33 protein-coding genes and 2 pseudogenes are annotated in these 45194 nt (G+C 42.6%); 15 read left to right on the forward strand and 20 right to left on the reverse strand.

Annotated elements, in window-relative coordinates; all coding sequences use genetic code 11:
• Positions 1–282: 282 nt before the first annotated feature.
• Positions 283–1428 (forward strand): SpoIID/LytB domain-containing protein, encoded by a 1146-nt coding sequence (locus V7K48_RS05430; protein ID WP_335070320.1) that lies wholly within the window; start codon positions 283–285, stop codon positions 1426–1428.
• Between the two features lie 158 nt (positions 1429–1586).
• Here V7K48_RS05430 and V7K48_RS05435 read toward each other — a convergent pair whose 3' ends face one another.
• Complete coding sequence (locus tag V7K48_RS05435) at positions 1587–4217, reverse strand: DNA polymerase III subunit alpha (RefSeq protein WP_335070322.1); 2631 nt, start codon at positions 4215–4217, stop codon at positions 1587–1589.
• A gap of 193 nt (positions 4218–4410) precedes the next feature.
• Here V7K48_RS05435 and V7K48_RS05440 point away from each other — a divergent pair, with 193 nt between their 5' ends.
• Positions 4411–5703, forward strand: a complete 1293-nt coding sequence (locus V7K48_RS05440) for a dicarboxylate/amino acid:cation symporter (RefSeq protein WP_335070324.1) — start codon at positions 4411–4413, stop codon at positions 5701–5703.
• Between the two features lie 20 nt (positions 5704–5723).
• Here the strand turns inward: V7K48_RS05440 and V7K48_RS05445 are convergent, their stop codons facing one another.
• From V7K48_RS05445 to rpsF, 5 genes are all read right to left on the reverse strand, one after another.
• Entirely contained in the window at positions 5724–5903 is a 180-nt protein-coding gene (locus tag V7K48_RS05445; RefSeq protein WP_335070326.1) for a hypothetical protein, read from the reverse strand.
• 328 nt (positions 5904–6231) lie between these two features.
• On the reverse strand, positions 6232–6354 hold the full coding sequence (locus V7K48_RS05450) for a hypothetical protein (protein ID WP_335070373.1): 123 nt from the start codon (positions 6352–6354) through the stop codon (positions 6232–6234).
• Positions 6330–6536 carry a hypothetical protein gene (locus tag V7K48_RS05455; RefSeq protein ID WP_335070328.1) on the reverse strand — a complete coding sequence of 69 codons (207 nt, stop codon included), beginning with the start codon at positions 6534–6536 and terminating at the stop codon, positions 6330–6332. The genes V7K48_RS05450 and V7K48_RS05455 overlap by 25 nt, the downstream gene beginning before the upstream one ends.
• Positions 6537–6884: 348 nt before the next feature.
• Positions 6885–7445, reverse strand: a complete 561-nt coding sequence (locus V7K48_RS05460) for an Npun_F5560 family protein (RefSeq protein WP_334968329.1) — start codon at positions 7443–7445, stop codon at positions 6885–6887.
• Between the two features lie 291 nt (positions 7446–7736).
• On the reverse strand, positions 7737–8087 hold the full coding sequence (gene rpsF / locus V7K48_RS05465; protein WP_335070330.1) for a 30S ribosomal protein S6: 351 nt from the start codon (positions 8085–8087) through the stop codon (positions 7737–7739).
• 408 nt (positions 8088–8495) lie between these two features.
• Here rpsF and V7K48_RS05470 point away from each other — a divergent pair, with 408 nt between their 5' ends.
• Positions 8496–9269 (forward strand): fumarylacetoacetate hydrolase family protein, encoded by a 774-nt coding sequence (locus V7K48_RS05470; RefSeq protein ID WP_334968333.1) that lies wholly within the window; start codon positions 8496–8498, stop codon positions 9267–9269.
• Between the two features lie 3 nt (positions 9270–9272).
• Here V7K48_RS05470 and V7K48_RS05475 read toward each other — a convergent pair whose 3' ends face one another.
• Complete coding sequence (locus V7K48_RS05475) at positions 9273–9749, reverse strand: Tic20 family protein (protein WP_334968335.1); 477 nt, start codon at positions 9747–9749, stop codon at positions 9273–9275.
• 82 nt (positions 9750–9831) lie between these two features.
• Positions 9832–10029 carry a hypothetical protein gene (locus tag V7K48_RS05480; RefSeq protein WP_179065660.1) on the reverse strand — a complete coding sequence of 66 codons (198 nt, stop codon included), beginning with the start codon at positions 10027–10029 and terminating at the stop codon, positions 9832–9834.
• 614 nt (positions 10030–10643) lie between these two features.
• Between V7K48_RS05480 and V7K48_RS05485 the strand changes: the two genes are divergently transcribed.
• The gene (locus tag V7K48_RS05485; RefSeq protein ID WP_335070332.1) at positions 10644–13784 is read left to right on the forward strand and encodes a hypothetical protein; all 3141 of its coding nucleotides are present in this window, start codon (positions 10644–10646) and stop codon (positions 13782–13784) included.
• A gap of 575 nt (positions 13785–14359) precedes the next feature.
• A complete protein-coding gene (locus V7K48_RS05490; protein ID WP_335070334.1) occupies positions 14360–15028 on the forward strand; it encodes a DUF1345 domain-containing protein in 669 nt (222 codons plus the stop codon).
• 102 nt (positions 15029–15130) lie between these two features.
• On the opposite strand, the gene V7K48_RS05495 is transcribed toward V7K48_RS05490, so the two are convergent.
• From V7K48_RS05495 to V7K48_RS05505, 3 genes are all read right to left on the reverse strand, one after another.
• The gene (locus tag V7K48_RS05495) at positions 15131–17554 is read right to left on the reverse strand and encodes an ATP-dependent helicase (protein ID WP_335070336.1); all 2424 of its coding nucleotides are present in this window, start codon (positions 17552–17554) and stop codon (positions 15131–15133) included.
• Between the two features lie 209 nt (positions 17555–17763).
• Positions 17764–18516 carry an aquaporin Z gene (gene aqpZ, locus V7K48_RS05500; protein ID WP_334968347.1) on the reverse strand — a complete coding sequence of 251 codons (753 nt, stop codon included), beginning with the start codon at positions 18514–18516 and terminating at the stop codon, positions 17764–17766.
• 913 nt (positions 18517–19429) lie between these two features.
• On the reverse strand, positions 19430–20518 hold the full coding sequence (locus V7K48_RS05505; RefSeq protein WP_335070338.1) for a RuBisCO accumulation factor 1: 1089 nt from the start codon (positions 20516–20518) through the stop codon (positions 19430–19432).
• A 426-nt stretch (positions 20519–20944) separates the two neighbouring features.
• Between V7K48_RS05505 and V7K48_RS05510 the strand changes: the two genes are divergently transcribed.
• From V7K48_RS05510 to V7K48_RS05520, 3 genes are all read left to right on the forward strand, one after another.
• Positions 20945–21901: a response regulator gene (locus V7K48_RS05510; RefSeq protein WP_335070340.1), complete on the forward strand. Its 957-nt coding sequence runs from the start codon at positions 20945–20947 to the stop codon at positions 21899–21901.
• Between the two features lie 297 nt (positions 21902–22198).
• Positions 22199–22891 (forward strand): bifunctional demethylmenaquinone methyltransferase/2-methoxy-6-polyprenyl-1,4-benzoquinol methylase UbiE, encoded by a 693-nt coding sequence (gene ubiE / locus V7K48_RS05515; RefSeq protein WP_335070342.1) that lies wholly within the window; start codon positions 22199–22201, stop codon positions 22889–22891.
• Positions 22892–23124: 233 nt separating this feature from the next.
• Positions 23125–24360: a DUF445 domain-containing protein gene (locus tag V7K48_RS05520; protein ID WP_335070344.1), complete on the forward strand. Its 1236-nt coding sequence runs from the start codon at positions 23125–23127 to the stop codon at positions 24358–24360.
• Between the two features lie 252 nt (positions 24361–24612).
• Here the strand turns inward: V7K48_RS05520 and V7K48_RS05525 are convergent.
• The 3 genes and pseudogenes from V7K48_RS05525 to V7K48_RS05535 all read right to left on the reverse strand — a co-directional run bounded on the left by V7K48_RS05525 (position 24613) and on the right by V7K48_RS05535 (position 26002).
• Positions 24613–25405, reverse strand: a pseudogene (locus V7K48_RS05525) (Rpn family recombination-promoting nuclease/putative transposase).
• Between the two features lie 97 nt (positions 25406–25502).
• Positions 25503–25700: pseudogene (locus V7K48_RS05530) on the reverse strand (Uma2 family endonuclease); the annotation flags it as partial.
• Positions 25697–26002 carry a cytochrome P450 gene (locus V7K48_RS05535; RefSeq protein ID WP_442949409.1) on the reverse strand — a complete coding sequence of 102 codons (306 nt, stop codon included), beginning with the start codon at positions 26000–26002 and terminating at the stop codon, positions 25697–25699. The gene V7K48_RS05535 and the pseudogene V7K48_RS05530, both read right to left, overlap by 4 nt.
• A gap of 6 nt (positions 26003–26008) precedes the next feature.
• Here V7K48_RS05535 and V7K48_RS05540 point away from each other — a divergent pair, with 6 nt between their 5' ends.
• Positions 26009–26329, forward strand: a complete 321-nt coding sequence (locus V7K48_RS05540) for a hypothetical protein (protein WP_335070350.1) — start codon at positions 26009–26011, stop codon at positions 26327–26329.
• A gap of 225 nt (positions 26330–26554) precedes the next feature.
• Here the strand turns inward: V7K48_RS05540 and psbA are convergent, their stop codons facing one another.
• From psbA to V7K48_RS05555, 3 genes are all read right to left on the reverse strand, one after another.
• Positions 26555–27637: a photosystem II q(b) protein gene (psbA, locus tag V7K48_RS05545; RefSeq protein ID WP_335070351.1), complete on the reverse strand. Its 1083-nt coding sequence runs from the start codon at positions 27635–27637 to the stop codon at positions 26555–26557.
• Positions 27638–27988: 351 nt separating this feature from the next.
• Positions 27989–29488 (reverse strand): MBOAT family O-acyltransferase, encoded by a 1500-nt coding sequence (locus V7K48_RS05550; RefSeq protein WP_335070353.1) that lies wholly within the window; start codon positions 29486–29488, stop codon positions 27989–27991.
• Between the two features lie 21 nt (positions 29489–29509).
• Complete coding sequence (locus tag V7K48_RS05555) at positions 29510–32590, reverse strand: DUF1574 family protein (RefSeq protein WP_335070355.1); 3081 nt, start codon at positions 32588–32590, stop codon at positions 29510–29512.
• Positions 32591–33053: 463 nt separating this feature from the next.
• On the opposite strand from V7K48_RS05555, the gene V7K48_RS05560 reads away from it, so the two are divergent.
• From V7K48_RS05560 to V7K48_RS05575, 4 genes are all read left to right on the forward strand, one after another.
• Positions 33054–33308, forward strand: coding sequence for a hypothetical protein (locus V7K48_RS05560; protein ID WP_335070357.1), 255 nt, complete (start codon positions 33054–33056; stop codon positions 33306–33308).
• 84 nt (positions 33309–33392) lie between these two features.
• Entirely contained in the window at positions 33393–36470 is a 3078-nt protein-coding gene (gene ppc / locus V7K48_RS05565) for a phosphoenolpyruvate carboxylase (RefSeq protein WP_335070359.1), read from the forward strand.
• A 64-nt stretch (positions 36471–36534) separates the two neighbouring features.
• Entirely contained in the window at positions 36535–36789 is a 255-nt protein-coding gene (locus V7K48_RS05570; RefSeq protein ID WP_335070361.1) for a hypothetical protein, read from the forward strand.
• A 578-nt stretch (positions 36790–37367) separates the two neighbouring features.
• Positions 37368–37673 (forward strand): small RNA NsiR4-regulated ssr1528 family protein, encoded by a 306-nt coding sequence (locus V7K48_RS05575; RefSeq protein WP_100898458.1) that lies wholly within the window; start codon positions 37368–37370, stop codon positions 37671–37673.
• Positions 37674–37768: 95 nt separating this feature from the next.
• Here V7K48_RS05575 and V7K48_RS05580 read toward each other — a convergent pair whose 3' ends face one another.
• A complete protein-coding gene (locus V7K48_RS05580; protein WP_335070363.1) occupies positions 37769–38833 on the reverse strand; it encodes a CHAT domain-containing protein in 1065 nt (354 codons plus the stop codon).
• Between the two features lie 409 nt (positions 38834–39242).
• On the opposite strand from V7K48_RS05580, the gene V7K48_RS05585 reads away from it, so the two are divergent.
• Both V7K48_RS05585 and dxs read left to right on the forward strand, forming a co-directional pair.
• A complete protein-coding gene (locus V7K48_RS05585) occupies positions 39243–39689 on the forward strand; it encodes a hypothetical protein (RefSeq protein ID WP_335070365.1) in 447 nt (148 codons plus the stop codon).
• An 824-nt stretch (positions 39690–40513) separates the two neighbouring features.
• Entirely contained in the window at positions 40514–42421 is a 1908-nt protein-coding gene (dxs, locus tag V7K48_RS05590; protein WP_335070367.1) for a 1-deoxy-D-xylulose-5-phosphate synthase, read from the forward strand.
• 500 nt (positions 42422–42921) lie between these two features.
• Here the strand turns inward: dxs and V7K48_RS05595 are convergent, their stop codons facing one another.
• A complete protein-coding gene (locus V7K48_RS05595) occupies positions 42922–44013 on the reverse strand; it encodes a nucleoside hydrolase (protein WP_335070369.1) in 1092 nt (363 codons plus the stop codon).
• Between the two features lie 620 nt (positions 44014–44633).
• The gene (locus tag V7K48_RS05600) at positions 44634–44957 is read right to left on the reverse strand and encodes a hypothetical protein (RefSeq protein ID WP_335070371.1); all 324 of its coding nucleotides are present in this window, start codon (positions 44955–44957) and stop codon (positions 44634–44636) included.
• Positions 44958–45194: the final 237 nt, after the last annotated feature.

Raw genomic sequence — 45194 nt, forward strand, 5'->3', positions numbered from 1 at the left:
ATAATCATATTGGTGCTATTTGGTATTTTATTCATCATTATAATTCTTGTTATAGCGCCTAATTTTATTATCACTACATATTTACCACTACCCAATCTTATTTTATGAGTCACCTTGAAAGGGCTAGTGGCAAGATTAACTGATTTCTACCTTATAGCTAAAGCAAAATGCATAATTAGTAGGAGGTGGCAACCTCCTGCGTTGGAGAAGTGTCTCATCTTAAAGTAGTAGACGCCATAATCTAGAGCGTTAATTAGATACTAGTGTGATTAGATGATCAGCATGAAATTCCAACTTTACTTAGGCTCTTTATTTTCCCAGATTAAAGTACGTCATTCGTGGGTAAGTATCCTTTTGTGGATAGCTTTGGTTGCCCCAGCCCAAGCGTCTGTAATCCTGCGTGTGGCAATTGAGAGGGGGGTTAATCAGATAAAAGTAGGCAGTTCCACCACTGGGGTCGTCAAGGATAGTACTGGTAGGACTCTCGGACAGTTACCAGCGATGAGTGCATATTATGCCCAAGCCGTTCCTGGTGGAGTTGCTTTAGATAAATGGCAGTCTGGTTTATTTTGGATTGAGCCAACTGGTAAAGGATTCGTTTATATTGGCGATCGCTGGTATCGGGGCAGAACTCTGGTTGTTCCCACAGAAAAAGGCTTAACCGCTGTTAACTGGGTCGATGACCAAGAATATCTCTACAGCGTTCTCGGTGGCGAAATGGATGCTAGCTGGCCCCAAGAAGCTTTAAAAGCTCAAGCGATCGCAGCCCGCACCTATGCCCTCTACGAACGAGAAAAACAACGGAATAATCCCATTTATGATTTAGGCAATACCCCGGATCATTGGCAAATTTACAAAGGCGTCATCAGTGAATCTCCTGCTACTTACGCCGCAGTGGATTCCACACTAGGGCAGGTACTAACTTACAAAAACCAGATTATTCTCTCAGTTTTCCACGCTTGTTCTGGAGGACACACCGAAAACGTGGAAGATGTTTGGGGAAGCAACGAGCCTTACCTACGTGCTGTTGAAGACTACGATCAAAATATCCGCGAGTGTAATTGGGTGAAAACCTTCTCACCTACTGAAATTAGCGCTAAATTTCCTGAGGTGGGCAATGTTTTGGATATGATTCCAGAGACATACTCGCCTTTCCGCAGTGTTAAAGTCTTGAAAATTGTCGGCAACAAAGGTACAAAGGTGCTACAGGGCGAGGAAGTGCGGACAGCCCTGAAGCTAAAAAGTACCCGCTTTAGCGTTACTAAAGGAGCCAATGGTAGTTTTGTACTGCAAGGGCTTGGCTTCGGTCATGCTTTAGGCATGAGTCAGTGGGGGGCGTACAATCTGGCTCGGCAAGGAGTGAACCACCTGCAAATTTTGGGACATTATTATCAAGGTGTAGCTCTAACACCAATTCAGGCGAAGTAGTCCAATCCTGTACTTAGATGGTAGAGTCGAGGGCTGGTATTATCCAGCGCCCCTCTCTTATTACCTGCGGTACTCACAAAGTAACTACTTGTCCAAAGCGACGATAGTTTTATTCAATTTAGGGCTAAGAGTGTCAATGAGCTAAGAATCCTATGGCTTCAACAGGGCAAACCCTCTACCTGCATCAAATCCAATTCCCGTTCAAATATTTCATCAATTGGCAACATTTGACCATCAACAGTCATAAATTTATGATCTTTTGTTGCCCGAATCAATGAACCATCTTCCAAACAATACTCAAACACCTCTTGTTGTCCGCGATCGTGCCATTGTGCCACAGGTTGCGTGTAAATATTTCCATTATTATCAACGCTGTATACACTACATTCAATACGTTTGTCTACAATTTCTCCAATCGGCAGCAATCCGTATTCTGCTGTCAATATTTCCGTGTCATAGCTTAAACAATATTCAGCAAATTTCAACATTTGCTCAAATAATTCATCTGCAATTTTTTTCTGAACGCCATTTTTCGCAGCGCCATCCACAAATTTTTCTCGCTGCTTTTGCATCTCAGAAACTTTCTTTTTACCCATCGCCCGACGCAGCAAGTCAGCTTGTCCTAAAGAATATCCAGCCATCTCTTGAGCAATTTTCATAATTTGCTCTTGATAGACCATAATCCCATAGGTTTCGTCTAATATTGTTTCTAAAATGGTGTGTTGATAATCTATCTTTTCTCGACCATGTTTACGGTTAATAAATTTCGGAATCAGTCCCGCATCTAATGGCCCCGGTCGATAAAGTGCCAAAATTGAAGAAATATCTTCTATATTAGAAGGCTTCAAATCTCGTACTATCTGACGCATCCCAGAAGATTCTAATTGGAATATTCCTTCTAACTCACCTGCTTCTAATAGTTCATAAGTTTTTTGTACATCTTTAGGTAAACTGCTATGTTCACCTTTAGCTAATATCTTCTGGGCTTTTCTTTCCTGGCGCGGAATTTCATCAGGATCAACCCGATATCCTCTAGTTTCTTGAATCAAATCAACGGTCTTTTGAATCAGCGTCAGGTTCCGTAAACCCAGAAAATCCATTTTCAACAAACCCATTGATTCCAGGTCTTCCATGAAATACTGAGTAATTACAGAACCGTCATTATTCTTCTGTAGTGGGACAATTTCATCAAGTGGATCGGCAGAAATTACCACACCTGCTGCATGAACACCAAATGTCTTGTTAGTTCCTTCAATTCGCATCGCCATATCAAGCCAATGGCGAACATGGGGTTCTTTATCATATTTCTCTTTAAACTCTGGTTCTGGGGTTTGATTAGAAATCATTACCTTGAGTTTCGTTGGTTTCCCCCGCACCACAGGAATTAATTTCGCCATTTTGTCAGATTCCCCGTAAGGAATATTCAATACTCTGGCGACATCTTTCAAAACTGCTTTAGAAGTTAGGCGGTTAAAAGTAATAATTTGAGCAACTCTATCTGCACCATATTTATCAGTTACATATTCAATAACTTTATCCCGTTGTTCAATACAGAAATCTGTATCAATATCAGGCATGGATTTCCGTTCTGGGTTCAAAAAACGTTCAAATAGTAATCCATGATGCACAGGGTCGATATTAGTAATTCGCATCGCATAGGCCACTAATGAACCAGCCGCTGAACCCCGACCGGGGCCCACAGGAATGTTATTATCTCTAGCAAATTTGATATAGTCCCATACAACTAAAAAGTATTTGGAAAAACCCATTTGCTGAATCATTTTCAGCTCGTATTCCAATCTTTCTTTATAGACAGAATCGACTTCCTGGCGGGATTTGCGATTTAATCGTTCTAAAAGTCCGCTCCATGCAACATCTTCGGCGTAAGTGTCAGCAGTATGACCAGACGGAATGGGGGGAGTAGGAATCTGAGGCTCACCCATAATATGGTAAGGCTCAACTTTATCGGCCACTTCTTCAGTGGTGGCTACAGCTTCTGCAATCACATCATCTGGCAAATGGTCACGAAATAGCTGCTGCATTTCCTCACCAGATTTGAGATACTCTGTACCGCTATAACGCATCCGCTTATCTTCAGCAATTAGCTTGCCAGTCTGAATACATAGCAAAGCATCGTGGGCTTCAACGTCAAAACAAGAAATAAAATGAGAATCATTGGTAGCAATAATTTTAATGCCTAGTTCCCGGGCAATTTTAATTATTTCGACATTAACAATTCGGTCTTCTTGGGAGCCGTGGTCTTGAATTTCTAGATAATAATCTTCACCAAATACATCTTTATACCACTGAGCAACTTTTCGGGCTGCATCTGGTCTACCGCTAAGAATTGCTTGGGGGATTTCTCCTCCCAAGCAAGCACTGGTTACAATCAAGCCTTCATGATATTCTTTTAGTAAATCTTTATTAATACAAGGACGAGAAAAAATTCCTTTGCCTTGAACACCTTTGAGATGAGAAATTGTGGTTATTTTGACTAAATTTTTGTAACCTTTGGTATTTTTAGCTAAAACAACTTGATGATATTTCGGACGGCGTTCTTGTTTCTCAATATCACCATTAATTACATACATTTCATTGCCGATAATCGGCTTAATATTTTGACTACGGCAGATTTTGATCAATTCAACCGCGCCATACATGACGCCATGATCAGTAAGGGCGATCGCTTTCATCCCCAGTGCGATCGCTTGATCCACCAACTCTGGTAGCTGACTTGCTCCATCGAGTAGACTGTAGTCACTGTGAATATGTAAAGGGACAAAGGACATAAGCATCTCCAACCACAAGCCAAGATATCTCTAGGGGCCTACCTTGTGGTATACCCTTTCGAGCTAGATTTTGCAAAGCAACGGAATCTTAGATTAACAGTTTTTAACTAAAATTAAAGCTGTTCTTTTTCCGAAATTGCCACTGTTATCAGTGTTGTTTTAATAGTTACAGCAGTTAATCAGCATCTAACTAATGAGTCAAACAGAGAGTACTACTTCGCCTGAAACCAAAGCTAGCCCTTGGTGGCAGCGTATCCCTCTCACATTGCAAATTCTCATTGCCCTAGTAGTAGCAGTCAGCGTCGGAATTGCCCTTGGTGCGGGGAATCCTAATCCAAGCAATGCCACCTTAATCAACAATTTAGCAATTCCGGCTGAATTGGTGTTAAAAGCTCTCCGCGCCCTAGCTACGCCCCTAATTTTGGTAGCCGTGCTGCATACTTTGATGACTACTAACATCCCTGGTACAGCCGGACGGCGGCTGGCAGTGCTACTTTTAACCAACACTACCGTAGCTATTTTAGTAGGACTTTTCGTAGCGAATGTGCTGCGTCCAGGGACTTGGGGCAATGTAGCCACCTCAACAAGTACAGAAATAACTCCTCAGAATCTTGACCCTTGGGGAATAGTCAAAGATGCTGTACCGGAAGCTGTCCTCAAGCCATTAGTTGATAATAATGTCATCCAACTAATTGTGATTGCCCTGAGTTTCGGCATCGTTCTGCGAGGATTAAAATCTGAACAAATTGCCCAAGGCAAGAACGGATACCAGCCAATTGAGGATGTTATCGGGATTTTATTTGAAGCGGTAGTCCGTATCCTCAACTGGGTAATTGCCTTAGTGCCGTTCGCAGTCTTTGGGATTGTAGCTAAAACCATTGCTATGCAGGGCTTTGCACCGTTTAAATCTTTGGGTGCATTTATCGTGGCGGTGCTGTTAGCACTGGTATTGCAGGCGTGCTACTACCTGATCAGAGTAAAATTTGGTTCTTGGGTACACCCGCTAAGATTCCTAGCTGGCGGTTCTGATGCCTTTTTGACAGCTTTCTCAACTTCTTCTTCTGCGGCGGCAATGCCCGTAACCTTTGAGGTTTTGCAAACAAAAGTCGGTTTAAGAGAATCTTCTGCTGCCTTGGGGGCATTAGTCGGGGCAAATTTCAATAATGATGGTACTGCCCTCTATGAAGCAATGTCTGCGTTGTATATTTCCCAACTGATTGGGCAACATCTGAGTCTGGGACAGCAGTTAATTGTCATCCTTACCTCGATTTTTGCATCTGTAGGTGCGGCGAATATTCCCAATGCTGGACTGGTAACGATGACATTGGTGTTCACTTCTGTAGGCTTACCTACCCAGTACATCGCTTTGCTAGTTACTGTAGACTGGTTTCTAGATCGCTGCCGCACCGCGATTAATGTCATGGGAGATATGACTGTCAGTGCTTTACTTGACGGCAAAAAGCCTCGTTCTGTAGAGGAGGCTTAGTTTGACGGCTTTTCAGAAATCTAATGCTGTTGAGGCCCTTTGGCATCACATTCTCTAGTCCAGCAGCGTTCTAGAAGTCGAAGACGCCAGATCAATGCAAAGCGATGGGGATTCAATACTAATTTAGTATCGTGACTAAATAAAGGCTGGTTCAAATACTGCCAAAGGGGAAATTTAATTTTGGTGTGTTTTGGAGTCATAAGAACAACAAAATATTATAAAAGTTTAGTGACCATACTTGGCATTTTGTCTAGCAATTGCCTGATACTGTTTTTATAGTTAAAGACTACACTGGGTTTTTGCACTTGTCTTGGTGGCAATTGCGGAATTTCAGTAAGTGAATTTATGTTGTTTCCGCTTTAATACTTAAATTCGCACACCATTTTTCTGATTTCACATCCCGTGAAAAGTCATACCATCAGGACTTACGCACAGGTAATGGAAAATCGAACCACAGAGGCGCAGAGGACACGGAGGAATAAGAGTTTAAGAGTTTTTTGCGTAAGTCCTAACCATTTCACGACATTCCTACAGATCCGTTGGTAAGGGCGTACAGATATACATCTCTATAGCCGATTCATCTGTTGCAAAGATTTTTGTCAGCGATCGCATTGCCATCCAGAATCTTAACTCGGTAGTTGGTGTAAACACGATGAAGTCATCTGCCGAGTTGCTGGGAATTCAGTTATTCTTGGGACGGCTATACAGTGGATAGCGCCACTGACGCCAGTCACTTTGAGGTTGTTGCTATCGATGTCGGTATCGTTAGCCAGCAGGGTCTTTGTTTGAATACTCAGGGCAGTATATTTAGCAGCTCTAGCAGTATCATTCACCGTAACAGGTGCGTCGTTGACTGGGTTGATATATCAGGTTAAAAGTACCAGTAATGCTGCCGCCATTACCGTCATTAGTATTATCAGGGTGTAAGCCTTAATCTGATTCCCATCAAAAAACATTGCCGCAATTATCACGTTGTAATAATTTCCGCATCACCGAAAATTCAGACGACAATATCCGACATAACTAGTTCAAGGAGGCAAGAGGTAAGAAAGGCTAGAATATCAGCCTTTGCATTATTTCCAACTCTATAGTTATTTTTGCCTTGATGTACTACTTGGATGTGTCCAAGATCCTTTGCCACATCAATTTCTTACCTCTTCGATTCCACCATAATGGTAATTTTAGGCATTCTGGGGAGTCGAAATATTAGTTTGTTCGGATGCTGGGCGGGGAAAATTTGGCAAATCAATGCCGCTGTGACTAGCATTGCGAGTTTTAAGTGCTAAACGGTAACTCACACTTTGCAGTTCTGCTTGTAGTTGGCGGTTTTCCCGTTGTAGCATTGCTACCTTTTCTCTGACTGGCGTCATCCGCTCCTCAAACTTCCGACGGTAAATTTGAGGCAACTCTTGTACTACTTGCTCCAACATCCGACTGCGATCGGTGAGTTCTTGAACTGACTGTCGCAATTGGTAAATTTCGGAGTCACGAGTTGTAATTTGCTCTTGGTAGAACGCTACCTGCTGCTCCACAGCTTGGAGTTGTTCTTGCAAAGCCTGTAACTGGGTCAGATCGCGCTCAAGCTCCGGCTGCTGGGGCATAAAACTAGTGTTACCCTTTACCAGCCGGAAGAGTTCTTGAGATAATTGTTGCACTAATTGATCACGAAGTTGCAACTCTTGGCGTAGCTGCGATACTTCTGTAGAGAGAACTTGAATATTGGGTGTATCAGATTGGCTCACAGTAGCTTACATCTCCCATTCAGAATCTTGTCCACTCTTAGGTATAACTGCGGGAGTACTACCTTTGCCAAGTATTTGTTAATTTAGCATTCCCAGACAAGTCACGAAAAAAGAAAAAGACAAAATTTTACTGAATGGGAATGGGGCATTTGTACTAAACTTGTCCTGAGCGAAGCCGTAAAGCCTGCGGCATAGCTTCGCTTAAGGCACAGCCTAAGATGAGAAGTATTGGGCATTGGTTTCTCCCACTCCCCCTGCTCCTATGCTCTGCTGTTCCCTACTCCCTAGTCCTTAGACCGTTGCAGCCACTTTAGCAGGCTTTTCTTTTTCCTCTTTAGGAGGTTTTTCTTCTGCGATATCCTGCTTAATTGTCAGATAGCGAATCACTTCTTCACTCAAGCGCATGGCGCGTTCAAAGGGGGCGATCGCAGTTGCAGGCGCAGTGTAGTTTAACTGGATGTAGATGCCATCGCGGTGTTTTTTGATTTCATAAGCCAGACGTCGCTTACCACGATTTTGAATTTGCATATCCTGAGCGCCTTGGTCGCGCAGCAAATTCTGATATTTGGTAATTGCTTGCTCTGCCTGTTCGTCTCCCAGGTCAGGACGCAGGATGTACATTGTTTCGTAATTTGTAGTCATATTTTTCAGTTTCCTCATGGACAAAAGTGGCTGCTGACGTTAATTTATACCTGTTTTTTATTTAAAATACCAGTATTAATCAACATCTGAAGCAACAAGGAACTATAATCTTACCAGTTTTCAATTTTGTTTCATTAGCCAAATCGCCGAAGTTTGGATTTTTTGGATGTCCCTAATCAAAGCTAGGTCCGGAGGTGACCCCGATATTTCTTTAGCAAGTAAAAATCCAGTTTTTGGTACTCGCCAGCAAATTGATCAAGCTATCAGCTTTGCCAACGGGTATCTTTCCCTAAGGGCATCTATAGCGATCGCTTTCAGGCTCAAGGTCAGGTTAACTAAAAAGCTAACTGACGATTGCTACCCGTTCACAGTAACAAAAAAGCAGATAAAAGGATATTCATCAAGGTTATGGCGCAGCGCTATGTGCGAATTCAAAATCAAGAAGGACAGATTTACTATGGGTTACTCCAACTATCCCTGAATGTGCAGGTGCTAGATGCTCCACCCTGGTTACAAGGACAACCTACTGATTTAACATTGACACCAGAAAATTACCAAATTCTGGCTCCCTGCGCTCCTTCAAAAATTGTGGCGGTGGGTAAGAATTACGCAGATCATGCCGCTGAAATGGGAACTCCAGTACCTTCTGAGCCACTAATCTTTCTCAAGCCACCCACGTCGATCATTCCATCTGAGTGGGAAATCAAGTATCCTCCCCAGTCGCAACGAGTTGACTACGAAGGAGAGTTAGCATTAGTGATTGGTGATTACGCCTTTGAATGTACACCAGAGGTAGCCCAAACCAAAATTTGGGGCTACACCATCGCCAATGACGTCACAGCGCGGGATTTACAAAAACGGGATGGTCAATGGACACGAGCCAAAGGTTTTGATACTTTCTGTCCCTTGGGACCTTGGATTGTGCGGGAATTAAATCCAGGAGCGAGATTGCAGACTTTTGTGAATAAGGACACCAATCCAGTCCAATCTGCCTGTATAGATCAGATGGTGTTTTCCCCCGATGTTTTGGTTTCTTATATCAGTCAGGTTATGACGCTACTACCCGGTGATTTGGTGCTTACAGGTACGCCGGAGGGTGTAAGTCCATTGCACCCAGGCGATCGCGTCCGCGTAGAAATTGAAGGTATTGGTCGCCTGGAAAATACCATAGTGGCCCGTTAACTTCTAACGCACTTGCATATACACTGCATCAGAAATCGCCGGAATTTCCGCATAACGTCCGCTTACAGACTGGATGACTGAATATGCAACTATTCCCACTATGCCGATAAAAATGGTGGTGGATAAGGTTTGGATTGCAAAACCACCAACAGGAACTAGTCCCACAACATCAGTCAGGATGCTAAACAAAAAGATAATGATGTCCAAAAGGATTGCTTGCATGGTGTTGAAACGAATAAAGTGACTAATTTTTTCGTTTCTCACTACCAGCAAAAATAAAGCAAAGAAAATAATCATTCCTGCATAACGCACGCCGTAGTAAATTCTCAACAATGGCAGAAGCGGCAGAAACAGCAGTTGTAGTGGTGGAAACTCTGAGAGCAAATATCTACCAAATACAAAAACCTCAATTAGAGGAAGCAAATAAGGCAAGGAAGCAAAAATCCGATCTGAAACCGTTGTAGACCCGCGCCAAGACATTATACGTTCTCCTCTAGTGAAATATTCAATAGTTACTTGAACTTAGGATAACGCAGTTGCTTGGTCATGCTGGCAAATTCGACTATTCTATATGGGCGATGCGAAAGCCCATCATACACTCATATTGGTCTGGCTGCTGTTGAGTAAGTTTGCGAATGGCTTGACCACAGCGCAGTTGACCCCCACGCCAACGGGGTTGACCGCTCCCGTCAGCGAGTAAACAAGACTGGCAAACTTGCTCAGGGGCAAGGATTTGATCGTCCATTAAAATGACTAGCATCGAATCCGTCCTGTAAATCCTCCCTGTAAATCCTCATTGTCACCCACATTTCACTCAGCTGAGCACACGCTTTGTAGCGACTCTTTGAACCACTTCAGGTAGGTAGGTGCGTTTTGCTTTTGTTAAGTGTTGTGATTTGCGATGACGCTTTGCGCCCAGCGTGGGCGATCGCAGAGGACACTTAAGAGGCACATCTACTTCTTTGTAGCAAAAATGTGGTCAATCACAATTTAATAAAAATTGTCAAGTGAATCTTAATTTATTGTATGTTGTGTTTACTGCAAACTGGACATCTTAGTAAAATATAATACAAAAATTTCGCACTAAGGTTGAGCAGAGAGAGGGTTCGGTATTCATTGCATCCCTGTTAATTTAGCACTGGAGAGTGTCAAACTTAATATTTAACAAACAACAAAAGCTTTCTGCTCAGGCAACACAGCGATCCCTTGAAATTCCCTTGACACGACTAGTTAAAGTGCGAAAATTCAAGTAAGTAAAACTGAGTTAACTTGATAGCTATTTAAGTGATGCATTTACAAAATACTGAGGTAAACTTGCAAGCAAGGTAATACACAATATAACTGTGCGGCTCGTCGGTCTGGGCATCACTCACAATGGAACACTGGCAATTTCTGATACAGAAACAAGGCGATCGCTCGTGGCACATCCTAGAATCGCCAAATTTGGAAATTTTGGAAGGGCGGTATAGAGTTTTGGCTCGTTCTAACCTTCCTAATACAGACGTGGAAGTGCGAGTAACTCACTCTTCAACCCAGGAAGTTCAACCAACGCGGCGAATTTTCAAGCGATCGCGTCGCACTAACTTAGAAGGCTTAATAGCGGTAATTCCTTTTACCTACTTCCAGCAGGGAGTTTGGGAGTTGCGCTGTTGCGGCGATTTGATGTCGGATCTGTTTGGTAAATCTTGGCAATATAGTGTCCAACTTCAAGTATTGTCCCAGGGGGGAGAGGGAGAGGATGGGAAGCAGGGGGAGCAGGGGGAGCAGGGGGAGAATGTAGAATCAAATTCACCTGATCACCCAAATACTGTTTCTGGAAACTTGGAATATACTGCCCGAGCAGAACCCGCAATTACGTTAGATAAAGTGATCGCTGTTTCCACAGAAGTGGCAATTGCTACATATAGCAACCCTGCTAACACTGTCCTGCCAGATGAAGGAAACTTGGAATCTACTACCCCATTAGAACCCGCAATTACCTTAGACAAAGCGACCGCTGTTTCTGCAGAAGTGATAATTGCTACAAATAGCAACCCTGCTACTATTGTTCTGACAAATGAAGGAAACTTGGAATCTACTACCCCAGCAGAACCTGCAATTACCTTGAATAAAGCGATCGCTGTTTTTAAAGAAGTGGCAATTGCTACATATAGTAACCCTGATACCACTGTTGTGGCAGATGATAGAAACTGGGAATATACTACCCCAGCAGAACCCACAATTACGTTAGATCAAGCGATCTCTGTTTCCACAGAAGTGGTAATTGCTACATACAGCAACCCTGCTACCATTGTTCTGATAGATGAAACGGAAGAAAATATAGTTATCGATCAGCTTGTGAGTCCTGTGTGGCTCAAAGGTGAGACGACAGAGGAGATTTTACAAAATTTAATAGATTTAGCTTTACCTGCTTCTGAACTCTTGCCAAAAGAGCAAAAGGTTACAGATTCTCCAGCAACACAACCACCGCCACCATTACTGCTAACTTTAGGTCAGGATACTTATATTGCTCGTTGGGGACAAGCTCTTAGCATCAATGGGCAGATAGAACTCAAAGAAAAGACAAATCTAGAGCAGGCTGAAACATTATCCCCAAAAAGCTTGCGGGCCCTTGAACTAGGAATTGAACTGCGATCGCCCAAGAACTCAAAAATCTTCACCCAGGTACGGCAACCCTTACCAGACCAGGACTTGCCCTTCACCATCAATACTTCAATTGATATTCCTGCTGACTGTGAATCCAAGTTAATTTTGGCAGATATCAGTTTGTATGGTAGATTCACCGATGTTGGTGAAGTTATCCGGTTAGCCAGCCAGTCCTTCACCATTACAGCAGATGTAACAGAATTACTGGCAATCACAGCCGCAGCAAAACCTAGTAGATCCTTAAATGACCCCATAGCATCAGACTCATCTGTAGCTTTCACAGAACCAGAGGCAGCTGTGAGGCTCGATTTGAAACTATTCAATCTGGTCAAGCTCCCAAAAACAGACCAGTCTCAGATACTTAATCCATCCCCAAACACACCCCTACCACCGCAAATTAATCTACAAGTTCTGCGAGAAGCCACCCTGCGGACATCTCAGCTGAAGAATTCAGCCACTTCGCCTCAATTGCCGAAACTGCCCCCAATTCAAACCGATGCCAAGACTCCCACAGATGTTGTTGCAGAACAACCTAAACAGGAGGTGCTTCTAGAAAAGGATGCTACTATAGCTGCCATCAACTTGGAGCAATTGGTCATCAGGCAACGTCGAATGCCAATACTCGACACTACTTTTCCATACTTGAGACGACTACAAGCTTTGCCAGGTGATGCAGAGGAAGTAAAAAGCAATGTCCCCCCGGATGCATGGCAAGTTCTAGCGGCTGAAGACTTACCACAGTTGGACGCAACTATAGCTGAAGATGAAAATACACTTGAATTAATAGTAGATGATGCACAATTCCAGGAGGAATCTGCTGCTGAAGTAATAGCCCAACCGAATATACAATTCCAGGAGGAATCTGTTGCTGAAGTAGTAGCCCAGCCAAATACACAATTCATTACAACAGATAACCTTTACTCATCTCCTTTACTCAGGAAGTGGATGGAGAGCCAAGGATACTCTTTGCCTGAATCCATTAATGATCTGCAACCTCAAGACTACGATAATTATGTTTCAGCGCAGCAGACGTCGCTTTCTTTAAGTGCAGAAAATGCGAATGTTGATGTTAACTTGCCGTTAAACCTAGATACCAATACAAAGAAGAATTTGAGCGAAAATTGCGATCGCTCAGAACTTCTGCTGACACAGACGCGCAAAGGACAGGGGACATGGGAAGAAATCCAAGAGTTGGCTTCCGATCTAGGGAATTTCGGGGAAGATGTAGACATAGCGAAGGAAGTGGATCTGGGGATAAGAAAAAATACGGAACTAGAAAAAGTATTAGAACCAACACTCTCACCGCCTCTGTTAACACAACTACCGCCCCCCCCTCCTCCGATAAAAATAAATATAGCGTCAGCTTGGTTAGCGCAAGAAATTGTTGTAGATGATACATTTAGTGAACTGGAAGCCGATACAACGAAGAGTTACCGCTTTGAAGAAGAGGAGCAACCACTGTTAGATTTATCCCCTTCTTTATTTATAATTGCGGCAGCCACTGAGCCTTTGCCAATTCCCCAACTGCATGTGCCAGAAGGTGAACTAATCGCTGGCAAGTCTGTCATGGTGCGCGTAGTACTGCCTGAAGTACCTCCGCAAGTTGTTGTCAAGTTATGGCTTGAAGATTATCAAACTCGCTGGTTACTAGATGAGCCGCATTTATTGACAAATTTACTACCTAATGCATTGGGAGGGTTGGAAGTGATGACACAATTAAACATTCCCTTAGGCTGTTTGGAAATTCGCTTGGAAGCGATCGCACTTGATCCAACAACCCAACAGGAGAGTCACAAAGTCACAATAGTACGAACTGTGATTCCTCCAGACCTGCCTAGCTTGCAGCTAGATGAACTCCTGGGTATGTGATCGCGAGTAGGGAGTAAAAATAGTAACTTAGGGATAATGACAAGCAAGTGACTTGATTGATGGGGTTAATCTAAAATCGTTCGACTGAGCGTAGTCGTACTCCTTCTCTACGTTCGCGCAGCGTGTCGCAGACAGACGCTCCGCGAATGGAGAAGCAAGCTACGCGTAGCGTTCCGCAGGAAAGTCTAAAATCCAAAATTGCTTCACCTTGTTTTTTCATATCTCCCACTTGCTCAAAGGGCAGGAAGATTTTTCCAGATGTTCGGGAGTCATTCTCACACCCGTATCTTCAATCTCGACTAGTTAGCAGTATCTGCTTTTTCTTTAGCGATCGCTAAACGCCACTGATGGGCAGCTTCATTCATTATGTCCCCTCTAGGCAAGTGATATTTTCCTATTTAACTTACTCAAAAAGACTTGTATTCTAACGGAGATTATGCTATAAAATTTTGCTCAAGACAAAAATCAGTAAACCACAAATTTTGGGGAAAAACTTAAAAATAAAGGTTCGGATTCTCCAAAGGGTAGCAACTGGAGTATGATTTTTAATCACCATCACTTGGTGCAAGATATTTGTGAACCTGAATTTATTTAAAAACTTTGACCCTCGACCCCGACTAATCATTGCAGTCGGACTCGCTGTATTAGTTTCAGTAATCCTTCCGCATTTGCTGCACTTACCCACTCGCATCCTCTGCGCTTGGAACTCCGGTATAGACTTTTTCTTAACCGTAACGTGGTGGAAAATGATCAAGGCCACGCCAGAAAAAATTCGCCGTTATGCTGAGAATGAATATGAAGGACATTTGGCTATATTCATCCTGGTGATAGCTGCGGCTTGTGCCAGTGTTTTAGCTATTGGGTTTTTACTGACTGATAAAAAAGGGTTGTCAACAATTCTGCTTACCGTACATGTCATACTTGCAATTATGACCATTGTCGGTTCCTGGTTACTAGTGCATACGATGTTTGCAGTGCAATATGCACACAGCTATTACAAATACATTAATCGTAATAATAGTCAAGAGATCACCAGAGGATTAGATTTTCCTCATAACGACTGTCCAGACTATTGGGAATTTTTATATTATTCATTTGTAGTTGGCATGACTAGTCAAGTTTCAGATGTGCAAACTACATCACCCGATATGAGGCGCTTGACTCTGTTACATAGCATATTATCCTTCTTTTTCAATACCACCATTTTGGCTATGACTATTAATATCGTTGCATCGCTGATTTAAAAATTGCTTGACTCAGCCAAAAGGATGATTATTTGGTTCTCTACTTACAGAAAGAGGAAATTATATTGCCAATTTTTCCAATCAATTTCTTAAGAGTTTTGATCAGGCTTGTTTAGTCATTACTGCTAAATTCACTACACATTCAGGAAATTGGCGCTTTAATGCTGGAAACACGGGACAAGGCGCTTGTTCTTGTAAATTATCCGGTTTACTCCAAGTAAAAGGGGCTTTCTGTGCTGCTGACATCCACACAAGACGCTTTGCTCGTGTCATTGCAACGTAAAGTAAACGATACTCCTCAGATATTTTCAAGTGCTTTGCTTGTTCCCATGCTTGTGTGACATCTGGTATGGTAAATTCTCCGTGGAGAGCAGCACGAATTTGGGCGCGGGCTACTTCTGATAAAGTAAAATCCCCTAAAAACTGGCTTTGGGGAGGAACCCAAAATCTCCCAGGAATCAAGTTTTCGTGGAGAAAGGGAAGAAACACATAGTCCCAATCCAGCCCTTTGGCTTTGTGCATGGTAATAATGGTCAGTTGACCACGACGAGTGTAACGTTCTTCCGAATCCTCGGTTTCCACTGGTTCAAACCGTTCGGAACTGACGATTTCACTTAAAGCTGACAGCATTCCCCCCATCGAACTATTGCCAGCTATCTGCTGGTTTACCCGTTCTGCGAGTTTGTCAGCAGTTGCCAATTCTGCCTGGTCGTAATTTAAGGTCAAGGCAAGAAAGGAAATTAGCTGGTACAGGGGTAATTCTAACCGAGCGCGGAGTAAGCTGCGACACAAGCGAGCGGCTTTTTGGACTGTTTCTGGCCGGAGTGCTACTAGGGGGCCAGGATACAAAAATTCTTCTGGGAGACTAGCAAGGGCGTTGAGGTCTTGGGTAGGAATTAATTGGCGCTGTACTAATGCTTCTAGTGCAGCTTTAAGGTAATCGGGGGAGTGGGGGCGATCGCAAAATTGCAGTAATGCTAAAATCTCTTGGGGGACATGGGAACGGCGATCGCGTTCTCCCACATCGTAGAGTATAATATTATGCTCTTTGCACACAGGTGTCAGAGCCTCTGCTAACCATCTTCCTTGGCGATTTTCTCGGACTAAAATCGCTGCACTATTTTGTGTTGGATCTTCACCAAATAACTCGATCACTCTTTGAGATAACAATTCAACGGTGTGATGAATGTCACGCGGGGTATAAAGTTCTAATCCTCGTCCTATTGGTGCTGGGTTAGCGTTAGTTTGGGGATCACCAGCTTCAACAGGGTGAATTGTCTGCAAGCGAAATGGTCCTTGTCGATTGTCAGGAGTCGGTTGTTTGTTGTTGGTTGTTGCTAACCACTGATTATTGATCCATTTGAGGGCAAAGTTAGCAGCTTCAATGATAATTCTAGTACTGCGACCAGCTTGATCCATCGTTGCCAATCGTTTGATGCGATCGCACTCTTCGCAAAATTGCCGAAAATAAATCGGATCAGCTGGGGTAAATGTAGAGTTAATCGCTTGATTGGGGTCGCCAACTCGTACTAGATTGAGCCAGGAGTGAGGAGTAGAGACGCGATTAATCGCGTCTCTACAGGAGTTATCCCCCTTGTGCCCATCACTCGCCAAAATCTCTAACAGCTGCGTCTGTAAGGGGCTAGAATCTTGGGCTTCGTCTTCAAAGACTGCGAAAACTTGGTTTTGCTCAATGCGACGGGCACTGTCATTTTCTAAAACACGCAGTGCGGCTAAAATCATATCGTCATAGTCGATGAAATCACGCGATCGCATTAAATTTTGATATTGCTCATACAATCCCGCTGCTACGCTCAAAATTACATATTCGTCTCTGGTTTGTTTACTCCACTCCCGCAACTTTTCTGGGGATATTCCAGAACTTTTTGCTTCATGAATTACCGTATTAGCCAATTCCGGCAATACTTCTGTTCGCAGCACTGATTGGCGACGCAACCTTTCTGTCTCTTCTCCATCAAATTGATGACCTTCTAATAACCGCAAATATACTCCTGGATTATTCGCAATCCATTGCTCTACGCCTGTGCGGATAAAGCGGTGACTTTGGGTTGGTGTAATTAATGTGACATTTTCTAACTGCAAACCCGATAAATCTGAATGGCGACTGGCAATATTCAACGCTAGACCATGCAGGGTATAGACAAAAAAGCCTGTTTGAGGTAAAGATAATTTCTTTAAATCTTTGCGGATCTTCGCTTTAATATTGGCAGCAGCAGAGCGAGTAAAGGTGACAACCACCAAGTGACGGCGGGAGGATGAACGTTCATACTGACGGGCGATCGCGATCGCCGCTGCCGCTGCCATACCTGTGGATTTGCCTGCACCAGGAACGGCAGAAATAGCTAGGGGGCCAGATTGCCAGTCAGCCATTTGTTGCTGTCCGGGGCGCAGACTATCGCGGATTGTTAGAATCTTCTCCTGCAGGTTAGGAAGAGGCGATCGCTCAGATAATTTTGAATGGAGTGATTCTTGAGCCACAGAAGCAGTAAATTTAGAGTCTGACATATCAAATTTTATATTTTAAATAGATGTTGAATGTAATTCCCAAGCCACAGATATGAATAATCTTTGGTGATTCTCTGTAAATATATCTTAAGCCCCCCTTAAAAAGAGGGGTTGGGGGGATCTTCCGGCTCAAAATATCACTAACTAGTACAAGTCAGCGTCAGTTTGCCTAACTTTAACAATGACTTTCAGAGTAGCGCTTTGACATTTTACCGTTCTTCCACAGTTGATTCACTAAAAATGGCTACGTATAACCATCCTGCTAAAATAGCCCCCAAGATAGGAGCTATCCAGAACAGCCAGACTTGCGAAAAGAGTTCTATACCTGCAAATAGAGCAACTCCAGTACTACGGGCAGGATTAACGGAGGTATTAGTTACAGGAATGCTGATTAGGTGAATCAAGGTGAGTCCAAAACCAATTGCCAGGGGTGCAAATCCTTTAGGAGCACGGTTATCAGTCACACCCAGAATAATCAGCAGAAACATGAAAGTCATCACAACTTCAGTAATCAGGCAAGCAAACAGCGTGTAACCACCTGGAGAATGAGTACCATAGCCGTTGGTAGCCAGTGGGTTGAAGCCAGTCAACGTAAATCCAGTTTTGCCGCTAGCAATCAGGTAGATAATACCCGCAGCAATAACTGCACCAATCACTTGAGAGAGGATGTAAGGTAGTAAGTCAGACCCCGGAAAGCGCTTACCTGCCCATAGTCCAAACGAAACAGCTGGGTTGAAATGACCACCAGAAATATGACCAAAAGCATAAGCCCCTGTGAGGACAGTAAGCCCAAATGCCAGGGATACACCTACTAATCCAATACCCAATGGAAAAGAAGTATTCTCGCTGATTTTTGCAGCATCTTCTGTGTAGGCGGCGGCTAGAACAGCACTACCACAGCCACCTAAAACAAGCCAGAATGTGCCGATAAATTCGGCCAAACAACGTTTAGTGAGAGACATTTTCAGAAAACTCCTTGTTCAGCTACAAACGAGTGATAGCTATGTTGAATAATGCTTGAGTTATTCCTATCAACAGGAAATTCATTGCGTTTATTTCGTTATGAAACTAAATCGAAAAAAGAGAAATTTGTTTTTTCCTCAATAATTGTGGTAATAAAATATGAAGATACTGGAAAAGCTAATATTCTCAAAAAGGGCTTAATTTATTAAGAATTTTGCTCTCCTGATATAGAACTCATATTTGATTTTTGAAATATCCGTAGGGGAGCCAGTGCGTTTTTTTCAAAAATCAAATCGTATTGGTATATATCTGTTGAGATTCTTGCTCCAGTGCGTTCTATTAAAAGTTATTACGAAATTTAAATAAGTTTTGTGCTCTATACACTTTCAGCTTAAAAAATTTGGGTTTTTCCTGTTACGGTCGTTACTTCGTGACTGCTCAGGGGATATTATCATCCCTCAAAATATGGACTTAGAGATTATTGATAAAGTAAAAATAAAATTCTTGTAGCGGAGCCAGTGCGTTGTCCGGGTTAAGAGGCTTGTCCCTTGCGCGTCTCACCGCAGGAGTTGCAACTGGAGTTGTGTTAGGCGCATATTTCGATATGATTTATCACGAAAAATATGACTCTCGGCGATCACACACCGCTATATAACACGGTGCGTGATTGCAAAGACGTAACATACCCTAACTTTTGATTTACTTTATAACTGGTCTCTTATACAGGTCAACGAAAAATTAAGGGTTTAGGCAAAGTGTTGCGGAGCCAGTGCCAAGTTCATGTTAAGAGAATTAAAGCAACTGGCGGCATTGGCCAAAGAGAAAATTGAACCAATGCCGCCAGTTTTTATCCGCTGTTTTGACAGTCTTAACAGACCAGATTCAGGCAGTTAGTTTTGTCTAAAATTAAATTTATTCGTCAATCTGCCAGGAATCCTTAGTTAATTCTTCATCCAGAATTTTCTTAGGACGAACAATGATAATAATTTGTCCTAGTAGAGGAATTTCTGGCTCAGTTTCAAACCACTGAAAATCTAATTCATCACCATTTTCAACAACAAAGTAGCTGGAGGCATCCCATTGTCGTTGGGCACGATCTACCACAACTACGACTGGCCCTGTTTGGGTTTGGGTTTGGATGGGGAAGCGATCGCTATTCGCCAAAATCACTACTGGATCTTCTGCCGCCAACAGCACTTGCCAACCTGGTAAGGGCACCCAAGCTTGCTCTCCAGAAAACTTGACTAGGCGAAATGGTTCAATTTCTGTGACTATCGGCACAGCTTGCAAGTCTTGTCGTGACAATGGCAACTCGCCTACCACGGGCAAGATTCGGGGTAATTGTTCTTCAAATTCCAGGCGGTAAAAGGGTAAAATTGGAGCCGGACGCTGGGGAACGCTAGTAAAATCAGTTAGTAGCTGTTCGATTTGTTTCCTGGCTGCTGGCGTGTGAGCAAAGCGTAAACCTTTGGCAATCAGGCGCGATCGCTGTTGTAAATCTGCATTTTGACGTGCCAGTTTCCAAACTTGGTGAGCAACAGCATCGCCAGGATGGGCAGAAAACCCTTCTGGCAAAGTGCGGAAATAGGAGAACTCTTTAATTGCTTTTGCTACTTCCTTCACCTCATCAGCATCGATTTTGTGGACGAAGATTAGTTCGGCCGCGGCGGCGCGTTCTTCGTGAGTGAGCAAACGCAGTTCGTATAAAACATCACTGCCACGTGTGGCATAGTGCGATCGCGTTGCTTCCGATACTCCAGAGTTTTCCAAAGAATTGTAAACTTGGGAACCAACAACCACCTGATTTTGTTGAATCGGCTCAAATCCAGTCGCCTCAAAAATGTCTTGGGGATTGTAACCGGCTTTTAGCAACGAGGCGATCGCCATTCCCCATTCCACCCAGTTGCCTTGTTTTTGCCTCAGCCTTCGCAGTAATTCTTGTGCTACATCGTTGGTAGCATTTTCTTCGGGATTCTGAGCGTTGGGTGGTAGATCAGTCATAATCGGAGTGCGAACTTCAACTTGAGAGGTTAATTAATACCTCATGAGCAAGTCTTATTCTAATCTATGAACTACCCAGACCTACTGCTTTGAGTTTATCTGTAGAAACTTATCTCGACTTTAATTTTGTGGAATTTACAGATTGTAGGGTAGCACAGCTAGCTGTGCGTTGCATTCAAAGCAGGTTTGTTAAACTACCTCATCCATGATGAAAACTGCCATATTTAGGCTGATTCACTTGATTCTTCTTGTGCAATTTTTTCTCTCTTTAGATATTTGACCAGGCAAATATCCTCATAACACTCACAGTTACCGTATTTAAAAATGCCACTTAACTCCGTAAAAACCCTTGATAAATTTGAGCTATTCTCAACTAAGCTTGGTATGGAATATAACAAGATAGTGAATATTTAAAGGAAATATCTTATGGATAAGCCCAGTCTCGAAATTGATAAACACCAATATCAAGTAATGACTCTTGAACGACCAAAAAAGCTGAAAATTCTGGTAGTTGACGATGAGCCAGATAATCTCGATCTGCTTTATCGCACATTTCGACGCGACTTTAATGTTCTGAAAGCTGATAGTGGGGTAAACGCCCTAGAAGTTTTGGCAGCAGAAGGGGAGGTAGCAGTGATTATCTCCGATCAACGGATGCCAGAAATGAAAGGAACTGAGTTTCTCAGCAAGACTGTACCTCAGTTTCCTGATACGGTAAGAATAATTCTTACCGGATTTACTGATATTGAAGACTTGGTAGAGGCGATTAATGCAGGGCAAGTCTACAAATATATCACCAAGCCTTGGGATCCAGGAGAACTGAAGGCAGTGGTACAAAGAGCAGCAGAAACCTACGACTTGCTCAAGCAACGTACAGAAGAATTACGTCGTGCTCATGCTCAAATGGCGCTGCTGAGTGTTTTAGTACAGATAACTCAAGCAGCTTCTAGCTTAGAGGAGACTCTCCCGCCAATTGCTAGGGCTGTGAGTAAGACTTTTGGGGCAGAAGGCTGTATCATACAACTTACAGATGGAAATACTCTGGTTGCAACTCAAGGAACTTACAGCGATACAGGTACAATAGAAAATTGGCTATCTCTTGACCCACTAACAAGGGAAGCGATCGCCACCGGGCAAATGCAAGTTTCCTTAAATGTACTTAAAGACACTAAATTAGTTGATGCTATTCACTATCAAAATACGGGTGTGCAAGCACATTTAGTTATACCAATTAGCTACCGCAATCAACTTTTGGGTGTATTGTCGCTACAGTGGAAACAACCCTGCACTTTGCAAGAAGATGAATTAATGCTAATTAATTTATTAGCGCAACTGATGGCGATCGCTTTTACTAGTAGTGCTAACCATCAAACTAAAATTTAGTCAAGAGTCCAAAGTACAACTCTTGACCCTTGACTTTTGAACGCCAGTTCAACGTCACTCCTTTCAATGGGGGAACTACGGACATGACTGGCTTCCCTTGACCAGAAAGAAAAAGGTACAACCCCCTAAATTTATTTATGGAAAATAAAAAATCTATTTCAATATACGTAGAATAATAAATACTACGTCAGTTGACTCAGAGCAACTAAATTTATTTTAGTGGTTCTTAATCTTAATTTTGACTTTTGACTTTTAACTTTTGACTTCCCCGAAGGGGCTGACCTTGACTCTTAACCAATGACTAACGAAATTCAGTCCATTTTTAACCGTATTGCTCCAGTTTATGACCAGTTGAACGACTGGTTGAGTCTGGGACAGCATCGAATCTGGAAGGAAATGGCAGTGAAATGGAGTGCAGCTAAATCGGGTGATACTGCATTAGATTTGTGTTGTGGTAGTGGTGATTTAGCCTTAGCTTTGGCACGGCGTGTAGGAGCAACAGGACAGGTGTACGGAGTGGATTTTTCCCCAAACCTGCTAGAAACTGCTAAACAACGTTCCCAAAGGCAGTACCCCCAACCTGCTATCACCTGGGTAGAAGCCGATGTGCTGAATTTACCCTTTGATGATGACCAATTTGATGCTGCAACAATGGGCTATGGTTTAAGAAATGTTAAAGATATTCCCCGCAGTCTCCAAGAGTTATATCGTGTTTTGAAGCCGGGTGCCAAAGCCGCAATTTTAGACTTTCATCGACCGAGTAATCTTCAGCTACGTACCTTTCAGCAGTGGTATCTGGACAGTTTCGTGGTGCCAGTTGCCAATTATTTAGGTTTAAAAGAAGAATACGCTTACATCAGTCCCAGCTTAGACCGTTTTCCCATCGGGAAAGAGCAAATAGAGTTAGCTCATCAAGTTGGTTTTGCTGTTGCCAGACACTACCCCATTGCGAACGGTATGATGGGAGTGCTGGTAGTCAGCAAATTTTAGATTTTAGATTTGGGATAGCGTAGCGTAAAGCCTACGGCATGGCTTCGCTTAGAGCGAGTCTGCGAGCGTCTTTTGGATTGGGGACTGCGGAATCGGTAATAGCTAATGGAAAATCGTTAGTAGTTAGTAGTTAGTGGAAAAATAACTCATAACTAATAACCACCAATTACCAATCCCCAATCCCTAATTTCTAATCTAAAATCCAAAATCCAAAATCCAAAATCCAAAATCCTGTGGACTGGTCTCATCTTTGGCTTTATGTGTCTCCCCCGGTACTGGGTGGAATTATTGGCTATTTCACAAATGATATAGCCATCAAAATGTTGTTCCGTCCTTACCGAGCAATTTACATTGCTGGACGAAGAGTACCCTTCACCCCTGGATTGATTCCCCGCAACCAGGAACGTCTGGCTCAAAACATTTCCAAGACAATCATGGGATCACTGCTGACGCCACAAGAATTGCAAAATCTGGCGCGGCGTTTGTTGCAAATAGAACGTGTACAAGCAGCAATTCTCTGGTTGTTGCGGCTGGCGATTGAACAAATCAAAACAGATGAAAATCAAAAAACTGCCAAAATTGTGGCGGGAATTTTGCGGGATTTATTAGGGGAATCCTTGCCACGATTGCTCAAGGTTTTAGCACGACGTGAAGATTTTTTGGAAGTACAGATAAATCAAATTTTTGACCAGATATTGCTGGAATTTCAACTGAGTGAAGAGCAAGCTACGCGGCTTGCTGATTGGTTGCTGCAAGCAGTTTTACCGCCAGATATGCTGCGCCAAGCGATAATTGATTTTTTGACCGATCGCACAATTCAAATTATTGATGAAGGCTTTCGAGAAAAAACTAGTGGTACTTATTGGGTAGTAGCAAATTTATTTGGCTTACGTAATACTCTTACACGGTTACGGACTTTTTGCTTGGATGAAAAGGAGGCTACCAATACTCGCTTGCAGGAATTGACTCAAGATTTGCAGATGCGCGATCGCATTAGGAAATTACTGCAAAATTTATCATTACAAAACTTGCCAATGGGTACGGTGCGTCAACTCCGAAAGACCACCCGCGAAAGTGTCCGCCATTATCTGCAAAACAGTGGCAGCGATTTTTTACAAGGATTAACTGATTCTGTTGATTGGGAAAATATTGCTGTAGTCCTGCTGAATCGTCTTAGCACTTCACCTGTTGTCAGTACTTCTTTAGAAGTCATGAGTCAAGAGTTAGCTCTACTTTTAGATAAGTATTTGGAAAAAGATTTAGAAGTAATTGTGGCGCAGGCAATTCCGATTTTGTCAATAGATGAAGTGATAGTTGACCGTGTGAAATCAACTTCACCGGCTGATTTAGAAGCTGCAATTGAGGGAATTGTAAAAAATGAATTGCAAGCAATTGTGACTTTAGGTGGTGTTTTGGGTTTTGTCATAGGGTTATTCCAAACAGTGTTTTTAATATTAAGTCAATATTAATTTTTTGTTTTTGCCTGTAAATTTTTACAAAATTATAGTTGCAAGTTGCCCATATTCGAAAGCAAGTGAAATTGAGCTCACTCTCGTTTTTATTCAGAGCAAGCGGATTCATCTGCGAGGTAATAATTACGAATTACGTTAGCGCAGCGTAAAACCAACTCTTGGAGAGGCTGCGCCAATGGCATGGCAACTCTTAGAAACGCTCTTGCATTCGCTTAGAGCGAGTATTCGAGCATTATTACGAATTACAAATTAGGTTGACTCACCTTCTATCTCTGTTTGCAACAACTGTACATCTTCAAGCAACAACCCAGTTAATTTTGCCACTTCCTCCAAAGGCATTTGGCTTTTGAGCAGATTCACAGCCACCAGGCGAATGCCTTCTGCCTTACCTTCTGCTCTACCTTCTGCTTTAGCTTCAGCCTCAATCTCTTGATAAATTACAGATTCGCGCATATTGTCTCTCCGTAATACTCTTTGAATTAACCCTTTCTCTAATACTAGACCAGCTAGAATTGCTGTTGCAGCAGCCACATTACTCTGCAACTGTTGGTCAGGAATCCGGATAATTTCCTGTGCTACCTGCTGTAATATACTTGTACGGTCATCTGTCCCACTCAACACCGCGAATGGAAATAAGCCTGGATATCGCAAAAATACTTCTGTCGGCTGTTCCCACAGTCGAACTACCTCGAACTCGTGGTGAGTACCAGCAATGGTAAAAGTATTTTGTTGCACGAGTTCTGAGCTTGTTTCTTTAAGATAGATCACTACTTGACACATTTGCTTTTCGGGAAAGCGGCGATACACTCGCAAGCGATAGTCAATCATCCGAAATGGGATATTAGCATCGGGTTAAGTCTGAAACTCTAGGTGAAGCACTACTTCTGCCGATTCTAATTAAAATTAGCGCATCAGCTCGAATGGGTTCTAACGAGAGTTCAGATGGACTTAACTCAGTTAGGGAAATGGGTTCTTCTAACAGCCAGGTGGCAAAGTCGGTAGAAAAGTTTTCGGCGAGGAATTTACAGATGTTATCAAACATCCAAAAATCCTACCACTCCAAAGCTTTAAACTGGGTCGTAGTCACTAAAAAACCATCTTTAATGACGCAAAAATTGGAATTTTGAAAGAGCGATCGCCTAACTCAAAATCTGTGCTAAATCCAGCATAAACCCAGGCAATACATCCTCTCCTGATAAGCTAGTAGACGAGCGAATAACCTCGACATCCTGTCCTGGACGGTAAATTTCCACCTGTTGGTTCTGCGGGTCAATCAGCTTGCACAGACGCACACTGTTGTCAATCTACTCCTGCATTATTTGTTGTACAGTCTTTAAGCATTTCCCATTACTTGCTTGATCACCAAAGGCTGAATATATGCTTGTAGAGCGTCCTTAACTTTAGAAGGCTGACGAACTGGAGCGATCGCAGAATAATCCGGTTTTACTGTCCAGTCGTAATGGCAAAGCAGTGTGGAAAGCACGATTTTCATTTCCATCTGGGCAAATTCCATGCCTAAACAACTGTGCCAACCATGACCAAAACCTACTAGTGCTAAGGGATATTTTTTATCTTCTTCACGAGGTGGTGCAAAGCGATCAAGGTCAAAACGATCGCCTATGAAGCAGCTCACCCGCACAGAGGGATGCTTTGGTTCCAAGAAGCAAACCAAAATCAGGGAAAGTATTTTAAAGAGAGGAATTGGCAAGAAAATTTTAGCTATCTCATTAAGATTTTAGAGCGGGGGATGGCGGAAGGTTGTTTCCGTGAACTTGATCCATTTCTCACCACCCTTCATATTATTGGGGTTTGTAATTTATACTTCAACACTTACAAAAACATCAAGCATACTAGACCCGATTTACAACTGCTGAGTCCAGAAATGATTGATCAGCATACTCAAGCAGCAGTTCAATTTTATTCTGGCTGGTGTGGTACGTACTGGGGATTAGGGATTGAATATTAGGAAAACTCTATCGCAATTTCTACCATTTCAGCATCACGCAAGAAAGGTTTTTAACTAATTACTAATTCGTAATCACGCTCTCTACGAGACGTGCACAGTTAATTATTTGTTGGCGTCGCTATCGAATAAAATCTACTACAGGATTTATTAGACGGCCCGTTTAGCTACAAATAAAAAGCGCCCCCCATTTCTGGAGGGCGCTTTTATTTAGCTAATACTGAAGTATTAACCGTTGATAGCAGGAGCAGTCATTGCTACAGGTGTAACTTCACCAGTAGCCAAATCGAGTGGGAAGTTATGAGCGTTACGCTCGTGCATTACTTCCATACCCAAGTTAGCGCGATTGATTACGTCTGCCCAAGTGCTGATCACACGACCTTGGGAGTCAATGATTGATTGGTTGAAGTTGAAACCGTTCAAGTTGAACGCCATTGTGCTGATACCCAAAGCGGTAAACCAGATACCAATCACAGGCCAAGCTGCGAGCAAGAAGTGCAATTGACGGCTGTTTTGAAATGATGCGTACTGGAAAATTAAACGACCGAAGTAGCCGTGGGCTGCAACGATGTTATAGGTTTCTTCTTCTTGTCCAAACTTATAACCGTAGTTCAGAGATTCAACTTCGGTTGTTTCACGAACTAAGGAAGAAGTTACCAAGGAACCATGCATTGCAGAGAACAAACTACCACCGAATACACCAGCCACACCTAACATGTGGAAGGGGTGCATCAAGATGTTATGTTCTGCTTGGAATACAATCATGAAGTTGAAGGTTCCAGATATACCCAAAGGCATACCATCAGAGAAAGAACCTTGACCGATGGGGTAGATCAAGAATACTGCGGTAGCAGAAGCTAAAGGTGCGCTGTAAGCTACGCAGATCCAAGGACGCATACCTAAGCGGTAAGAAAGTTCCCACTGACGACCCAGGTAGGCAGCGCAGCCGATCAAGAAGTGGAAAACTACCAACTGGTAAGGACCACCGTTGTACAACCACTCATCTAAGGAAGCAGCTTCCCAGATTGGGTAGAAGTGCAAGCCGATGGCATTTGAAGAAGGAACAACTGCACCAGAGATGATGTTGTTTCCGTAGATCAAAGAACCTGCAACTGGTTCGCGGATACCATCGATGTCTACAGGAGGAGCAGCGATAAAGGCAATTACGAAGCAGGCGGTTGCAGCTATCAGGGTAGGAATCATCAAAACGCCAAACCAACCGATGTATATACGGTTTTCGGTGCTGGTGATCCACTCGCAGAAGCGATCCCATACGTTAGCGTCAGAGCGCCGTTGTAAGGTTGTGGTCATTGTTTTATAAGTGCTATGGGTTGTTAAATATGGAACAAGCGGATTTTTTTCGCCTGTTAAAATATAGTCTACATGAATTTATTTTGACGTGATATGTGACTTAATATTCTGTAACATAATTCTTTAACAAGTTCATCGAAATGTAAACTTTTCCTACTATGAAATAATAATGATCAAAGTAATAAATCGAAGCTTTATAAGCCATTTCAACACTAAACGATCTGTAACTTTCAATGACGCGATCGCCTAGTTACTTGTCTTTATACTTCTTTACAATCAGCTTGTGGGAAAAATTTGAAGTCTCGCTGATTTGTAACGAGATAATAAGTTCTATGTTGTCTAATGTTTCAGTTAAAAATCAAAGTAGATGTAGGGCAAACTGCCTTCAGGAGCTAATAACCAAACAGCATAGAAACATAGGGGGACGAAGACAAGCTTAAGGGGCCAGTTAAACTCCAACTTCAGCATCCGGTTGAAGGCATAGACTACACCCATAAGGGCACCTAAAGCTAGAAGTACCCAAGTGAGTTGATATTGGCTCATATTTAAGGCTTCCACATAGACCTTTTGAGCAAACTGGGCATCAGCAGGATAACCCCAAAGATGCCGAATGACCAAAGAAGAGTCTTGGAGATTAGGTAGGCGGAACCAAATCCAAGAGGTAAAAACCATCAGTTGGGTGAATAACCAAGCTACAAAGATACCCAGAGGATTTTGCCAGAATTGTTCCAAATTTTCAAAGCGATCGCTCATAGCATGTGTAAGTCGATGAACTACCAAGGCTAACCCGTGGAATATGCCCCAAACTACATAACCCAAAGCAGATCCGTGCCAGATACCAGCAATTAGCATCACAATAAATAAATTCCAGCAGGTACGGACTAAACCCTGACGGGAACCACCCAAAGGAAAGTAGACATAGTTACGTAGCCAATCTCCTAGAGTCATGTGCCAGCGCCGCCAAAATTCTGCAATATTGGTGCTGAAGTAGGGAAAGTCGAAATTCTCAGGTAGAACCAAGCCGAAAAGCAAAGCACTACCACGGGCAATATCTACGTAACCGTTGAAATCTAGATATAACTGCAAGCCGTAGGCGAATGTCGCTAACCAGAGATCGGTACTACCCGCTCGTTGCAGGTTACCAAAACATAAATCGACAAAAATCCCCAGATGATCTGCAAAAATACCTTTTTTGACTGCACCCCTAGCAATCAACCACAGCGCCTCAGCTACTCTATCGGTACTGGGTAAGTCTAGTGTATTGAATTGATTTGCTAAGTTGTGGTAACGCGTAATCGGGCCTGAAATCAGTTTGGCGAAGAATAATTTGTACGTGGCAAATTTGAGAAACTGCTCAGTAGCAGGAGCACCGCGATAGACATCTATTAAATAGGCAATGCATTCAAAGGTGAAAAATGAAATTCCCAAGGGTGCAATCAATTTAAAAGAGCTAGCTGGCGAGTTTGTTTGCAGATGAAAAACAAACTTGAATAAAGGGGTAAAATACTTAAAAGCTAATAACAGTAAAACATTTACAATTATCCCCAGCCACAAAACTTTTAGACGACGACGATTCCAGTCACCTTGGGCAAATTGCCACTCTTCATTAGAAATTTGCCAGTCAAGAGAATGTTTTCCTGGTGATGTATTTTTCCCAATTTCTAGCCCTACACGGAAATTAATAAACGTCAATGCTAATAATAATGGTATGTACTGAATCTGCAAAGATGCATAAAAAACCAAGCTGGCAATTAGCAGCGTCCACAATCGCAATTTCTGTTGTGCTAAAGACCAGTAAATTCCTAACACACTCAACAAGAACAGCCCATATAAAATTGATATAAAGTTCATTTTTTAGTCATTTGTCATTTGTCATTTGTTATTCTCCTTGCCCCCCTGATCTCCCCCTGCCTCCCCTGCTCTCTGATCCCCTTCACCTCCCAACTTTGCTGGCCAAGGAATCATCGCGTCGTTAGCTAGCTTTTTCGAGACTTCGTATGCGCCAAAGCGGTTCAGATGGCTGGGGTCAGAAAAGTAGTCATTTGCTTTTATCCACTGTTGGCTCAAATTACGATAAATAAAGTTGGGATTAGTAGCCAAATGCAACATATATTGCTGAAATTCTTGCTCATATTGTCTACGCACTGGATCTAAATAATCTTCCGTCAGAGGCATGTTGACAAACACTAAGGAAATTTTCTGAGACTGGGCAAACTGAAGCACTTCTTGAAAGGCAGCATCTTGCTCTCCTTCTACTTGGAAAGATTTGTAGTCGTTGTCGTAACTTCCGGTAACTCTAGAATGTTTTTGATAGTATCTAGCGGGATTGAAGCGAATAGACAAAGGGAGAAAGCCATCAAAGTCAACTGCTTGCTGGGAAGTACTCTCATCTGAAGTACCGTCTGTTAACTGTGTTTGTGATGCAATTGTCTGATTACGACCAAATATAAGCAGTTGTTTTTGCAGTAAACTTTTAATTTGATCGCGGTTTTTGTAGCTAGCAGAAACAGATGCTAGAGCCTGATTTAATGACTGATTGACAGCTTCATAAGTACTAATCTCCTGTTTTTCCTCGTTTGTCTTTTGTTCTGCTGAACTTACCGGATTTTTTGGTAAATCATTGCTATTTCCAGTTGTTGGTATTTTTTGGAATGCTTGTTTATAACCAGCTGATGCAGCAATCGATTTAAAGGTAATATCCTCGCGTCCACCATTGAAAGCACGCGCACCATCGGCCCAGATAATTATTTTAGGCAGTTCTGATGGTTCCAGCACCTCGCGAATCACAAAGTCTACAACTTGTGCGGTAGCACCGTTGATCCCAAAGTTAAACACGTCAAGATTTGGATAGCCCTGAGTTGCTAAAGCTTTAGAAAGTGCTGCTGGATCTACTCCCCTGAGGGCGCGGGAGGAACCAATAATCAAGACATCTGGCGGACTACCAGTTCTAGCTAAACGCTGTTTATACAGTGCTAGTTGCTCGTCTAACTGCCTGACATTGAAACTTGGCATCTGCGATCGCGCTGCTAAAAGAATAGCGGTAGCGGTTGCTTTTTCCTTCAGTGGTGCGGCTGCCAAATTTTTTGGCGGGGTATCATCACTTTGGGTAAATTCAGAAGCATTAAATACAGAACTCTGATTTGGAGGAGATTTTGTCTGGGAAGTGCTGGTAAAGAATGTTGTTTTCTGGCTCTGATTTTTCCCAGATGTCAAAGATACCTTATGCTCAAAAGATGATGAAAGCGAGACACTAGATACCTTTGGCGAAGGCGTAGTGCGGGCAATAATTTGACCCAGTACCCAATCAGTTTGGAGAGTGAGTAATAATCCCAGTGTTCCCCAAACCAGAGCAATCTTAAGTCCTTGAACATCAGGGTTTACCTCGGCTGATTGCTGGCTTTCGGTAAATAGCTGGCTTCTCAACAGGATTTTTTTCGCTGTTGTACTCGCCGTTGCTGTCCAATCTTGCGCTACTTCTGTTACAAAACTTTGAACTTTTTCTGTCGTTAAGTCGGGGCGCAAAATTGGCTCACTAGTTTCGGAGGTTACTAGATCGTTAACGTATTTGGAAGTAGCAGCAAATTCTGGGGTTGCTTCTGGGACTAAACGTTGGCGATGCTCAAGATCAAGGCCATAATGCCAAAAAGGTTCTTTATTCCCAGCCCGGCGACCATAGACACGTATTCCCATAATACCGGGAATTTTTAACTGGCGGATAAACTGCGTAATTTTGTTTGCTACTTGTTCACGTCCTGGACAAACAGGTGCATCACACATGATGTGCAATAAATCATTTTTGTTCAGCAAAAGTACGCGAATTCCACCTGTCAACAGACGCCAATCCAAGTCAGGATTGAGTAAACGCTCCAGTAAAAATATGATGGCTGGTTCATCGCCAGTATTCGCCAAATCTAGTGGTGATGTGGCAAAAGCGGGATGTTTTGCAGCGGGTAAAGCCAGCCAATCAATCCAAGTGGGTTGGTTGTCGCCTGCTTTTTGTCCGTATACAGTGGCGGCGAGAATGCCTTGAGGAGCGATCGCTTCTAGCTGGGGTAAAATCGCCTCTAAGCAGACTACCTTGTCTGGGATTGGGGCAGTTCCTAAGGGATCAAAAGCTGGGGTACAAAAGATATGTATGGTTGATTCTTTAACAGAAGCTTGGACAGCAACTTTTAACTCTGACAATACCTCAGTTAATAGCCGAGCGATCGCTTGGACATCCCCCCAACGCGCCCACTCCTTAAGCATCATCTCTGGTGGCGTCAAATCCACCCGCAGCAGCCAATCAGGCGCAGTTTCGCCACTCACCTGGGAAACAATTACTGCATCTTGATAGCCAGAAAGCTTGAGATAACGCAACTTTTGCGCGATTGGTTCAGCAAGCAATGATGCATCAGGACTATAGCTCGACTGGCAAAATATCCACAGGCGATTTTCTTCTGACTGAGAGTTCTTTGGCTTATGTAGCTTAATTTTTACCTGTACCGATACACCTAACAGACTCAGAGTTTCGCTGAGATACCGAGCAATAGCATCTGGGTTGCCTTGGCGTGCCAAACTTTCGTTAGAAACAATTAGCGCCCCACCCGATTGTTTTGATTTTTCCGAGTCTGCTAGTAGCGCTTGCTGCACCTGCTCCAGATGCTTATCTATTTGATTCAAGTAAACCCGATGGCACCATTTGGGGCGCTGTTCCCCTTTTCTTCGGCCATAGACAAATACTTGATATATTGAGGGTTGTTCATTGCTTGTGAGGATATCCACATCTGTTTGCTGTAGTGCTTGCAGCAAGTCAGACAAAGTGCGCCAACGCTGCGGACATTCTGTACCTTCACAAAGAATATGAAGGTCATTTCCCCGCAACCTGACTTTCACCCCGAAAGTGTTGATCCCTGTTGCTTGGCTTACCCATTGCACTAAGGATTGCTGGCGATCTGGTAATACTGTTTTCATGGGAAGTTAACTTTACAGTCAGCGATTGTTGGGGGATAGTGCCTGCACTTGTAAACTAGAACCATAGGTCTATCACACTCTGACGGTTTTTTTTAACAATTTTGTTACCTTCGTAGCTCACAAAATCGGACAAGATAGTCTTGTACAGGTTGCAAGTCTGACTAATGTTGAGTTTTGCGTTTATTTTACTAATAGGGAGTCAGAAGTCAGAAGTTAGGAGTAGAGACGCGATTAATCGCATCTGTACAGGAGTTAGGAGCCAGGAATCAGAATAATTCTATATGACTGGCTGATGACTTGTCCTTTAAAGCTGGACTCGTGTCCCACTCGGCTAACGCCCCTAACGGGTAAAACAAACAACAAGCTTATCTTATTTAAACTCCATCCCTTAATAGTTGAAGTAATCCTAACTCCTAACTCGTGATTCATTTTTACTCATAATTCCCATAACCAAAAATTAGCAATGCCTCCTGCCAAACAACAGCCCTCACCTAACCCCACATCCAATGTGGATTTGTTTAGCATTCCCCAGTCGTTCCTTTTACAAACAGGTACAGCGTCTATATTACTGCTGCTGATTACAGGAAAAACTACAATAAGAGCACTAGAAGCCATAGGGGAAGCCAGTGAAGAATTATTTCGAGGCGATCGCCTACCCATCCTTGACTTCCCAAACGAACACGAAACAAATCTTGATGAGAATATATACACCAAATAATTATTTGCTCAGGAACAACCCGGTGAGCATTAAGTGCAAAACCTAGAAGTGTAAACAGTAACTAGCTTTACAAGAATAGAGAATATGGGTTCCCTTTTATACTCTTCGTCTCAAACTGCGGATATATACCCGGTGTCGGAATTATTTTTGCGTCATCGTCTCCAGGTAGTGGAAGAATTGTGGGAGTCAGTTCTCCGGCAAGAATGCGGTCAAAATATGGTAGACCTGTTGGGGCAGTTGCGCGATTTATGTTCACCAGAAGGACAAGCAACAAATGACCAAGCATCCTCAGCCGTAAAATTGATTGAACAACTAAATATCAACGAAGCAATCCGCGCGGCTCGTGCTTTTGCTCTGTATTTTCAGCTGATTAACATCATAGAGCAGGAATACGAACAACGGCAGCAATTGAGTCGCTATGAGGCAGAAACAGAGGCTGTAGAGCCGCAAACACCATCCAATGTCAACTATTCCTCCAATCAAAGAGAAGATGACGCGCCTGTTAGCAGGGGAATAGCAGCAGATTTCCTGAGAAAGAGTTATCTAGAAAAAGCGCCAGTCAAACTAAAAGGTACTTTCGCTGCCTTGTTTCCCTATTTATTCAAACTGAATGTCCCACCCCAGCAAATTCAACGTCTAATTGCACACCTGGATGTGCGCTTAGTTTTCACAGCGCACCCAACGGAAATTGTGCGTCATACCATCCGAGAAAAGCAGCGACAGGTGGTACAACTTTTGCAAAAACTGGATGCCTTGGAAAATCACTCTGGTAGCACACCAGGAGCATATCCTTGGGAAGCAGCAGATGTCCGCGAACAATTGCTCGAAGAAATTCGCCTGTGGTGGCGCACAGACGAACTTCACCAGTTCAAACCCACGGTGCTAGATGAAGTAGATTATGCCTTACACTACTTCCAAGAAGTTTTATTTGATGGCATTCCCCAACTTTATAAACGGTTCAAACACACCCTATCCAATACCTTTCCTTGGCTAGAACCACCGAGTAAAAACTTTTGCTCTTTCGGCTCTTGGGTAGGCTCAGACAGGGATGGGAACCCATCAGTCACACCCGAAATCACCTGGCAGACAGCTTGCTATCAGCGCAAAATGGTGCTTGGGAGATATATTCAGTCAGTGAAAAATCTGATTGAATTGTTGAGTGTGTCGATGCACTGGAGTGATGTTTTACCAGATTTACTGGAATCTCTAGAATTGGATCAGTCCCAGTTGAGTGAGGTATACGACGCACTAGCACTGCGTTATCGACAAGAACCTTATCGGCTGAAACTGGCTTATGTGCTGAAACGGCTGGAAAATACTCGCGATCGCAATCTAGCTTTATATAATCGGGAAACACCAAAAAATCAAGATAGCCCCCTGTATCTTTCCGGAGCCGATTTTTTAGCAGAACTGCGGATGATTCAGCGCAACTTGACCGAAACAGGTTTAAGCTGTCGAGAATTAGAAAATCTGGTCTGTCAGGTAGAAATTTTTGGTTTTAACTTGACACAGCTAGATATCCGTCAAGAATCATCTCGCCACGCTGATGCGCTCGATGAGATCCTGGAATACCTGCAAATATTATCTCAACCTTACAACGAACTCTCTGAGGAGCAAAAAGTTGCTTGGCTCACAGGAGAACTCCAAACCCGGCGGCCATTAATTCCGGCAGAATTGCCATTTTCGGAAAAAACCAATGATGTAATTGAAACGTTTCGCGTCGTGCGATCGCTACAACAAGAGTTTGGTGTCAACATCTGCCAAACTTACATTATCAGCATGTGCCGCGACGTGAGCGACGTGTTGGAAGTACTACTGTTAGCCAAAGAAGCCAGACTTTTTGACCCCGCCATTGCTGTCGGAACTATTCAAGTTGTCCCCCTATTTGAGACAGTAGAAGACTTACAACGCTCCAGAAGCGTCATGCGGAAACTGTTTGAACTCCCGTTATATCGGGCTTTGTTAGCCGGCGGCTACGAACAAACAAAAGCAGAGGATGCCAATGAAAATTCATCCTCCCCTGCTTCCCCTGCCTCCCCCTCCCCCCTCCGGATTAACTTGCAAGAAGTGATGCTGGGGTATTCTGACAGCAACAAAGACTCTGGTTTTTTAAGCAGTAACTGGGAAATTCATAAAGCTCAAAAATCACTGCAAGAAATAGCAGAAAACTATGATCTAAATTTGCGGATTTTCCACGGACGCGGCGGTTCTGTGGGACGGGGAGGGGGCCCTGCTTATGAGGCGATTTTGGCTCAACCGGGTCATAGTATCAATGGGCGAATCAAGATTACCGAACAAGGAGAAGTTTTGGCTTCCAAATACTCCTTATTGGACTTGGCTTTGTACCACATGGAAACCATCACCACTGCTGTGATTCAAGCTAGCCTGTTGCGGACAGGGTTTGATGATATTGAACCCTGGAATGAGATTATGGAAGAATTAGCAGCGAGATCGCGCCAACATTATCGGGCCCTAATCTATGAACAGCCTGATTTTGTTGACTTCTTCCACCAAGTAACTCCTATTGAAGAAATTAGCCAACTGCAAATCAGTTCCCGTCCAGCCCGACGTCCATCTGGTAAGAAAGATTTAAGCAGTTTGCGAGCTATTCCTTGGGTATTTAGCTGGACACAAACCCGCTTTTTGCTTCCTTCCTGGTACGGCGTTGGCACAGCGGTGCAAGACTTCTTGAACGAAGAACCAGAAGAACATTTGAAACTGCTGCGCTACTTTTATGTTAAGTGGCCCTTCTTCAAGATGGTGATTTCTAAGGCCGAGATGACCTTGGCAAAAGTAGACATGCAAATGGCACAGCACTATGTCCAGGAATTGTCAAAACCAGAAGATAAACTTCGTTTTGACAAGGTTTTTGAGCAAATTGCCAGTGAGTTCTATCTTACAAGGGATTTGGTGTTAAAAATCACCGATCACAATCGACTGTTAGATGGTGATCCTGTATTGCAACGATCTGTGCAGTTACGCAACGGCACAATTGTCCCCTTGGGATTTATCCAAGTTTCACTACTCAAGCGCCTACGGCAGTCCCTAAATACTACTGCTACTTCTGGAGTCATCCACTCTCGTTACAGCAAAGGCGAGTTACTGCGAGGGGCATTGTTAACTATTAATGGTATTGCTGCTGGGATGAGAAATACAGGTTGATTCAGAATGGGGCATGGGGGAGATAACCAATGCCCTATAACTAATGACTAATGACTAATGACTAATGACAAAAAATAGAATTTTAATTTGCACTTTTTTGGCGCTGTCATCAGGTTTTTTTGGTGCTTACACCAGTGGGCAAATTACCATAATGCTGCATAGCCAAAAGTGCCAAAACCAACCTTGGGGTTTAAAGGAGATGTGCAACGCTTGGATGACACCAGGAGCAATATGGCAAGGTAGCACAACAGGATTATGGACAGGCACAGTCTTAGGGGCGTTTATTGGAGGTTCGGTGACGCGACAAGCTGATAATTAGTCTGTTGACTACCTAATTAAACATGGATCAAAAAACCTCTCCCTGCCTTGAACTAAAGTTCAAGTCTGTCCCTCTCCGACTCGGAGAGGGACAATTTTGTGTAGTAAAACCTCTTAGAGGTTTTTTAATTGAGATGATTAGACAGACTTAATCAAGATAGATTTCTCACGCAAAGACAAGGCAGCACTAATGCGGGGCGTCTTGTAGAGAAGGCAGTTTCCCTGATCAGCGATTGCTGTGCAAAGAATTGCAATTCAGGACTTATGCACGGGTCATGGAAGAACGTAGACGCATTCACGGAGCGTCTCGTCTGCGACACGCTGCGCGAACGTAGAGAAGCGGCTTACCGCAGGCTACCACTCCAGACACAGAGAAGCCAGTGCGTTGGGCGGGTTAAGAGACTTGTTCGCGCAGCGTCTCCGATAGGAGAAGCAACTGGTGCGACACGGAGGAATAAGAGTTTGAGAGGTTTTTTGCGTAAGTCCTAAATTAATTCTCGGCAGCAAAAAAGCCAGTAGGCAGCTTTGGTGTCAGCAAGGCTGGTAAAATCTACCCATAGCGAAGAAGAGTAAATCACCATGCCTACCGAAACTAACCCAGGAAATCAAACTACCACGGGTGCTGATGCTATTGATGAAGCGATCGCGCAGGGAATTGATTTTGATGGTTCTCCCATTCCGCCTGCCAAACTAGAACTTTATGGTAAAGTTATGGCGTTAGAAGGCAATAGACAGCGTAGTGGCGTATCTAATACTATGCGATCGCGCATTGTGCGAATTGGTGCAAAACACATTCCCCAAGCAGAACTCGACCAATTACTTGTAGATGCTGGTTTTGCACCCCTAAAAGAGAAAGAAATTGCCTTTTTCTATAGTGGAAAATAAATGACTACTTTATGGTGTTACGTATCAACTTAACTCTTTACCTCACAAGAATTATCTGAAAACGCCATAGGGAAATGTATTAAGCTGTAACGTTATCAATACAAGTAATCACTTGTAAATAAACCAGGTGGACGAATAAGAACAATGTTCTCTGGATCTACACCATCCTGTGTAAACAGGAGTGGTGTATCTTCTTCAAGAATCCCCTCCATCAGTAAAGCTGCTTTACTCTGGTCAAATGCTTGTTTGATAGAACAACCAAACCCAATAGCAGAGTAGAACTGAGCAGCAAATATCCTGGCTGCCGTATCGCCGATTGAATCATTCATGCCAATTGCTGCATCTACGTGTTGCGTAACCGCTTTTGCTTGATCGCTGGAAAAGCAGGCATTGAAGATAACTACACGAATGTTATCAGTGAAAGTGCTCATAGTAGTTACTATAGCTTCCTTGCTGACCAATTTAGTCTTGCCATCATCAGTTTGAAAAACTAATTCATTACTACTTGAACCATGCCCGCTAAAATGAACAATATAAGGTTTATGTTCATTTAACGCTTGAAGAAGATCAGAAGGACGTGCTGCCCAACTGGATACAATCTCAACAGAATCTCTATGCTCTGATGCTCGAATTTTCTGTGTGATCAAACGTATTTCTTCATCCAATCGAAGTTGATTTTGGTCAATAGGATTTGATGCCACAAAAAGGACTTTAATTGTTTCTGGTAGACGAGCTAAATCAATTACTAATCGGCTATCTCTAAACTGTCTTTGAAGTTGTGCTTGTCTCTCTGTTTCACGAGTAACTGTGCGTGCATGACGTAACTCCTCATCTCGACGAAGTTTAGCATCAGTGTCTCGCTTTTTCTGCTCTTGATCTCGTTTATTTTGCTCTTGCTTCTCGGCTTGCTCCAAAATTTGGGAATTTTGGTATATATTGTTCAGCTTTACAGAAATTTTAGTCTCTATATCAGCAATTTTCTTCTGACACTGTGCTAATTCCTTTTGTTTTGAATCAATTTGCTGTTGTCTGGAGTGCTGAGTGCTTACACTAGTGCTGCTTGTTATACTTCGGCTAAGTGAGGATATATCACTTTGAAGTTGTGAAAATTTTTTGCGTTCACAAGCAAGATCCTTTTCTAAGTTAGCTTTTTCTGCCATGAGGCGTGTAAGGGTTGAACGGTAAGAGTTTATGGACATCAAGCGAATCTAGAGAGATGGATAATAGTAAATTTGTTCTATTTTATATCAACATCTCCGTATGTGTCACCATAATTTACAACCTAGCGCAAGCGTCCCAATCGTCAAAAGTCAGTTGCAGTTGCAAGTTAATAAACAGAAGGGCAATCTCTAACTTCTCTCTCAGTGTGATCACCCATGTCGAAAAACTGTAAACTGTTTAATTCGATCCTTGATTACTAGCAAAAAAATCTTTACTCAAAATTCAATCTATCAAAATAGTGAATTCGTTTAACAACTAATGACGCAAAAACCTCTATCCAGGGAACGATATGGCTAATCAGCTAAATGAAGTAGAAATAGTATGCTAAATGACATGAGATTGTATTCTATGAGACTGAATTATTTGACAAAACAGCTTTCAACGGTAAAACGCTGGATGGCTACAACACTGGTTTGTATGTTAGCGATCACTTTTGTTTGGCAAGGTGCATTTTTCTCGAACACTTCAGCAATGGCTGCTCCTACTGCAACCTTCATCGCATCAGCAGACGCAGGCGATAAAGTTCAAGAAAAAACCAGTAGAGATGCTGGACGAGCCAAAAATTTCATCGATGATACGGCAGATAAAGTTAAGGAAGCTGCAAGGAGCAATGCCAGTAAAGTTGATCAAACAACAGACAATGGTAGTTTTGCTGAACGCAAAGCTAAGAAAGATGCAGCTACAATTCAGAGAAGAGCAGACGAAGATTCGGCTCGCACTAAAGAAGCAGTAGATAACACAAAGAATGTTGTTGAACGTACTGTTGAAAACATCAAGGATGCTTTTGGTAAATAGAGAATAGATATAGCAATCCTACTTGATTTCATTCAAATAGAAAGGCTTAGATTCCCGACTTCTTAGATAAGTCGGGAATCTCGTTGTTTACAAATAATTTAGGAAAGTTTAAGGTTAGGTAAATATTATTATAGTAATTTTTAGGTAATCAAACCATAGGGTAGGAGCGACGCTGCACGCCCCTAAAGACAATTGTGGTTGAAATAAATGAAGAAGGCTATGAGCAACAAGTCTATTAAGAGACAGACACCATGTTATTTGCTAGTTATGCAAAAAGTAAGACAAAATTTTATAATTAATTTAGGAAGATTATTTTACTAAGCAAATACTGAATATAGCTAAAATAGGTTTGTATTTTTACATACATATTTGTCGTACCCATATGAACTAGCGATCGCTAATAAAATTACTTGCTGTTACCGAATAAGAGAAGAAATAATTGCTAAATATTTACCAGCAATTATGCTGGACATATAGTTATCAAAGAGATATTTAACTTTCTTTTCTAGTAGCTTGAAATGTAAAAGTCAGTGTTCTACTTAAGGAATTTCCGCAAACGGCTCCTGAAAAACTTGGTTTTCTATACGGATTACAGAAAATGTTTAAGTAGCATTACTTATTGACAAATGTGCTATAACTTTAGCTGATTGCAACCTTATTTTGACGAATTGTTAATGGGTAACAAATTTTCACCATTATCAATTACGAAGTTATACTTTCCACTACAACTTAGTAACAATGTAAGAGTTTGATTATGTGGACAACCCGACCGTGGGAAAATCAAAATACCGAAAACGTGAAGTTAGAGAGGAAAACCTTATAATATGCACCTGAGCGAAATCACCCATCCTAATCAGTTGCACGGTTTATCTGTTCGCCAACTGCAACAGATTGCCCGTCAGATTCGAGATAAGCATCTCCAAACGGTAGCAGTTAATGGTGGACACTTGGGGCCAGGGTTGGGTGTTGTGGAATTAACACTAGGACTTTACCAGACACTGGACTTAGATCGGGATAAAGTGATTTGGGATGTAGGACATCAGGCTTATCCCCACAAACTGCTTACAGGACGCTATGATCGCTTCCATACACTCAGACAAAAAGACGGAGTTGCGGGTTATCTCAAACGCTGTGAAAACAAGTTTGACCATTTTGGGGCTGGACATGCTTCTACAAGTATTTCAGCGGCATTGGGCATGGCTTTAGCGCGAGATTTGAAAGAGGAAAAATTTAAAGCCGTTGCTGTTATTGGCGATGGGGCGCTGACTGGGGGTATGGCTTTAGAAGCCATCAACCATGCCGGACACTTGCCGAAAACTAACCTGTTGGTTGTTCTCAACGACAACGACATGTCTATATCTCGCAACGTGGGCGCAATTCCCCGCTATCTGAACAAAATGCGCCTCAGCCAACCGGTGCAATTTATTAAAGATAATCTTGAGGAACAGCTTAAGCAAATTCCCTTCGTTGGTGAATCCCTGTCTCCCGAACTCGGACGTATCAAAGAAGGTATGAAACGCTTGGCTGTTCCCAAGGTAGGTGCAGTTTTTGAAGAACTCGGCTTTACTTATATTGGGCCAGTAGATGGGCATAATCTCGAAGAATTGATTGCCACCTTCCAACAGGCACATCAGATACCAGGCCCAGTTTTGGTACATGTAGCAACAGTCAAGGGCAAAGGCTATGAAATTGCCGAACTAGATCAAGTTGGCTACCACGCCCAAAGCCCCTTCAGCGTAGCAACTGGCAAAGCCATTCCTTCCACTAAACCCAAACCTCCGGCTTATGCCAAAGTCTTTTCTCACACTCTGGTAAAACTTGCTGAACAAAACCCAAAAATCATTGGGATTACTGCGGCGATGGCAACGGGGACAGGCTTAGATAAACTTCAAGCAAAACTGCCCAATCAATATATTGATGTTGGTATTGCTGAACAACACGCGATCACCTTAGCAGCAGGACTTGCAACCGAAGGGATGCGCCCCGTTGCCGCTATTTATTCTACCTTCCTGCAACGCGCCTATGACCAAATAATTCATGATGTCTGCATCCAAAATCTGCCAGTATTCTTCTGCTTGGATAGGGCAGGAATTGTCGGATCTGATGGCCCCACCCACCAGGGTATGTATGACATCGCTTATCTGCGTTGCATTCCCAACATGGTAATGATGGCACCCAAAGACGAAGCAGAACTCCAACGCATGGTAGTAACTGGTGTTAACCATATTAGTGGCCCGATCGCTATGCGCTACCCTCGTGGCAATGGCTACGGTGTCCCCTTGATGGAGGAAGGTTGGGAACCTTTGGAAATTGGTAAAGGCGAAATTCTCCGCACTGGTGATGACGTGTTAATCATCGGCTATGGCACAATGGTCTATCCAGGAATGCAAGCCGCTGAAATTCTCAGTGAACACGGCATTGAAGCAACTGTAATTAATGCCCGTTTCGTTAAGCCTTTGGATACCGAGTTGATTTTGCCTTTGGCTAAAAAAATCGGCCGCGTCATCACCCTGGAGGAAGGTTGTATCATGGGTGGCTTTGGTAGTGCGATCGCTGAAGCTTTAATGGATGCAGATATTTTAGTTCCTGTGAAGCGATTTGGTGTGCCAGACGTGTTAGTAGATCATGCTGAACCCAATGAATCTAAGACAGAACTAAATTTAACTAGCCATCAAATAGCAGAGAGAGTCTTGGAAGCTTTCTTTCAACAGCAACTATCTGCTGTTGTCTAGTTAATTCTAAATCAAAATAGTTTTATGAAAATAACCCCAGCCTTTGGGGTTATTTTTATGAAGATACTGGAAATCCCCAATTCATACCAAATTGAGAAAACTGAAAATTAGACTATTAGTTCCTGGTATTTGACTCCTTGTTTCTTATGACAGTGATCAGCAACGATAGGATAGACTATACTGCTTGACATTCTCCCTGGCGCAAGTGCACGAGGATTCTAACCATCACTGATTAGTTTTTCTCTTTCATTGAGTTCCCTTGCAAAGATAATGTTTCCACTATTTTTAGCGATCGCAGCGTCAACTTGAAGATAAATTAAGGCGATCGCACTTTATTTCAAATCCAGACTTGATTAATAATTCCTTTAAAGAAATAATTCCCGAATGAAAACGTTTCCAAAATTTCTAGGCAGTTTGCCTATATGAACGCTTTGGCAATAAAATAGCACTCGCCGCACCAGCAGCCAATAACCTAGCCCTAAATTAGCTTCTGGGACAGACTAGGGTTTAGCCTTATCTGAGAATAACTCTTGGCTGGTAAATGGCAAGTTAGCTAAACTAGGATTTAAGCAAACATTAATATTCGGTGGTTGATTGGGAATAGCAACAGTTTGCCTTTGGTTGACCTTTGGTTTTCCATTTGTATTCACCTCTATATGCAGAGGTATTTCTGGACAAAATGATGGCTCGCTCAGGTTAATAGCTGCAACCAAATCCCAGGCTGGATTTGGAATCAAGGGGTCATTTCCAGAAATCTTTGTTAGAGCATAGTTCAAGAATTGTGATGCCAGAATGCTCTCAGGAGTACCAGTTGCTTTCCATGCAGCTTGATCTGCTCGAGTAAACCCAATTTGGTTAGTCGCATCCAATGGAGTTAGATATATTGGCAATCCTGCGGAAAATACCTTTTGTGCTGCTACCGGATCAGTCCAGATATTAAACTCAGAAACTTGGTTTTGTTTCAATATAGGGTCAAGGTGTTCCCTAAGGTTTCCTGGAATAAAGACTGCACCGCCCATAATTTGTAGGCGAGAAATCTTTTTAGTGATCCTTGGGTCGAGCGTCAGTGCTTCTGCTATATTTGTCGCAGAACCAGTCATTAAAATCTCCACTGGCTTTGGTGACTTGTTTATTGTATCTACAAGCAGTTGAGCAGCACTTCTTCGATCAACAGTTTCAAGGGCTTGATCTGGCAGGTTGGTAAAAGGAGTCCAAAATGTATCAGTATCCGCTCGAAATGCATCCGAAAAAGCGTTATTCCCTGACAAGGGTGTCTCCCTACCAACAGCAACGGGTATTCCAGTTATTCCAAGTCTTGCCAGCATCCGCATGAGATTATTGCCAAATATTCGAGGGTGGGCTAATCCCTGACTTATGGTCATAGCCTTGACTTCAAACTTGGGATTTTGCAATATGTACACCCAAGCAGTCATGCCATCCTGACTACCATCATCATCCAAAATTACTGGTGTACGATTCAAGGCACTACCAAAAGCAGGTTGACTCACAAAAGCAATTGGCAGCGTTAGTAACAGTATTAAAGAAGAGAGAAGTAAATAACAAAGATGGCTTTTTAAAAAAGACTTTTTCATGAAACTTTACTTCTGGTTTGATTTCAATTTGAGTTTGGGAATTGACCCAAAAAAGTTTGCTCATCTAAGAGGTTGTTTGAAAAGTGTTTTGCTGTAACTTTAGGCACTTCTCAATCCCCCTAACCCTCCTTTTTAAGGTAGGGCTGTTTCATTCCCTAAAGAGCGCTAAATATCAAGCGTTATAGCGATTTAAAATTGATTATCTTGTTACCAGCGTGCCAAGAAAATGAACGATTTTACTGTTGTTCAAGTGCTTAAAAGTTCATCTTCTCATCACCCTCACTTACAATTTTCTCGCTAACTATCTTGACAAATCCTGTTTGAAATGGAATGAAACGCCCTGCTTTTTAAGGGGGGAACCGGAATCAAAGTCCCCCAATTTATCGGGGAGTCACTGCGGTCTTCTCCCAAAGGGAGAGGCTAACGCCAAGGGGTCTCCCCAAGTAGGGCAAGTGGCATGGATTTAGAGGGATCTAGAACATTTTGCTACTGACAAGAGGACTTTTCAAACATCCTCTAATAGTGTTCTGATGTTATTGGTTTGTTAGACAACTTCTCATTCAGGAAAAAAAGATTGTAGTAGGGTGACCGCTACATCAATTTTAGGGAAATATTCCCACTTAACTGCCTTCACCAATGGCAATAAAATTAAAAGCTGATTTTTCTTTCGTCACTGTGAGTTCTGGAGAACCTGTACCAGATTGTTGTTTAATTCCTAAATCCCAGATTGCAACTTCTGCCTTGTTTGGAGTTATATCTTTAACAATAATTTGATTATCAGCACCCCAATCTTTCAAAGTAGCTACCACACTGGGAGGTTCAACAAAAGGTTGTAAAAAAGTAATTACATAGGTTCCTGTATCCGGTGATTTAACTTCAAACCCTTGTCCAGTTTGTTTTGTTCCGTCTTCACCCACTGTTCCGTAAATAATTTTTTGTGTCATTTTTTTCACTTCTTAGATGTTTGGCTCTATTGTTTTCTTCGTTCTTCAGTACCTGTTATGCCAAATTATAAGTTAAACATAAAATTTTTAATTTAAAATCAAGCTTAAAAAGCCTAAATCCCTAAATAAGCCTAAAAGATTAATAAGAGACCATTTATAAAGTAAATCTTTAGACGACTAGACGACGTAACATAATACGAGTCATAACAGCATATATAGCAGCTTCACTCATTTCTG

This window comes from Nostoc sp. (genome assembly GCF_036919615.1).
GTDB lineage: Bacteria > Cyanobacteriota > Cyanobacteriia > Cyanobacteriales > Nostocaceae > Nostoc.

Coding starts and splice junctions, on each gene's coding strand:
- V7K48_RS05430 (WP_335070320.1), top strand. CDS start 283: ATGAAATTCCAACTTTACTTAGGCTCTTTATTTTCCCAGATTAAAGTA.
- V7K48_RS05435 (WP_335070322.1), bottom strand. CDS start 4,217: ATGTCCTTTGTCCCTTTACATATTCACAGTGACTACAGTCTACTCGAT.
- V7K48_RS05440 (WP_335070324.1), top strand. CDS start 4,411: ATGAGTCAAACAGAGAGTACTACTTCGCCTGAAACCAAAGCTAGCCCT.
- V7K48_RS05445 (WP_335070326.1), bottom strand. CDS start 5,903: ATGACTCCAAAACACACCAAAATTAAATTTCCCCTTTGGCAGTATTTG.
- rpsF (WP_335070330.1), bottom strand. CDS start 8,087: ATGACTACAAATTACGAAACAATGTACATCCTGCGTCCTGACCTGGGA.
- V7K48_RS05470 (WP_334968333.1), top strand. CDS start 8,496: ATGGCGCAGCGCTATGTGCGAATTCAAAATCAAGAAGGACAGATTTAC.
- V7K48_RS05475 (WP_334968335.1), bottom strand. CDS start 9,749: ATGTCTTGGCGCGGGTCTACAACGGTTTCAGATCGGATTTTTGCTTCC.
- V7K48_RS05480 (WP_179065660.1), bottom strand. CDS start 10,029: ATGCTAGTCATTTTAATGGACGATCAAATCCTTGCCCCTGAGCAAGTT.
- V7K48_RS05485 (WP_335070332.1), top strand. CDS start 10,644: ATGGAACACTGGCAATTTCTGATACAGAAACAAGGCGATCGCTCGTGG.
- V7K48_RS05495 (WP_335070336.1), bottom strand. CDS start 17,554: ATGTCAGACTCTAAATTTACTGCTTCTGTGGCTCAAGAATCACTCCAT.
- aqpZ (WP_334968347.1), bottom strand. CDS start 18,516: ATGTCTCTCACTAAACGTTGTTTGGCCGAATTTATCGGCACATTCTGG.
- V7K48_RS05505 (WP_335070338.1), bottom strand. CDS start 20,518: ATGACTGATCTACCACCCAACGCTCAGAATCCCGAAGAAAATGCTACC.
- V7K48_RS05510 (WP_335070340.1), top strand. CDS start 20,945: ATGGATAAGCCCAGTCTCGAAATTGATAAACACCAATATCAAGTAATG.
- ubiE (WP_335070342.1), top strand. CDS start 22,199: ATGACTAACGAAATTCAGTCCATTTTTAACCGTATTGCTCCAGTTTAT.
- V7K48_RS05540 (WP_335070350.1), top strand. CDS start 26,009: ATGCTTTGGTTCCAAGAAGCAAACCAAAATCAGGGAAAGTATTTTAAA.
- psbA (WP_335070351.1), bottom strand. CDS start 27,637: ATGACCACAACCTTACAACGGCGCTCTGACGCTAACGTATGGGATCGC.
- V7K48_RS05550 (WP_335070353.1), bottom strand. CDS start 29,488: ATGAACTTTATATCAATTTTATATGGGCTGTTCTTGTTGAGTGTGTTA.
- V7K48_RS05555 (WP_335070355.1), bottom strand. CDS start 32,590: ATGAAAACAGTATTACCAGATCGCCAGCAATCCTTAGTGCAATGGGTA.
- V7K48_RS05560 (WP_335070357.1), top strand. CDS start 33,054: ATGCCTCCTGCCAAACAACAGCCCTCACCTAACCCCACATCCAATGTG.
- ppc (WP_335070359.1), top strand. CDS start 33,393: ATGGGTTCCCTTTTATACTCTTCGTCTCAAACTGCGGATATATACCCG.
- V7K48_RS05570 (WP_335070361.1), top strand. CDS start 36,535: ATGACAAAAAATAGAATTTTAATTTGCACTTTTTTGGCGCTGTCATCA.
- V7K48_RS05575 (WP_100898458.1), top strand. CDS start 37,368: ATGCCTACCGAAACTAACCCAGGAAATCAAACTACCACGGGTGCTGAT.
- V7K48_RS05580 (WP_335070363.1), bottom strand. CDS start 38,833: ATGGCAGAAAAAGCTAACTTAGAAAAGGATCTTGCTTGTGAACGCAAA.
- V7K48_RS05585 (WP_335070365.1), top strand. CDS start 39,243: ATGAGACTGAATTATTTGACAAAACAGCTTTCAACGGTAAAACGCTGG.
- dxs (WP_335070367.1), top strand. CDS start 40,514: ATGCACCTGAGCGAAATCACCCATCCTAATCAGTTGCACGGTTTATCT.
- V7K48_RS05595 (WP_335070369.1), bottom strand. CDS start 44,013: ATGAAAAAGTCTTTTTTAAAAAGCCATCTTTGTTATTTACTTCTCTCT.
- V7K48_RS05600 (WP_335070371.1), bottom strand. CDS start 44,957: ATGACACAAAAAATTATTTACGGAACAGTGGGTGAAGACGGAACAAAA.